Source organism: Chromohalobacter sp. HP20-39 (genome assembly GCF_033052815.1).
Classification (GTDB): Bacteria; Pseudomonadota; Gammaproteobacteria; order Pseudomonadales; family Halomonadaceae; genus Chromohalobacter.
Genome location: NZ_JAWHTP010000008.1, coordinates 1 through 57,553 on the forward strand (window position 1 = coordinate 1; position 57,553 = coordinate 57,553).

Below are 57,553 nucleotides of genomic sequence, written 5' to 3' on the forward strand. Positions count from 1 at the left end.
TGCGGGAATAGCTCAGCGGTAGAGCATCGCCTTGCCAAGGCGAGGGTCGGGAGTTCGAATCTCCTTTCCCGCTCCAATTTTTGGTAGCATCCGATAGGCAGCATGGGTCGGGAGCTGGAACGCCAGCCCGGTCGATCTCCTTTCCCGCTCCAAGAACACCCCTACCTGTATTGATACGTCCCATTCGTCTAGTGGTCTAGGACACTGCCCTTTCACGGCAGTAACAGGGGTTCGAACCCCCTATGGGACGCCACTTCGTCTTCTCATTGTTTGCCTTGCCGCACAGTGCATCGTTCGAGGCATTGATTTTTCTCGATTTGCCCGCATTGTCAGCTGTCTTTGCAAGGTTTCTTTCGAATATCAAGAATTGGGTGCGCCAGATGGCAGAACCAGCACTGTCCATCCGCGGGCTGACCAAGGTCTACGGTAATGGCTTCCATGCCCTCAAGGGCATCGATCTCGATGTCGCCGAAGGCGACTTTTTTGCGTTGCTCGGCCCCAATGGAGCGGGCAAGTCCACCACGCTGGGGGTCGTATCGTCCCTGGTGCAGAAGACCGGTGGCAGCGTGAGTGTGTTCGGTATCGACATCGACCGCGACTTCGCCAAGGCCAAGTATCATCTCGGCGTGGTGCCGCAGGAATTCAACTTCAACCAGTTCGAGAAGGTCGAGGACATCGTCCTGACCCAGGCCGGCTACTACGGCATGCCGATGCGCGAGGCCAAGCCGCGCGCCGAGCAGTTGCTGCGCGATCTCGGCCTTTGGGACAAGCGCAAGGGCAGCGCGCGGATGCTTTCGGGGGGCATGAAGCGTCGCCTGATGATCGCGCGTGCGTTGATTCATCGCCCGCGGCTTTTGATTCTCGATGAGCCAACCGCCGGGGTGGATATCGAGCTACGCCGCAGCATGTGGGAATTCATGAAGCGCATCAATCGTGAAGGCACCACCATCATCCTCACCACGCATTATCTGGAAGAGGCCGAGAGCCTGTGCCGTAACATCGCCATCATCAATCATGGCGATATCGTCCAGAACACCAGCGTGCGTGACCTGCTGGCCCAACTCAATACCGAGACCTTCCTGCTCGATCTGGCGCATCCGATCGAGACCGTGCCGACGCTTGAAGGCTTCAGCGTGGAACGTGTCGATGCCACGCAACTGGCGCTTTCCGTCGAGCGTGGTCAGCGGCTCAACGATGCCTTCGCGCAATTCTCCGCACAGGGCTTCGAAATCGTCTCGATGCGTAACCGTGCCAACCGTCTGGAGGAGATGTTCGTGTCGATGGTCGAACACGCCAACGCCGAAAGCGGCCGATCCACCGACAAGGTGGAGGTGCGCTCATGAATGCCTGGCAGACCTGGATCGCCCTGTGGACGCTGGTGACCAAGGAAGTGCGCCGCTACATGCGTATCTGGCCGCAGACGCTGTTGCCGCCGTCGATCACCATGACCATGTACTTCATCATCTTCGGCAATCTGATCGGCTCGCGCATTGGGCCCATGGACGATATCCCCTACATCGATTACATCGTCCCCGGGCTGATCATGATGGCGGTGATCACCAACAGCTATTCCAACGTGGCCTCGAGCTTCTTCTCCAACAAGTTTCAGCGCAGCGTCGAGGAGATGATGGTTTCGCCGATGCCCAACTGGGTGATTCTCGCCGGTTTCGTGGTTGGCGGGGCATCGCGTGGTCTGGCAGTGGGCTTGATCGTCACCGTGGTGTCGATGTTCTTCACCGACCTCTCGATCCATCATCCTTGGGTGACCATCGCCGTCGTGATCATGACGGCGTTGCTGTTCTCCATCGGCGGCTTCATCAACGCGCTGGTAGCGAACAAGTTCGATGATATCTCGATCGTGCCGATCTTCGTGCTGACGCCGCTGACGTATCTGGGCGGGGTGTTCTATTCGATCCACATGCTGCCGAATTTCTGGCAAGGCGTGTCGATGATCAACCCCATTCTGTACATGGTGAACGCCTTCCGTTACGGCATTCTCGGCGTCTCGGACATTCCGGTCGGCGGGGCGCTGGTGGCCATCGCCGTATTCATCGTGGTGTTCTTCATGGTGGGGTTGTGGATGCTCGAACGTGGCAAGGGGATTCGTAGCTGATATGAATGAACGCGACGATACGCTCGAGCATGCGCCGCTAGGACTCGAGTCTGCGTACCCCGAGTACTACGATGCCGACCTGCTGTTTCCCATTCCCCGGCAGGCCAATCGCGCCCCGCTGGGGCTCGACGATGCCGCGCTGCCTTTCGTCGGCGAGGATGAATGGCACGCTTTCGAGCTTTCCTGGTTGGACGCAAAGGGCAAGCCACACGTCGCGGTGGCGCGCTTTCGGCTGCCCGCCGATTCACCGTCGCTGATCGAGTCGAAATCCTGGAAGCTGTATCTCAACAGCTTCAATCAAACGCGCTTCGATGGCCGTGCGGCGGTGGCCAAAACCCTCGAGCGTGATCTGGCCCAGGCGGCGTGCGCGCCGGTCACGGTAGAGCTGTTCGGCGTCGAAGACGAGGCCCTGACCCCGCGTGCGCTGCCCGGCGAGTGTCTGGATGACCTCGATGTGAGCATCGAGCACTACACGCCGACGCCCGAGCTGCTCGAAGTGGGCGAAGAGATCGTCGAGGAAACGCTGCACTCGCACCTGCTCAAGTCCAACTGCCCGGTGACTGGCCAGCCCGACTGGGGCAGCGTGCTGATTCGCTATCGCGGCCCCAAACTGGTGCGCGAGGCGCTGCTCAAGTACCTGATCTCCTATCGGCAGCATCAGGACTTTCACGAGCACTGCGTCGAGCACCTGTTCGTCGACCTCATGGCGCGGGCCAGGCCGGAGCGGCTGCTGGTCATGGCGCGCTACGTGCGGCGGGGCGGGCTGGATATCAGTCCCTGGCGCGGCACACCCGGCGAGCGCCCACCCTTGCCGCTACGCCTCGCGCGCCAGTAGACAGGGCTTTTGCGGAAAGCGAGCGGCAACGCCATTGAACGTCCGCGCTGTCGGCCGCACATCATTATCCTATTCAGACGGCCAAGGAGATGTTCATGGATGCCATGACCTTACTGCACGAGCGCAGTTCGATGGGAAAACTGGCCGCGCCTGCCCCTGATCGTGAGCAACTGGACGTGTTGTATCGCGCCGCCTTGCGCGCGCCCGACCATGACGACCTGACGCCCTGGCGGTTCATCGAATTCTCTGGGGAAGGGCTCGATCGACTGGGCGAGCTCTACGCCAAGGCCGAGCAGCGACTCAATCCGCACATCGACGACGGACACCTCGACGCCGCGCGCAAGAAGCCCAAGCGGGCGCCGATGATCATCGCAGTGATCGCCAAGGTCACGCCGGATCACCCCAAGGTGCCGCGTATCGAACAGGTGCTCTCCGCGGGCTGTGCAGCGCATGGCATCCTGCTTGCCGCGCAGGCGCAAGGCCTGGGCGCCATGTGGCGCACCGGCCACTACGCCTTCGACCCCACCGTGCGTGAAGGCCTCGGCCTCGCCGATGACGACGAGCTGGTCGGCTTTCTCTACCTCGGCCAGATGGGCGGGCGCCACAAGCCGCTGCCCGAGCGCGACCCCGAAGACTTCGTCGAGCGCTGGTCGTGAACGAGACATCGCGTCAGCCGGGGGTGATGCATCCCCGCTTGCCGTTGCCCGAGGCAGTCGGCGGGGAAGACCTCGAGACCTTCTTCGCTTGGCTGCGCGAGGCGATCCCTCAAGTCGCGCATTACGGCATCCAGCAGCCCGCCTGGAAGGATTCAACACTCAGTTGGCGGGTGGCACTGGCCGACAACCTCAACGACAAGGGCACCGGCTTCGGCGGCGCCCTTGCCGGTGAAGCCACCTTGCTTGGCTGGTGTTGGACGACGCTCTGGCTGCGTGCCCAGGGCAGGGCGCAAGACGTGGTGATCGCCGAAGGCCAGCAGCGTTTTCTCGCCCCCGTGACGACCGACTACCACATGCAGTGCTTTCCTCTCGAAGCCGACGGCATTACCAGGCTCGATACCGCGCTCACCGAGAAAGGGCGAGGGCGCATCAAGCTCGTGCAGCGCGTCTACTGCGGTGACACCTTATGCATGGAAGCCCAGGGCAGCTACGCCGTACTCAAGTGATTCTCCACAGAAGGGAAATCGCTTGCAAAACAGCACTTAGCTCGATAGTATGTGCGCCGTTCTGACGGACAAGGCCAAGGCCTCCCGACGGGACGACAATTTGCGGAGGGGTGTCCGAGTGGTCGAAGGAGCGCGCCTGGAAAGCGCGTAAGTCGAAAGGCTTCGAGGGTTCGAATCCCTCCCCCTCCGCCAAGATTCTTGATTAAGCCGCTGATTTCAGCGGCTTTTTCTTTTTGTGCTTTTTCTCAGCCCATACTCCACCCCATACCTTGCACCTGGCTTTCACCGGACTGTACAGGATGCCGTTGGACAGTTTGCTCCTTCTGTGCGGTACCTCGTCCCTTAATTTTGGTTTATCGCACTTTGCCGGGAAAGGCGACACGGATATTCAGGAAGAAGTACGCTGTGTCGCGGTACCCGTAGGCCATTCGTTTGATGACCTTGATCCAGTTGTTCATGCCCTTCAGCACACAGGTGTTCAGTCGATGGCGGGCACTGGAGACGGCCCCTCCCGATAGGGCTCCAGCTTCCGGGCGAAGTACATCAGGGCGTCAACGCCACTTCCCAATGCCATGCTGGCCTATTCCTGCCAGGTGCCGCAGACGGAATGTGCCTGGTATCGGGTTCCAGTTGGAGTTGCAGCGTTTGGGCATCCAGACACTTATGGGGGGTGACGGTGAAATCTTTTAGGATTTACCGCCGTTTCTCTATCCCGCGAGCCGTTATGATTGCGTCGCTTTCACGCCAGTCTGTGAAGAACCTTTTTTGACCAAGGGCGATGCGAGCCTCGTGTTTGGCGAGACGAACTATCCAACGGTTGCAGCCGGCTCCTCTGACGGTAGCGACAGTCATTACATCGATCTCAAAACGGCGCTAGCGAGCTGGATATGCTCCCCAACATCGGCCCGGTCCGCGAGTAGGATGTCATCGATGGTTGGCCCCGACAGAAAGTGGAAGAGTTTACTCGCATTCGAGGAGCCGACACAGGGGGGGATAGTCAACATTCGCAGCAGCGGTTTGTGGCATGGCGCCTGGGGGAGGAACTCAGTGGTCCGTTATTCCGTCTGTTTACTCGCACCACGTCGGGAGCTTCCTCTATGGGGCTTTTGGCTTACGCTAAGCATACGTAAGACCTGATACGATAGAAGCTAGCGTTGTCCACCACCAATGTTGTCGATCAAGACGCAAGATAGCGGCTATTAAAAAAATGCAGTACGCAAGGGGAGTCAGGTGGAAGAATTTATATGGGTGATACTACTGGTTGGCGTGGTCTGGCTGGCTGCCAAAAGGAGCAAGCGAAAGCGCTCTCAGCCCCAGAGGCCTGAGCGGGCCGGGATTTCTACCAAGTCGGATCATACCGTTTCTCGTCAGAATAATTCATCGGATGACACGCTGGGGGAGTACGGTATCCACGTCGAAGTGCGGTACGGGAATCTCCATGGAATTGATCTGGCGCCCGACCCCAAGGTTACACCGCAGGAATGCTGGGTCCCTGCAGGGCAACCGGCAACAGTACATGGCGTCACCATCCCGGGAGGACGCCTATTCGTTGGCCGTGGGCTCCCGGCAGGCGAGACGTATAGCATCGAGCCCTCTCTGGTCGATCCTGACCTGCCGGTCAACCTGAAGAACCCCGCCAATCACGAAGATACGCTTGGCTACTGGCCGCAGTATCACCGCATCAGCCCTGAAGCCAGAGCGGGCTATCTGCACTTTCTGGCCTCAGATCGTGGTGACCCAAGCGTCCCCATGGGATTCGTTTTCCTGTACTTCTATGGCCTGGAGCGACGTCTGCTAGTAGATAACCAGGCAGGCGAGGTGTCCTCGGCGGAGTATGAAGACCTCATCGGCGAGGTCCAGCGGCTATTGTCCGTGTACAGCCACAGCAATAGTTTCAAAGGGTATGCCTCACATCTGCTGGATTACCTGGCCATGGCTGAAAGCTCGTTCGACACGCCGAGTACCACCCCGGTAACCCGGGAAAGACAGAATGGACTGCCGAGCCAGCTGCTTGTCGACCTTGGTATCTTCTCCGCGAGTCATCAGCCCATCCCGGCTGACTGGGCCTATGCCTGGGTGATCCAGGATCCCCAGTTCCGACTACGTACAGCGGCCGAGCGGTGCCCTGACGAGTTCAAGGCGCTATTTATTCACACGCCGGTATCGGGAGCGCCACGGTGAGGGGATAGTGGTCAAACCCAACAAGACGTTGATTACCCTGTCGTATCACCCGGCCAGCCCGTCGATATCGCCCGCCCCGGTGCGGACTCAATTGCCCAACATTACCGGCCTGAAGAAGCCGACACGACTTCTGGCTGAGCTAGTCGATCGCTCATGTGACGAGCTGGATGCCTTCAGCCGGTTCGTCGGCAAGCATCCGTCACGCTGGGATAGCATGGAGGCGTTGGCTCTATTGCCGCCGAGTCTGGCGGGCGAGCGTAAAACCGAGGAAGTGATCAACTTGGAAGCCCGGCTCAAGGCACGCTTGCAAGCGCAAGACATTGCCAGGGTCCCCTTCACCGAATTGGCCGCAGGCATAAACCTTGGCAGTACAGCCAAGCCAACTGCCAAGAGCATGGCTTCTTTGGCAGGTTTTCTTGAACAGGCGGGTATCGGCTTCGAGCCCGATTATCGTTATACCGGTATCTTGCCTCATCAGGATAACGACTGTGTAACGTTTGAAGTTCAGAGCACCAGCCACCTACCTGTCTCGCCCGAGTTCTCCCACGCCGCGACGGTAATGCGCCTAGCCGGTTTTGTCCTGTACGGCCAGAGCGACACCCTGACCGATCGGCACTATGCCATCCTCACTGACTATCTGGACCAGGTTTCTCAACTGAGCGAACTCGAGCGACAGCACCTCCAAGCGTATTTTCGGTGGGAGATCGAGCGCAAATCGACCCTCGCCGGCATGCGCAAACGCGTGGATGCCATGGATGTGAACCAGCGCACTCGGCTTGAGCAGTTACTGGTACGCTTAGCGAGCGCCGATGGCGTGGTGGATACGGACGAGATCAAGAAATTGCGCCGTACCGCCAGTCTGCTGGGACATGATCCCGAGACCCTTTACTCCCGCATTCACTCGGCCATGTCCGAACCGACCGTCGTCCGTCAGGCCAGCGAGGCGACCACAGGCTTTGCCATCCCGGCGCCCGAGCCGGACGCCGCGCAAGCTGGAACGCCCCGGCAACCCCTGAATCAGGACACTATCCGCCAGAAACGCACCGAAACTCAGAAGATAGCCGGCGAGCTGAACAGCATCTTTACCCCTGACTCGCCAGCCGTGCCGTCGCACGCCAGTCGTGACTCACAGCCCACAGGTAAAGTACCTGATACGCAGCGCACGGGGCGGCAGAGGCTGGACCCCGCCATCCTCCAAAGCAAGCGCGAAGAGAGTGACCAGGTGACTGGGGTGCTGAATGACATTTTTACACCCGAGGACGAGATGGTTGCTGGCGTCTCGGACCAGGTCCCGGATGACCATCGACCGTTGCCGGCTTCACCGTCGCAGGGCACCGTTGACACAGGTCGCCCCGACCATGCTGATGCCGGCCCGGGTGGGCTGGATACGGCTCACATGGCGTTATTGGAAGCCGTCGCCACTCACGAGCAGGGGCTAGCCGTGAGCGAGGCAGAAACCCTTGCCAGCGAGTTACGCCTCCTGTTGGCTGGTGCCATCGACACAATCAATGAAGCGGCCTTCGAACTGACGGATGCACCGGTCCTTGAGGGGGAAGGGGCCGTGCTGGTCGTGGATAGTGAAATACTTGAGGAGATGAAAGGGTGAGCCGACTACGCGATCGCGAAAGAAATGCCATTCTGAGTTCGCTGCGTGCTGGCGTGGTGCCGCGCGTTGGTCAACAGCACATCCAGGTCGGGCGGGCGGCTGAGATCAAGGCGCTGATCTCTGATATCGATACCCTGGCCGACGGCGGCTCAGCCGTGCGGTTCATCATTGGCGAATATGGTTCAGGGAAAACCTTTTTTCTCAACCTGGTCGGCTCGATCGCTCGCGAGAAGAAGCTCGTGACCGTTTCGGCTGACCTGACGCCGGATCGGCGCATCCATGCGACCGGTGGGCAGGCTCGGGCACTATACGCTGAGCTGATGCGCAACATGGCAACCCGTGCCAAGCCCGAGGGCGGGGCGCTGGCCAGCGTGACCGAGCGTTTCGTCACCCAGGCGCTGCAGCACGCCGAACAGAGCGGCGTCTCACCGGAGGCAGCCATTCAGGCTGGACTCGATAGTCTGATGGAAATGCATGGTGGGTATGACTTCGCCTCGGTTATCAAGGCGTACTGGCGTGGGCACGATACCGACGACACTGAGCTACAGCAGGCTGCCATCCGCTGGATGCGTGGGGAGTACAGTACCCGGACCGAGGCGCGCACGGCGTTGGGAGTGCGCACTATTGTCGATGACTCGAACGTCTATCAAAGTCTCAAGCTCATGGCGCGCTTCGTTCGGCTGGCCGGTTTCGGTGGGCTTCTGGTGACACTCGATGAATTGGTCAATCTCTACAAGCTCTCCAATAGCCAGGCGCGCAATGCCAACTACGAGCAGATACTGGGCATTGTCAATGACGCGCTGCAGGGCAGCGCCGACGGTCTCGGGGTCGTCTTCAGCGGGACGCCGGAGTTTCTCATGGATCCCCGGCGCGGCCTGTACAGCTATGAGGCGTTGCAGTCACGTTTGGTCGAGAACCGCTTTGCCCGGGAAGGGCTGGTCGATCTCTCGGGGCCAGTGATTCGACTGACCAACCTGACCCAGGAAGACCTTTACTTGCTACTGGTGAATGTTCGCAAGGTGTTTGCCCGGGGCGAGTCGGGGGAGAAGCTGTTGCCTGATGAAGGGCTCGAAGCCTTCTTGGATCACTGCCATCATCAGATCGGAGACGCCTACTTCAAGACACCCCGCAACTCGGTGAAGGAATTCACTCAGTTTCTGTCATTGCTTGAGCAAAATCCCGAGGTTCGCTGGGATAGCCTTATCGACAAAATACAGGTGGTCCCCGAGTCAGCCGACCAGATCCCTGACGCACCAGAAGAGCCACCCGTGCCAGCCGCAGCGCCGTCAGTGAACGATGAATCGGCACCGGCGCATGCTCCCCGGGAGGATGACGGTGATGATGATGAACTAACCTCCCTCAAGATTGGGGTGCCGAGGCATGACTAGTGCCAACTCCAGCGGCTTTTTTCGGCTCGACCGACGAATTCAGCGCTGGATCTGGCGTCAGGGCTGGACGCAGCTACGCGATCTCCAGGAAAAGGCCATCGTGCCAGTGTTGGACGGTCGCCAGGATGTGCTATTGAGTGCAGCCACCGCCTCCGGCAAGACCGAGGCGGCGTTTATGCCTGCGTTGACCGGCCTACTGCAGGCGATGGATGCCGACCATTCGCCGATGCCCCTGATTTTGTATGTGGCCCCCCTCAAGGCACTGATCAACGACCAGTACCAGCGCCTCGAATTGCTGGTTGAAGGCACCGACGTTGCGCTGACCCCCTGGCATGGTGATATTTCGGGGACGTACAAGAAACGCTTCCGGAAGACGCCGGGCGGTGTCCTGCTGATTACCCCGGAATCCCTCGAGGCCATGTTTTCACGCACCGGCACCGAGATCCCTCGCTTGTTCGCAGGGCTGCGTCAGGTCATCATCGATGAATGGCATGCGTTCATTAGTACCGAGCGCGGTATCCAGCTGCAGTCCCAGTTGGCCCGGCTAGAGGTTGCTTTGGGGCGGCGCATCCCGCGTATCGGGCTGAGCGCGACCCTTGGCGACCTGAGCCTAGCGGCCGAGGAGCTCAGACCGGGCGGCGGGCAGGCCGTGATTCCTATCGAGTCACGTAGCGATCATCAGGAACTGCAGGTCCAGTTGCGAGGCTACGAGAAAGTACCTCCCAGGCTAGGACGCAAGGAAGCTGACGCGCTGGCACGCCAGGGTCGTGAAGTGCCGATCGAGGATGTCACCCATGGTGATGACCTGGTCATCCGGGATCATCTGTTCGATACCTTGGGGGGCCAGTCGAACCTGATCTTTGCCAACAGCAAGCGTCACGTGGAGCTATTCGCTGAACTGCTGCGTCGCAAAAGTGAAGAGCAGCGGTTACCAGAAGAATTCTTCGTGCATCATGGCTCGTTGTCCAAGGACTTGCGGCATCATGTCGAGCAGAGCCTGAAAGGTGACAAGCGTCCCATGACAGCGGTGTGTACCTCGACACTTGAGTTGGGCGTGGACATCGGTAGCGTGACCAGCATCGCCCAGATCGGGCCGCCCCATGAAGTTGCCAGTTTGCGTCAGCGTCTGGGACGCTCGGGTCGTCGTGGGGAACCAGCCATACTGCGCATGTACGTCACCGAATCCAACCTGACACCGCAGACCCCTTATTTGGACCAACTGCGGTCGGGAGTGTATCAAGCCACGGCGATGGTGCAGCTTCTCGTCGAGGGATGGTGTGAACCTCCTTGTACCGGCTATTTGCATCTATCGACACTCATCCAGCAGATACTCAGTCTGATTGCCCAGTATGGCGGGGCGACAGCAACGGACTTGTGGCGCACTCTGGTGAAAACGGGGCCCTTTCGGCATCTGCGGAAGGACCAGTTCACGGCCTTACTCAGGGCGATGGGCCAGGAAGAATTGCTTGTTCAGACTGACAGCGGACTTCTGCTGCACGGGGCCGTGGGCGAACGTATCGTTAACCACCACGATTTTTATGCAGCGTTCAGTGCGCCCGAAGAGTTTTCCCTGTTCCACGCCGGCAAGATGATCGGTATGTTGCCGATCGACAGTCCACTCGAAACCGGTGGCATGCTGGTGTTCGCCGGCCGGCGCTGGGTAATTGTCGATATCGATGATGATCGCAAGGTGATTACTCTCAAGCCATCCAGTGGAGGTGTGCCGCCCCTGTTTGGCAGGGGGGCCGGCATGGTCCGGCGTGAGGTGCGCCAGCGGATGCGCCAGCTTTACATGGAAGGGGAGGCGCCGGGCTTCCTTAATCGCGGCGCCCAGCGGTTGTTTGGGCAGGGCGGCAACTTCTTCCGGGAGATGGCGCTTGATCGGACATGCCTTCTCCAGGAAGGGGGGCAGGTGCTGATTCTCCCATGGGAAAGCGACCTGGTACTCAACACGTTGGCCTTGCTACTACGTCAGCGGGGGCTGATGGTGGAGCGTGAGGGCCTGGCCGTTTCAGTGCAGGATTGCCGCAGCGAGGAACTCCCGCCACTCTTCGCATCGATACTTGCTTCGCCGCCGGCCTCGGTGGATGAGTTGGCTGGCCTGGCTGAGAACAAACAGGTAGAGAAATACGATGAATATTTGCCGGAAGAGCTTCTATGCAGCGAGTTCGCCGCACGTATGCTCGACTTGGACGGGGCACTTGAGACGATGCGCGGCATGGCCGCCACGTATGGCTAAGAAGCTACCTTCGCAAAGCAGCCGCTCAGGCGAGAATAACAAGGCGGCTATCGACCCAAAGCAGAAATGCTGCACAGGCAGCGAGCACGTTCATCCGATATAAGACTGTGAAGTTTAATACCTGTTAGCTGGTAAGTGTCTTGGGTCCTTTGGGATGGCTGGGTGCCAACTGGCCCTGGGCGCAAACGGGTAGCAAAACTGTCAAGTTAGGTGTTTTATCAAGTCCATCAGAGTTCACAAAATCCGGGACATATCTATTTTTCAATGACTATCGCGTGAGTCGCGGTATGCTGATCTTCATCTAAGCTTGGATATACTAGGGCGGGTTTTACAGGGTCCCACTCCTTAGTCCGCTAGCCACGTCGTCAAGGAGCGCTTATGTCCAAGGCCCGGAACGAGGTCTACGCCAAGGAACCCGCAGCGGAAGGGATCCAGACGGTGAACGCATGCCGAAAAGTGGTGGGCCTAGTACCTGCTCCGGAGATGTCCGCTGAGATGGCCGAAAAGGTAATCGACCAGTTACCCGAACTTCTGGCCAACTACGTCGATGACCGGTTGAGTTGGGAGGTTCAACTGATCGTTGATCCGTTGATCGGCGCTGCAGAGGTTTCCACCGATATCATCGAAAGTATTCTCGAATACAAGCGGCATCAGAAGTGGGACTACGCAATCTGTATTACCGATTTGCCGATCCACACGCAGGGGCGCTTCGTGATCGCTGAAACCAGCATGGTGCATGGCGTTGCAATGATCTCATTACCTGCTTTCGGCATTACCGCGGTACGCCGTCGCCTTAGCGAAGCGATTCTGCAACTGGTCAACGAATTGCATCATGGCAGCTCGGAAGAGGACCGTGCTCGCCAAGAGCAGCGTACTGAGCAATCCTATAAAGTTCACGAGAGCCTGCGTGGCAAAGGTGCCTGGCAACTACTGGGCAGACGCCTCTACGAGAAGTTGTTCCCGATACGGCGGGTCACGCGATCGGGCGAGGGAGAGTCCTTCGACGTACGCTTCATTGCCGATTCATGGATTAACGGCAATCTTCGCATCCTGGCCGGCATGGTTCGCGCCAACCGCCCTTGGACCATCTTTCCTGCTTTCAAAGGCGTCATCGCCGTCGCATTCGCGACCGGTGCCTATGGCCTAGTGTTTCCCACCCTTTGGAATCTCAGCGCCAATTATGGCTGGCCTCGCCTTGTTCTTCTGATGGGAGTCTCCATGGTGGCGATGATCGCCTGGATCATTCTTGCGCACTCTCTTTGGGAGTCGATAAGAAACTCCCCATTGCCACACTTGGTTCGCCTCTATAATACGGTCACTGTCCTGACGCTAAGTGCCGGGGTCATATTCTATTATACGATCCTACTGGGCCTGTTCTGTTTCACGGTCCTCGTTTTCATTCCGGCCAACATGCTGGAAGAGCAACTCGGCCAAGCGGCCAGCCTTTTCGATTACACTGCCCTTGCCTGGCTCGCGACTTCGGTTGCCACTATCGCTGGTGCCCTGGGGGCCGGGTTGGAAGATGAAGAAACCGTCAGGAACGCCACTTACGGCTACCGGCAGCGACGCCGCAACCAAGAAGCGAATAAGCGCTGATACGCGGCGACAATGAAAACCGCAACAAACGCGGGACGGCCTTCTAGTGCCTCTTTGTCTTCGCGGTCAGCCATTATCCCTCGGTGGTGTCCACGCCGGTGCTTCGTCCTCGGTTCGCCGTGCGTCCTCCCGCATGGCGTGCCCCAGCGATTCTTCGAGCTTCATGAACAACTCCCCGTAGCGCGGGCTGAAGTGGATGCCTTCTTCTATATTGCGCCAGGTGTCGAACAGCTGGTCTTCGTGGGCTTTTTCGCTGGCGATAAAGGAGCGGGTCATGCGGCGGGCGCGTTGCGGGTGGACGCCCATGGCCGTGAGGGCCTCGCCGCCAAGTTCCAGGGCGGAGTAGTAGGTCTCGCTCACCACGTCGTCGGCGCCGGCTTCACGCAGCTCGTAACCATGTCCGCGGTCGAAGGCGCGGGCCAGTATCCAAACCTCCGGGTAAAGCTGTTTGACGTGACGCACCAGGCTCACGGCCCGGTCGCGGTCATCGATGGCGACGATGAGCAGGCGTGCCTCGGCAATGCCGGCGGTTTCCAGTAGCTGGATGCGGGTGGCGTCGCCAAAGTAACTTGTCAGTTGAATCCGGCGCAGATTTTCGATCTGATCCAGGGCATGGTCCAGGGCTACGCTGGGAATGTTGTTGGCGCGAAGCAAACGACACACGATCTGTCCGAAGCGGCCGACCCCTGCCACGATCACCGGGGCCTGCTCTTCTATCTCATCCGGCTCCGCTTCTTCATTGGATGCCTTCTGATAGCGCGGCAGCACTACCCGGTCATAGACGATGAACAACAGCGGCGTCAGGAACATGGACAGGGCCACCACCAGTGACAGCACCTGTGCAGTGTCTGCAGGGATAACCTGGTTCTGGGTGCTGTAGGTCAGCAGCACAAACCCGAACTCACCGGCCTGAGCCAGCCCGAGGCTGAACAACCAGCCTTCACTGCCGCGGATGCCAAATGCGAAAGCCAGGCCAACCAGAATCAGGGCCTTGCCAATGATAACCGCCAGGGCGAGAAGCAAGACCGTATCCCAGGAATCCACCAGAACGCCGAAATTGATCCCCGCGCCGACGGTAATGAAGAAAAGCCCCAGCAGAAGCCCCTTGAAAGGTTCGATATTGGCTTCCAGCTCGTGCCGGAATTCGCTGTTGGCAAGGACCACACCGGCCAGGAAAGCGCCGAGCGCCGGCGACAGGTTCACCAGGCTCATGAGCGCTGCGATGCCGATAATCAGCATCAGGGACGTAGCGGTGAATATCTCCCGCATGCGGGACTGCACCACATAGCGGAACAGTGGCCGGCTCAGGTAATGGCCACAGACAACCACAATCACGATCGCACCGACAACGGCCAGCCCATGCGCCCAGCCCGGCAGGTTCTCAACCAGGCTGAGGCTGCTGTGTCCGCCCTCACTGCCACTAGCAGAGATTTCGGATACGGCCAGCAGCGGGATGATGGCCAGCATGGGAATCACCGCAACGTCCTGGAAAAGCAGCACTGAGAAGGCACTCTGGCCGCCTTCGGTTTTGACCAGGCCCCTTTCTGTCAGCGTCTGCAAGACAATCGCTGTTGAGGATAGGGAGAAGAGAAGCCCGAGCGCCACGGCTGTTTGCCAGGCCATCCCTAGGGACCAGGCAAAACCGGTGGCGGCGGCTGCAGTCAGTGTAACCTGCAGGCCACCGAGACCGAGCAGTCGGACCCGCATGGCCCAGAGGGATTTGGGATCAAGCTCCATCCCTACCAAAAATAGCATCATTACCACGCCGAACTCGGCAAAATGCTGAAGAGTGACGGCCTCCTTGCCCACCAGTCCGGTCACCGGCCCTATGACCACACCGGCCACTAGGTAACCGAGTACCGACCCCAGCCCGAACCGCTTGGCCAGCGGCACCGCGATTACCGCCGCCACCAGGTAAATAAACGCCTGAACAAAGTAGTTAGTCATCCGTCATGTCCATGGGCCGTAAATCAGATATCCGTTCTTCTAACCTTAGATCAACGGCTGTATTTCGCTTCCGGTCACCCGTCGGGCATGCACGGTGAGCGTGGCGGCAACTTTCAGCACCTGCTTGCGGAGTCGCACCAGACTCCAGCCCTGGCGGGTTTGGCTCTCCATCAGGCAGCGCAGGCCGTGCGGATATTGTTTCAATCTAACCAATAGTTCTAGTTCGTTCCGGGCCTTCGGTCCTCCGCGGGGCGGTTTTTTCTCCGCTTCGCTACGTAAAGGCCACTGCCGAATCGTTATATCAGGAAAGCCTCAATGTCCGCTTCTGGCCGTCAACAGCCAGTTCTTCAAAAAATAAATGATGCCTGAACAGCCGGTGCTGCCCCCATGGGGTAGCACCGGCGTTATGTCGTGACTCGTGGTCACAAGTACCCCAGCTCCGCAAAGAACTCACCCCCTCGCTTCCTACCCCACATGATCATCAGGGACCCAACACCTATCGACACCATGGCCGATACTCCAGGTCGAGCATGCGGCATCATTCGGGCGTTGGTCCCGATTAGACTTTGGTCTTGAAATCGGACTCAGGGGTAAATGTGCGGACTGAAGGGACAAAGCCCGTATTCAGCGGCAATGCGTAGTGATCGCCCCTCGCCATAGACTCCCAGATATAGGGTCATGCCCATTGGGAGTATTCGATGAATTCACAGGTATCGCTTCACGACGAGCCACGCACTTACATCGGCAAGCGCCAGCCGCGCGTCGAGGACGAGGCGCTGCTACGCGGGTTGGGGCGTTACGCCGACGATCTTGCCATTCCGCCAGGGACACTCCACGCGGCGGTCGTTCGATCACCTCATGCCCATGCCAGAATAACGCGACTAGTGGTTGACGAGGTGCTTAAGCGGCCGGGCGTTCGTGGTGTACTGACGGGAGAGGACGTCAGACTTTGGGCATCGCCGTTTCCCGTCGGAGTGCGTCAATCGATGGAGCACTGGTGCCTGGCCGTTGACAAGGTACGTCATGTCGGTGAGCCGGTCGCCGTGGTCATCGCAGAAGATCGTTATCTGGCTGAGGATGCGCTTGAAGCTGTCGAGGTTGATTATGAGCTGCTGACACCGGTAGTCGATCCCGAAGCGGCGGCCGATGATGAGGCACCGACTCTCCATGAGAATGTCGCCAGCAATGTTGTCAATGACCGTCACTTCCGATATGGCGAACCGGATACCGCGTTCGAAACGGCGCAGCGAACCCTATCACTCAAGGTTCGTTACCCACGCAATGCCTGCACACCGATCGAATGCTACGTCGTCGTGGGCCAGTACGACCCCGCCGAGGGTGGTTACGATGTCATGGCCAACTTCCAGGGCCCCTACGCGCTTCATTCGGTCATGTCGCGGGCCCTGCGGGTGCCGGCCAATCGCTTGCGACTGCGCACGCCGCCGGATTCCGGCGGCAGTTTCGGCATCAAGCAGGGCGCCTTTCCCTATGTGGTGATGATGGCGCTGGCTGCGCGCAAGGTAGGCGCGCCGGTCAAGTGGGTTGAGGATCGCCTGGAGCACCTGCAGGCCGCATCGTCGGCGACCAACCGCGTCACCACTATTGAGGCCGCCTTCGATGACCAAGGCCAAGTATCGGCATTGCGCTTCGACCAGCTCGACGATTGCGGTGCCTATCTGCGAGCGCCAGAGCCCGCGACTACCTACCGTATGCACGGCAATCTCACCGGTGCCTACGCCATCCGCCACCTTGAGGTGCGCAACCGCATCGTTTTGACCAACAAAACGCCGACGGGGCTGAATCGTGGCTTCGGGGGGCCTCAGGTCTATTTCGCACTCGAGCGCCTGATGCAGAGGATCGCTGTCGAGCTCGAAATCGATCCACTCGACGTCATCCGGCGGAATCTGGTTCCCTCCGATGCATTTCCATATCGCTGTGCCGCCGGGGCGTTACTGGATTCCGGCGATTATCAGCGTGGCATTGAACTCGGTATCGAGCAGGGCGGGCTTGACGAACTGCTGGCGCGACGCGACGCGGCCAGACGAGAGGGCCGACGCTATGGTATCGGCTATACCGTGGCGGTCGAACCATCGATCTCCAACATGGGTTACATCACCATGGCCCAGACGCCGGAAGAGCGCCGTCGTGCTGGGCTCAAGAACGGGGCGGTTAGTACGGCGACCGTCAGTGTCGACCCAATGGGGGGCGTCAGCGTCCATGTCTCATCCACGCCTCAGGGGCAAGGGCATCGAACCGTCGCTGCGCAGGTAGTGGCGGATGTACTTGGGGTGTCTCTGGAGAGCATCCGTGTCGATGTCGAGCTCGATACTGGCAAGGATGCCTGGTCGATCGCCTCGGGCAACTACTCTAGCCGGTTCGCCGGTGCAGTGGCTGGAGCAGTGCACAAGGCGGCGCTTAAGATCCACTCACGGCTGGTCTCTATCGCCACCCAGCAGTGGAAGGTTTCGGCGGAAGATATTCTCTTCGGTGAGGGGCGGGTTTACACGCAAGATGGAGCACACGCCACCTCGTTTCACCGTCTCGCCGGTGCCACCCACTGGGCGCCGGGGACGTTGCCCGAATCGGAAACGGGAGGGTTACGCGAGACCGCTTTCTGGACACCCGCCGAGTTGACCGCGCCGGACGAAGACGAACGCATCAACAGCTCACTGTGTTACGGCTTCATCTTCGACTACTGCGGTGTGGCGATTGATGCTCTGACTGGACGCGTTGAGATTGATCGTTACGTTACGTTGCATGACGCCGGCCGCATGCTTAATCCGCAACTGGTTGACGGTCAGGTGCGCGGCGCTTTCGCCCAGGCCGTAGGAGCCGCGCTCTATGAGGCGTTCCACTATGGCCCGGATGGCAGTTTTTTTTCGGGCACGCTGGCTGATTATTTGATCCCCACCACCATGGAAGTGCCCGACCCGCGCATCCTGCACATGGAAACGCCATCACCGTTCACCCCGCTGGGATCCAAGGGGGTAGGGGAAGGCAACAACATGAGCACTCCTGTCTGTATCGCTAACGCGGTGGCGGACGCGTTAGGCGATACGGTCGAGCCGGGAGACATCGAGCTGCCGCTGACGCCCTCGAAAGTACGCACGTTGATGGGCATCGAGGAGCCTCCGCGTCCGGAGGGCGTCGGTGAGGACAGTATCGAAACCACGGCGGGCGGCGGTTCGACGCTGGCTGCCAGCGACGACGTGGAAATCCCCGCTTCGCCGCAGCGAGTCTTCGACAGCATTCTAGACCCCGACACGCTGAAAGCGATGATTCCTGGCTGCCATTCGCTGGAGCTGACAGGGGAAAACGCCTATCGCGCTGACGTCACTGTGGGGGTTGGCATGATCCGGGCGCGTTTTGATGCCCGCGTGGAGCTCACGGACCTCGATCCGCCCCGTTCGCTGTGCCTTTCAGGAGCCGGCAGGAGCGGCATGGGAGATGCCGAGGGCGCGGCACGGATCCACTTGACCGAGATTGAGGGCGGCCATACTCGCCTTGATTACGACTATGAAGTGACCATCGGGGGCAAGATCGCGTCTGTCGGCGGGCGCATGCTCTCCAGCGCCTCGAAGATGCTGATCGGTCAGATATTCTCGCGTCTTTCCCGCCAGATGAGTGGCGCCAAGGTGAAGCGGTCTCTGTGGCAGCGGATCAAACATCGTCTAACCGACCGAGGAGGTGACGCATGAAACCGGCCGCATTTGACTATTACCGCCCACGCACACGTCGCGAAGCCATCGAGGTGCTTATTGAGGTCGGTGAAGATGCCCGTATCGTCGCCGGCGGACAGTCGCTGATGGCGGTACTCAACATGCGTTTGAGCCAGCCGCGTGCGCTGGTCGATATCGCCGCCATCGACGAGCTTCGCTACATCGAACGGCGTGATGGCTATCTGGCCATCGGCGCTGCCACTACTCAGGCTGAGCTACTCGAATATGATTCCCTTGCCGACGACGTGCCACTTCTCGCCGAATCTCTACCTTGGGTCGGCCACTTCCAGACCCGCAACCGTGGCACCGTCTGTGGCTCCATAGCCCACGCCGACCCCAGCGCCGAGTTGCCGCTTTGTCTCGCTACGCTCGGTGGCGAAGTGGTGTTAGAGACTCGACGCGGCAGGACTCGCCGCATTGCCGGTGGCGATTTTTTCCAAGGGATTCTGACCACCGAGCGTCGGCCCGACGAACTGATTACCGAAGTGCGCTTCCCTCTTAAGCAGGAACATCATATCTATCGCTTCCAGGAAGTAGCCATGCGCCACGGCGATTTCGCCATCGTGGCACTGGCAGCCGACATCGGCGAGCGCGAAATCCAGCTCGGTGTCGGTGGTGTCGCAGATCGTCCGGTCGTGCGTTGCCTGTCACGTGATGACGATCTGGCCGAGGCGCTCAATGTGCTGGCCTGGTCGCTCGATGCTCAGAACGACGCGCATGCCTCGGCGGCTTACCGTCGACATCTGGTACGCGAAATGGGACGCCGCCTGATTGCGGCAGAAACAACTGCAGAGGAGGCGGCCGATGTATATCCGTCACGATGATCGCCACCGGGTCACGCTCACGCTGAACGGAAGCGAACGCAGCTCTCATGCCGAGTCGCGAACTCAACTGTGCGACTTCCTGCGTCATCAGCTTGGAGTAACTGGTACCCATGTCGGCTGTGAGCACGGTGTTTGTGGCGCTTGCACAGTGATAGTCGACGGGCGTGCCACACGCTCCTGCTTGATGCTCGCGGTACAGGCCGAGGGGCGTCGTGTGGAGACTGTCGAGTCACTGGGTGAGATGGGGGGGCTAGATGATCTGCAGCGGGCATTCCGGGATCACCATGCTTTGCAGTGCGGCTTTTGCACGGCGGGCATCTTGATGTCTTGCCATGAATTCCTGCGTCGCGTACCCGACCCGAGTGAGGCAGAGGTGCGCGATATGCTGTCCGGACACCTTTGCCGCTGCACTGGTTACACTGGCATCGTCCAGGCGGTCTTGGCTGTGGCTCGCAGACGACAGAACCATCGAGAGGAGGAGCAGTAATGTTCGATCTTGGCCGCAGTTTTCTCGCGACGGTCGAACGTCGTCCGCAGGCGTTGGCGATCACTGACGGCGATTTCCAGCGGACCTATGTCGATTGGTTGGACGATATTCAGAGCGTGGCGCGGGGGCTCGAATCACTCGGCCTGAGCCGGGGGGATCATTTGGTGGTGGTCATGCAGAACCGCTGGCAAATGGCGACCCTACACTGGGCGTGCCAGTTCGCCGGTATCATCGTCACGCCGATCAACTGGCGCTCGACGGCGCGGGAGGTCCGGTATGTTCTCGAAAACGCTGAGGCGCGCGGCGTGGCCTTCGACGCCGCTGGCGCTGACGCCGTGCTGGCGTGTCGGGAAGCTCTCGCGATCCCCCGCATCGCCGTCGGCGAATGCGGTGACGACGGCGCGGTGGCGTTCGACTCGCTGCTTGGCGGATGCGGCGAAACGCTTTGCCGTGCCGCACCGGAGGATATCTCACTGATGCTTTACACCTCCGGTACCAGCGGCCAGCCGAAAGGCGTGCCGCGTACCCACCGTGCCGAGCGTGCCGCCGCCGTCGCTCATGTGGCGCAAAATCTCTATCGCCACGATGAGAGAACACTCGGAGTGATGCCGTTGTACCACACCATGGGCGTGCGCTCGCTGTTGTCGATGGCGCTGATCGACGGCCGCTTCGTTTGTGTGCCCAAGTTCGATCCCGAGGCCACCCTCGAGGCTATCGAACGCGAGCAGGTGACCAATCTCTACTTGGTGCCCACTCTCTATCACCTGCTGATCGAGCACCCGACGTTCAGCGCCGACCGTGTCGCCAGCGTCGACAAGCTTGGTTTCGCTGGCGCGGCAATGAGTGCCGGTCTGATGGCGCGGGTGGAAGACGCGTTCAAGCCGAGTCTGTTCGTCAATCACTACGGCTGCTCCGAAATCTACACCTTCACCATCGACCAGCAGGCCAGCCGCAAGCCCGGCTCTTCGGGGCGGACCTCGCTCAATCAGCGCATTCGTATCGTGCGCGTCGGTGCCGAATCACCGGACGATGTCGTGCCGCACGGAGAAGAGGGCGAAATCATCGCTGACCTGGCAGGTGACGAGGCCTTCTCCGGCTACTGGCGACGCCCGGACGCCGATCATAAGGCACTGCGCAACGGCTGGTATTTCACCAGCGACATGGGGTACTTCGACGCGGAGGGCGACCTGTTCGTCACCGGTCGGATCGACGATCTGATCATCACCGGCGGTGAGAACGTCAGTCCTGTAGAGATCGAGAACGCGCTCTCGTTACATCCTCAAGTCGACGAGGTGGTGGTCGCCGGACTCCCGGACGAGCAGTGGGGGCAGGTCATCGCTGCCTTCATTAAACCTCGCGGCAACGTCAGCGAGGAGGCACTTGATCAGCACTGTATCGATGCCGGCCTGGCGCGCTTCAAGCGCCCGCGACGCTATCTCTTCGTTGACGAAATCCCCAAGTCTGCAGTGGGTAAGGTGCTACGCCGCGTTCTGTTGGCCGGTCGCGCCGACTCCCTGGTTGCGGAATAGATTTTCATCACTTCATCAAGGAACCGTCATGACTCAGCAATCGACCCTGGACTTTCTCTCTTCCGATTTCGACGGCTTCGACGTGCATATCGACAGTGAGCGCGAACGTGCCGATATCGTACTCGACCGACCGCCGCTCAACGTGATCGCCATGCCACAGCGCGATGATCTTCGACAGGTCTTCGAAGCCCTTGACGCGCATGACGACGTGCGCGTGATCGTTCTACGTGCCAACGGCGAACATTTTTCCAGCGGGGGCGACATCAAGGGATTTCTCGAAGCCTCGCCCGAGCATGTCTCCAAGCTCGCCTGGAACGTCGCGGCACCGGCTCGTTGTGAAAAGCCGGTCATTGCCGCCAACCGGGGATACACCTTCGGTGTCGGTTTCGAGCTGTCCCTGGCGTGCGATTTCCGCATCACCTCCGAAACCACGCGCTATGCGCTGCCCGAGCAAAACCTCGGCCAGATCCCCGGTTCAGGTGGCTCCGCGCGACTGCAGAAGATCATTGGTATCGCTCGCACCAAGCACATGGTGATGCGCGCCAAGCGCATTAGCGGCTCCACGGCGCTGGAATGGGGCATTGCCACGGAGTGCGTGGCGGACGGCGAGCTGGAAGCCGCCACGCAGTCGCTGGTGGACGAGCTTCGCCGGTTCTCGCCGCTGGCCCAGCGAACCGCGAAGAAGTTGATCAATGACAACGAGGATGCCTCGCTCTCGGTCGCTATCGAGATGGAAGGACATTGCTATAGCCGCCTACGCAGCTCGAATGACTTTCGCGAAGGTGTCGAAGCATTTCACGCCAAGCGCAAGGCCAGCTTCCGGGGAGAGTAATCTCCGGCTCGGCGTTTCGTTCAATCAACACGACAAAAAATAAGGAGCCATGCCATGTCTCTTGAAAATGATCAAAACGTCCATCCCGTGAAGCTGCCTGGCGGTGCCCTGCAGAGTCTTCGCTCAGCGCTTTCTATCAAAGCAGTCAGCGCGGGCGTCGTCGCCACCCTATTCGGTTGCTCTGGGCCGGCGCTGATCGTAATCAGCGCCGCTAATGCCGGAAAGCTATCCAACGGTCAAACGGTCGCCTGGCTATTCGCCGTCTATTTCCTGGGAGGGCTGATCAGTCTGGTCATGGCGCTGCGCTATCGTCAGCCGATCACTGGCGCCTATTCGATCCCAGGGGCCGCTATCATGAGCGCGGCCCTGGTAACGATCCCGTTTTCGGAAGCCATTGGTGCCTTCGTCATGGCGGGTGTCGTCGTGTTGCTCCTAGGCGCTAGTGGACTAGTCGGCCGAGTCATGCGCTGGTTGCCTATGCCCATCGTCATGGCAATGATCGCCGGAGCGCTGATCCGCTTTGGCGTGGGGGCTGTGGAGTCGATCGGGGCAGCGCCTCTGATCGCGGGCACGTCGCTGCTGGCATTCTTTCTGACCTCGCGTTTTTTGAAATCCGTGCCGCCAGTGTTGGTCGCTGCGGTCGTGGGATTCGTAGTGGCCTATGTCAGCGGCAGCATCCAAGCGGGGGACGTGGACATCGCGATGGTGGCACCGCAATTCACCATGCCGCACTTCTCCTTCGATGCCTTTATGGCGATCTCGATTCCGCTGGCCGCGCTGGTGCTGGGAGCTGAAAACGCCCAGGCTACGGGCGTTCTGCTGGCCGAGGGCTATCGGCCGCCGATCAACGCGATGGCGATCATCAGCGGTATCGGCGGTATCCTGGCCGGCTTCCTGGGCGGCCACAACGCCAATATCGCCGGGCCGATGACGGCGATTTGTGCCTCCGAGCAAGCGGGTGAGGAACGTGAAAGGCGCTATGGCGCGACGCTTGTCAATGGCGTGCTTTTCTGCGCATTTGGTCTCTTCGCCGGCGGCGCGGTTCCCCTGATCCAGGCATTGCCCAAGGCACTGATCGCCAGCATCGCTGGCGTGGCGATGATCGGCGTACTGCTGGCCGCGTTACAGCAGGCTTTCAACAAGCAGATCGGCTATCAGGTTGGGGCTTTCGTGGCACTGGTCGTGGCCATGAGCAATCTGAGTCTTTTCGGTATCAGTTCACCGTTCTGGGCCTTGGTTGCCGGTATCGCAGTATCGGCGTTGTTGCGTGAAACGCCTCGCGAGCCGGCCGCGCAGCCCGAGGAAACGATGGCGCCGGCGGGAAAGCGCGTTTAGATCGCGGCTCAAGATGGGCGAACGATCAATGGTCGATGGTGGCCACGAACTCGGCGATGACGCCCAGCGTCTCATCCCGGGAGTCCCGCTGGGGAACGTGACCGCAAGCGGGTAGCCAGACTGTTCGGCAAGGCCCGCCTGCCCGTTGGCGAATGCGCTCGAGGTGTCGAGCACTGGCGTATTCGTCCTCTTCGCCCTGAATCAGGAGAAGGGGGCAACAGATTTCTCCCATCATGGGAGTGATATCCCAATCGGCGAAGTTGGCAGAGAGCCAAGTATCGCTCCAACTGTGAAATACCGCATCAACGTTGTCGCCGTGGTAACGCGCTAGTCGGGCACGCAGGTCTTGGTTAGCATAACGCCGTGTCGTGGAACGGATGGCTTCGATGCATTGCGGCTCGGCGAAGACATGGGGTGCCATGGCCACGACGCCGCAGATGCGTGGATCCGCGTACTGTGCCGCGTAGGCCAGCGCAATCGTCGCGCCGTCGCTGTGGCCGATCAGGATGACGTTGTCGTAGCGAAGAATATCGAGCACTCGTCGCAATTCTTCGCAACCTTGACGCTCCAAATAATCGCTTGGGCGCGACGGTTCAGCGGGTGAGGAATGGCCATGGCCTCGTCGGCTGTAGGCGCCGACTTCACAACCGAGGGTTGTAGCGAGGTGGGAGGGGAAGTCCTTCCAGAGATCCACGCAGCCCAGCCCCTCGTGCAACAGCAGACAGAAAAGGGGCTTGGAAGTGGACGCTCCGAACGATGCATATTCGAGCCGGGTCGAAGGAAGTTCGATGAAGCGAAGAGCCATGGCGCAATATCCGATCCTGTGCCGCAGAGCCATCATGATGGACGATATGTCCGGGTGGCGAGGAGCGATCGTTGCTCAAGATTCGCTCTTCCCCTTTGGTGGAACGCCTGCGTAACGATCAGCCTAGAGTGTTAGGCTATCATCTTAACTAGTTAAGTATTTGCAGGAAACAAGATCACCATGTCGAACGCCTGTCGAATCTTTCACGGTGGGTTCGGGCGGATCGCCCTGCTGGACATGGACGAGCCGCTAGTGCCCCATGCTCACTCGGAATGCCACGTACTCATCAAGGCAACCGGGGAGAACACCTATTTCTCGGTACGAGGGTGTCGGTTTCCGCTCACCGACGAGACCGCCATACTCGTCAACGCCTGGGAACCTCACTTCTACGATCACCAGACGGGTGTTTCCGAGAGCCTGATCCTGGCGCTCTACATCGAGCCGAGGTGGCTGGCCGCACTCCAGACCGACTTGTCGACAAGCGCTCGTCCTGATTTCTTCTCTCAGCCTTGTGTCGAGTTGACGCCTCGCATGAGGCGAATGGCCGACATCCTGATCGGTGAAATGCTGGGCTTCGCACCTAAGACCCGCGACGAGATGGAGAGTCTGCTCTTCGATCTTCTGATATCGATCGTGGAAAAGCACTCCGACTGGCACCATCTGGCTAGGTTGAGAGCTGGTACGGGGGGCGATTTCTACGATGCTCGCGTTCGACGCGCGACGGAACTCATTCTGCAGGCCCCGCCCGGCGATCTGGACCTTGATGCTGTTGCGCGTCAGTGTGGCCTGTCACGAGGCCACTTCTTCTCGCTGTTTAAGAAGACCACGGGCATGACACCGCAAATGCTTGCTAACATGAGGTGTATGCAGTCGGCATTCGATTGGCTTGCCAGTAATAGCCAAGGCTCGTTGGGGGAGTTATCCCTAGCGCTGGGTTTTTCTGAACAGGGGCATTTCACACGCTTCTTCCGCCGCCATATCGGGGCGGCGCCCAGTCAGTATCAACGTGTCATGGACGACTATTCGCCTTGAGTGCGCGTACGACTGCTTTGTTATCCAGAGTGCCCTGCAGGAAACTCTCGTGAAGCGTGGTCATCGGCATGGGCTGAAAATATTTCGGCGAGGAGAGGGCGCCGCTGGGGGTTCGTTTGTGCCAAACGGTGAGTGCTTCGGTATCGCTGCGTTTGGCAGTATCGCGCACCCAAGGAAGCGCGAGCTTAGGCATATGGCTGGCAGCTTGGCGACTTTCGAAGGCTAGTCACAACGACATCTTCCCCCGTTTCGGCTTCGCCTTCATCACAAAAAGTGCGTTCTGACGGTGTTAAATCCGTTGTTGGCTGTCAACAACCAGCCCCCAAAAATTAAATAATGCCGTGAACAGCCGGTGCTTCCCCAATGGGGAAGCACCGGCGTTATGTCGTGACTCGCGGTCACAGATACCCCAGCTCCGCAAAGGACTCACATCCCTTGCTCCCGACCACCACATGATCGATCACCCGGATCTCCACGAGCCCCAGTGCTTCCTTGAACCGCTGGGTGATTCGCCGGTCCGCGTCGCTGGGTGCAGCGTCGCCCAAAGAGGGTTGTGTGCCAAGATCACAGCGGTGGCGTTGCAGACTCTGCTTGCGGGAGACGCTGTACCGTGAGAGTCCTTCGAAGCGGATGACACGATGCTGGATGTTGAAAAACAGGGCACTGAATACCTCATTTTTTAGTCCTGTAGCAGGTACCTGCAAATATTTAATCGCGAGCTTGGGCCGATTGATCTTGTGCCCTTAGGCCAGCCGACTTCAGGCGAGTCGTTTCGCAATCTGCAACTACTCACCTTCGGTCGCTGCCTTGGTAACGTGGTAGGTGCCGAAGACTTCTCCGGATGCAATTCTAGAAAGCCGCCCCTAGGAGCGGCTTCCTCGCGTTAAGCGCGCCTCGAGGCCAAGAGCTTGATAACTACTGCCTGGAGCACCAGGCCGATAGCCAGCAGTATATAGGGGGACGCGATGATGATCGTCCCGAGGTAGAGCAGGGCGCTGACGGAGGCCGGAACCAGCGCATAGGGGATTTGGGTTTTGACGTGAGCGACGTGGTCTGAGCCGGAGAAGATGGAGGCCATCACCGTCGTGTCCGAGATGGGAGAGCAGTGATCGCCGAAGATCGAGCCGGAGAAGATGGCACCGATCGCCATGCTCACGAGTGTCATGTCGCCGATGTTGTACGCCAGAGGCACGCCAATCGGCGTCAGAATCGCCATGGCGCCCCAGGAACTCCCGGTCGAGAAGGATATCACCATGGCAATGGCGAAAATGATGATCGGCAGTAGGGCTGGCGACAGCCAGCTCTGCGTCGCTGCTATGACATGATCGCCGGTTTCAAGAGCGCCGGTGACGGTGCCGATCGACCAGGCCAGCACCATGATGACCAGCGCCGGCAGCATGGTCTTGAAGCCAGCCAACAAGGTGTTCTCGCAGGCTTCCAACGATTGGCGCTGAAGCAGTGCCATAACTATCCCGACGACGACCATCGCGAAGGCGGCCCAGCTGAGCGAGACACTGACATCGGTATCCGCAATCGCCTCCATCAGCGGCTTACCTTCATTACCCCCGCCCGTATACCAGAGCGCCCAACAAGCGACGCCGATAAGCACGACAAGCGGAATCAAGAAATTCCACACGCGCCCTCTGCCTTCGGGTACGTCCCCCAGATCGTCTTCGACGTTGGAGAGCGGGTTATCGCCGGGAGCGACGAGTTCGCCGGTCTCCTGGGCGCGATGCTCGGCGCGCTTCATGGGGCCGAAGTCGCCCATGAGGATGATCATGGGAACCGATGCCAGACAAAGCAGGGCATAAAAGTTCCAGGGAATCGATTGCAGAAAGGTCCAGTAGGGTTGTTCGCTCGTCAAGCTGAGCACGGCGAACGCACCAGCGATGAGCGAGACTTGGTAACCGATCCAGTCGGAGACGGGGCCCAGGGTCGCCATGGGCGCGGATGTTGCGTCGATGGTCCAGGCCAGCTTTTCCCTCGAGACTTTGTGTCTGGCCGTCAGGTCGCGCGAGGCATTCCCCACGATGACCGAGTTGACGTAGTCGTTGAAGAAGATCACGACGCCGAGCAGCCAGGTGAGGAGGAGCGATCCTCTCGAGGAGGACACCTTGCCTGAAAGCCACTTTGCCAAGGCTTGGGAGCCGCCGGTGGTATGCATGAAGGCGGCACCGGCGCCGAGCAAGGACACGAGGACGAGAAAGCGAGCGTTCCATTCGTCCGTCATTACCTCCGCGAACCAATCGAACGTCTGGCCGACGGCTGCAAACGGATTGCCAGCCACGATCCAGGCGCCCAGCAAAATGCTCAAGAAAAGCGAGATATTGACTCGGCGCGTAAGCAGCGCCAGCACGACAGCGGCGATAGGGGGAGCCAGCGATATTAGAGCATCCATGCGATTGATCCCTTGGTGGGTCGTTGACTGATGTGTATCAGGAGCGAGCCTAGTCTTTGTTGCTTTTTTAGCCCTTTCCGTTTTAGCAGCATCCACGGACCGTCGTCGATATCCATCTGCGACGCTTTGTCTATTACCAGCGATCCGCTTATGCTGGATCACGGGTTGATACCAAAATGAAGGGTCATGCCCGCCGATCAACCAACAATTAAGGTCTGCAAAAGGAGCCTTCTGCAATGACCGTCAAGAAACCGCTTATCGGTGCCATTTCCGCGGTGGCCTTGGCCACCAGTCTTTCCGCTTTGGCCGATCCGCTCAAGATCGGTGTGCTGGTGCCGCTGACAGGCGACCTGCAAAGCTATGGCGAGCCTGCGCTCAAGGCCTCGCAACTCGCTGCCAAGGAGATCAATGCCGCCGGTGGTGTGCTCGGTGAGAATGTCCAGATCGCCAGCGGCGATACCCAAACCTCTCCCCAACCTGGCGTGGCCGCGGCCCAGAAGCTGGTCAACATCGAAGGCGTCAACGCGATCTTCGGCGCGCTCTCCAGCGGGGTGACCATCCCCGTGGCGCAGAGCGTCTCCAAGCCTGAACAGGTGCCGCAGATCAGCAGTGCTTCGACCTCGCCGGTGATCACCTCGCTGAATGACGACGACTTCCTGTTCCGTACCGTACCGTCGGACGCCTTCCAGGGGGTGGCGCTCTCCGAAGTGACCCAGGAAAAGGGCTACGACAACGTCAGTATCATCTACATCAACAACGACTACGGCAAAGGGCTTGCCGATGCCTTCACCAAGGCCTTCGAGAAGTCGGGTGGCACGGTTTCCGCGTCGGTGGCCTACGAACAGGGCCAGGCGGCCTATCGCGGCGAACTTCAACAGGCCGCCAACGACGCTGCCGAGGCACTGGTACTGATCGGTTACCCGGAAAACGGACAGACCATCCTGCGTCAGTCGCTGGAGGGCGGTTTCTTCAAGAACTTCGTCTTCACCGACGGCATGAAGGCCCCCGAGCTGGTCGACAACCTGGGTGCGCAATACCTCGAGGGGTCGGTGGGCACCGTGCCGCAGGCCCGCGCCGACTCGCCGGGAGCCCAGCACTTCAGCAGCGCCTATGAGGGCGAATACGGTTCGCTGCCGCCCAAGCCCTATCTGGATACCGCCTACGACGCCTTCTACCTGCTCTCGCTGGCGGCCCAGGCGGCCGGCACCACCGACAGCGTGTCGATTCGCGATCAACTGCGTGCCGTCGCCAACCCACCGGGTGAGAAGGTCGGCCCGGGCGAATTCGAGAAAGCCGTCAAGTTGCTGGAAGGGGGCCAGGAGATCGATTACGAGGGAGCGTCCGGCACGGTCAACTTCGATGCCAACGGCGACGTGCCGGGGACCTTCGGTGAGTGGACCTTCAAGGATGGTGAAGTGGTTACCACTCGGATCTTCGAACCCAAGATGTAATTGCGAGCAGGCAACCGACCGGTCGCCGGTCAAATGCCCCTAAGCAAACGAAGCGCTCCCGGCCTTGGCCGAGGGCGCTTTTTAGCGATTGCTGTTCATCATCAATGGGCTATTTGCTGGGAGCGGTCTTGCCACTCAGCGCTTCCTGGAGGTCAGCCTGGGCGGCTTCTCGGGCAGAATCCCCTCGGGGCGCAATACCAGGATCACCTGCAGTAACACGCCGATCAACAGCACGCGCAGGGCCGCGGCCTGAGTGGCGTACTCGGTGGGCAGCAGGTCGGTGAGTAGCGCGGTGCCCGACCACACGCCCCACACCACGATGGCACCGAGGATTGCCCCGCGATTGTTGCCGCTGCCGCCGGCGATCAGCATCACCCAGACCAGGAAGGTGCCGTAGAGCGGCATGAACGCTTCGGGACTCAAAAAGCCGAAGAAGTGGGCATAGAGTCCGCCGCCCAGGCCCATGATTGCCGAGCCCAGCACGAACGCCTGTAGCCGGAAGCTGGCGATCGACTTGCCGGCCGCTGCGGTGGCCGGTTCGTTCTCGCGGATGGCGCGCAGCACCCGGCCCCAGGGAGAGCCGTAGGCGCGTTCGACCAGAACATACACGCCGGCGACGAATAACACCACGATCACCAGATAAGCGAACGGGCTGGCCAGCGCGGTGTCGGCCATTGGCCGGTCGATGCCGGCGATGCCGCGCACCCCGTTGGTCAGCCAATCCTCGTTCTTGACGAACAGGCGGACCATCTCGGCGATGCCGATCGAAGCGATGGCCAGGTAGTCGGTGCGCAGCCGCGCGGTGATCAGGCCGACGACCAGGCCGAGCAGCGTCGAGGCGATGACCGCGCCGGCGAGGCCGACCAAAAAGGGCATGCCGAAGCCGCCCAGGTAGTCGGGACTCGACGGTGTGGTGAGGATGGCGCTGGTATAGGCGCCGACGGCGAAGAAGCCGGCGACACCGATGTTGAACTGACCGGTGAACCCCCACTGCATGTTGAGGCCCAGCGCGAGCACGGCGTAGATGCCGGCGAAGGTCAGAAACGAGACCAGGTACGAGGCGATGCCGGTGAGTTCCATCACACAGTCCCCTTGAAGATGCCCTGTGGACGCAGGATGAGCATGCCGACCATGATCGCGAAGGCCACGGCGGGCTTGTAGGCGGCGGGGATCAGCAGCGTCGACATTTCCATCGACACGCCGATGATCATGCCGCCGGCAATGGCGCCGTAGGGCCGGCCGATGCCGCCGAGAATCGCCGCGGCGAATACCGGCAGCAGGGTGGTCCAGCCCATCACCGGGTGCAGGCGCGTGTCGATGCCCAGGAACACGCCTGCCGCGGCCGCCAGCGCGCCGCCGATCACCCAGGTGACCATGATCACGCGCTCGGCGGGAATCCCCGAAATCAGCGCCAGGTCCATGTTGTCGGACATCGCGCGCATCGCCTTGCCCAGCCGGGTGCGGGTCAGGAACAGATGCACACCGACGACCAGGCCCAGCGAGATCAACATGATCCACAGATGGTCGGGCTTGAGCCGCAGGCCGCCCAGCCAGTCGAGCCGCCACGGAAACTGGATGCCCGAGGCGTAGGTCTGGTTGTCGGAGCCCCAGATCAGTTGCACCAGGCTGCGCAGGATCAGCGCCATGCCGAACGAGGCGATCAGCAGGATCACCGGTTGGGTGCGGCGAATGCGTCGGTAGAGCACCTGGTCGATGAACACCGCGACCACGGCCATGCCGACCATCGCCGCGGGTAGCGCCCACCACGCGCTCAGCCCGAAGGCCGAGATGAAGGCCAGCCCCAGGTAAGCGCCGAGGGTCATGAAGTCGCCATGCGCGAAGTGCGCGAAGCGCAGGATGCCGAAGATCATCGACACGCCGATCGCGCCCATGGCCAGTACGCTGCCCAGCACCAGGCCGTAGACGAGCAGTTGCAGGATATCGCTCATGGTTCAGCCTCCCAGGAACATTTCGGCGACTTCCGGGTTGGCCAACAGGTTGGGGCCGGTGTCTTCGTGACGGTTACTGCCGGTGGCCAGCACGTAACCCCGGCTGGCAATGGACAGCGCCTGCTTGGCGTTCTGCTCGACCATCAGCACGCCGATGCCCTGAGCGTTGATCTCCTGGATGCGTTCGAAGGTCTCGTCGATCAACAGCGGCGAGAGCCCGGCGGTGGGTTCGTCGAGCATCAATAGCTGCGGGTCGATCATCAGCGCGCGGCCCATGGCGACCATCTGGCGCTCGCCGCCGGACATCAGCCCGGCCTGCTGGCGGCGCCGCTCGGCGAGTTTGGGAAACAACGTATAGACCTTGTCGAGGCGCTTGGACAGGTCGCCTTTCATCAGATAGGCGCCCATCTCGAGATTCTCTCGCACCGTCAGCGACGGAAAGACGTTCTTCTCCTGGGGCACGTAGGCGATGCCGCGGCGGACCATCTGTTCGGGCTTGGCGTTGGTGATCGTCTCGCCACGGTAGAGGACGTTGCCTTCGCGTACCTTCAGCAGGCCGAAGATCGCCTTCATGGCGGTGGACTTGCCGGCGCCGTTGGGGCCGACGATGACTACGATCTCATCGGTCTCCACGCGCAGATCGGTGCCCTGGAGGATGTCGACACCGCCATAGCCGCCGTAGAGACCCTTGGCTTCGAGCAGGCTGCTCATGAGGGCTCTCCTTGATCCGCTGTGCCCATCCGGCCGCTGGCGCCGCCGCCCAGGTAGGCCTCGCGGACCTCTGCGTTCTGGCGCAGCATCTCCATCGAGCCGGAGGCGATAAGCTCGCCGTTGGCCATCACGTGGACCGGTTCGCACAGCGCCGAGATCAGGTCCATGTCGTGTTCGATGACGCAGAAGGTGTAGCCGCGTTCGCGGTTGAGCCGCAGAATCGCTTCGCGGATCTTGCCGAGCAGGGTGCGGTTGACGCCGGCGCCGGGTTCGTCGAGCAGTACTACCTTGGCGCCGGTCATCATCGTGCGGCCCAGATCGAGCAGCTTCTTCTGACCGCCCGACAGGTTGCCGGCGAGCTCGTCGGCAACGTGGGTGATCTCGAGGAATTTGAGCACATCGTCGACGCGGTCAAGCACCTCGCTGTCCTGCTGCTTGACCTTGCCCCAGCGCAGCCAGCTCTTGAACAGGTTCTCGCCGCTCTGGCCGGGCGGCACCACCATCAGATTCTCGCGCACCGTCATGCGCGAGAATTCATGGGGTATCTGGAAGGTGCGCACCAAGCCGCGGTGAAACAGCGTATGCGGAGGCAGGCCGGTGATGTCCTGGCCGTCGAGCAGCACGCGGCCGCTGGAAGGGGGGAAGAGTCCGGCGACGATATTGAACAGTGTGCTCTTGCCGGCCCCGTTGGGGCCGATCAGCCCGGTGATGCTGCCCTGCGTTACCTCGAAGGAAACGCCCCGTACCGCCTGCAGGCCGCCGAACGCCTTGGAGACGTTGTCGATTCGGATCAAGGGAGAATGCCTCGTAAGCGTCTTGTTGTGGTTGTGTGCGTGCGGATCTGGCGGTTAGCCGGGCTCCTCTCGCCTAGTTGAACTTGTACACGCAGTAACACAATTAACCCTATCAGGCGATTGATATCAATGTCATGTCCGCATGGAACCAGTACGTGTCCGTTGTAGAGCTAGCCACGACGTGGCCACAGGATGACCTCATCAGAATGAACTGTGAACTGACTGAAGGCCCTAGCAGCCAGTTCATCAGGTAGGCGTTTCAATCTTATAGGCACTTGTTAGGCAGAGCCTAGAACGCCTCCCAGTCATCACTCTCGCTGGGTACCGGCGACCTGGTTTTCTCGCTTCGCACCGGTGCCGAGTATCCCGCCGGCTGCGAAGCAGATTGACGGGAAGTCGTCGATCCCTCGTCCTCGCCGAGCACGAAGCCGTTGATCAATTGGCTCAGACGCTGGGCGTGTTCGCGCATGGCGTCGGCGCTAGCAGCGGTATGCTGGACCATGGCGGCGTTCTGCTGGGTCATGGTGTCCATTTCCGTCACCGCGACATTGACTTGGCTGATGCCACTGCTTTGTTCCTTCGCGCCTGCGCTGATCTCGCCGATCACATCGGTGACGCGGGCGACGCTGGAGACGATCTCCTGCATGGTCTCGCCCGCACTGCGCACCAGTTCGGTGCCTGAGCGGGTGTACGTGACGGACGTATCGATCAGCTCGCGTATCTCCCGCGAGGCCTCGCTGGAGCGGCTGGCGAGTGTGCGCACTTCCTCGGCGACCACGGCGAAGCCGCGACCATGCTCGCCGGCGCGGGCTGCTTCCACCGAGGCATTGAGTGCCAGGATATTGGTCTGAAAGGCGATCGAGTCGATCATGGTGATGATCTCGCCGATCTTGGCCGCCGAGGCATTGATATCGTTCATGGTGCGCTCGACCTGGCTCATCGAGGTTTCGCCGCGGCGTGCCACGTCGGCCGTGGTCTGGGCCAATTGATTGGCCTGCTGTGCCGATTCGGCGCTATGCGTGACGGTGGAGGTGATCTCTTCCATCGAGGCCGAGGTTTCCTGCAAATTGGCGGCAGCCTGGTCGGTACGTGTTGCCAACTCTTCGCTACTGTGGGCAATCTCGTCCGAAGCACGAGAGACCTGAGCGGTGCTGGTGCGGACATCGCGTAGAGTCTCTTGCATCCGTGCCACGAAGGCATTGAATTGGGTCGCCAGCTCGCCGACCTCGTCGCGACTTTCAATCTCGAGTCGCCGGGTCAGGTCACCCTTGCCTTGGGCGATGTCCTGCATGGCATGGGCGGTGCGACGGATGGGCTGGATGGTGCGTCGGGTCAGCCAGTAGGCGATGAGGGCCACGATGACGAAGATGGCTGCACCGATCAGTACGGTAGCGATCAAAACTCTGCGCAGTTCGGCCGCCTGAGTAGCCTCGACAGCGGCCATGGCCGCGTCGATGCCGGTGACATAAGTGCCCGCGCCCAGCATCCAGTTCCACTTGTCGATCCCAGTGGCATAGGAATACTTGGTTGCGATCTCGCCGCTGTCCGGATGCGGCCAGGCGTACTGGTAATGACCGCCTCCCTGCTTGGCGAGCTCGATCATGTCGCTAATCAACAGGTTGCCGTGCTTGTCCTGGGTCTCGATGGCGTTCTTGCCGATGCTCTCTGGCTTCACCGGTTGTACCAGGGTGGTGCCATCGTAGGCGTAGACGAAGACGTAGTTGCTGCCGTCGAAGCGCATGCTGCTGAGGATCTCCTTGGCGCGGGCCTGGGCTTCGGCGTCGTTGGGACCGGCTTCGGCGACGATGGGGGCAATGGCAGACTTGGCGGTTTCTATGACGTTCTGCACGGCGGCTTTACGCGACTCGATCAACATGTCGCGCTGCTCGGCCAGGGCGGTGCGCGATGCCTGGACGAGATCGTAAGCGACTACTCCGGTCAGGGTCACAGTCATCAGCAATAATGGAACGAGTACCAGCAGCAGGACTTTGCCCTGCAAGCTTAGCGAAATACCGCGGTGCGACCCGTGTCTTGTCGTGGCCATCCAGACGACCTCCCGTGTACAGAGTGAATGCTTCGTGTCCTTGCTTTATCGGCATATCCGAGAGCATCTGGATACGACTTTGGTTAACTATGCTTAAGTCCCCCCATCAGGTTTATGGAGCGTACTAAGCGTTGCGGACTTTCAGCACCTGGCCATCGAGATCCTTGTCCAATTCCCCCGTACGCTGCTGCTGGACTTCGCAGTGGTGCATGCGCTCCAGCAACGCCAGTCGAAGCTATTTCCAATAGGGTTGTCTTGCTGGGATAGCTGTAAATACCTGTGAAACCGCAGCCTTGTCCGCCGTTATCTTGCTAAGCTGTGCATCTGTCCTCCCGGCTGCTGGTCGGTCTTTATGCCACTCGTTTACAAGGATTTCCCTATGCCGAATGTGTTGTCTCTTCTGGAGGAGGTTACGTCGCCGATCATCGGGCTTGGCTGCATGAACTTGTCCCATGGCTATGGGACGCCGGTATCGGAGGCTGAGGGTGTACGGGCGTTGCAGGCGGCGTTCGAGATGGGCTATCGCCATTTCGATACCGCGACGCTTTACGGGGCGACGGCGAATGAGTCGCTGGTGGGCAAGGCGCTCGAGGGGCGGCGCGATCAGTTGCTGCTGGCCAGCAAATGCGGCATGGCGATCGATCCGGCGCTGGGCCGCAAGGTGATCGACGGACGCCCCGAGACGCTGCGCCGGCAGTGCGAGGCGAGCTTGCAGCGCCTGCGTACCGACCGGCTGGATCTCTATTACCTGCATCGCATGGATCGTCAGGTGCCCATCGAGGAAAGCGTCGGGGCGCTGGGGCGGCTGGTCGAGGAGGGCAAGCTGCGTGCCGTGGGGCTTTCCGAGGTCTCCGCCGAGACGCTGCGCCGTGCCCACGCCGAATCTCCGGTGGCGGCGGTGCAGTCGGAATATTCGTTGTGGACGCGTAACCCCGAGATTGCCTTGCTTGAAGTCTGTCGCGAACTAGGCACCACGCTGGTGGCGTTTAGCCCGCTGGGCCGGGGCTTTCTGGCGGATGCGGTGCCGGACCCGACGCGTCTGGAAGAAAGTGATATGCGGCGCGGCATGCCCCGTTTCAGTGACGAGCATTACCCGCACAATAAGCGTCTGTTGGCGGATTTCACTGCGCTGGCCGATGAGCTGGAGATAACGCCGGGGCAGTTGGCGCTGGCGTGGGTGACGGCGCAGGGGGCCGATATCGTACCCATTCCCGGCACGCGTGATATCGCTCATATGCGTGAGAACCTGGCCGCGGAAACATTGCGATTGGATGCTACCTCGCTCGAAAAATTGAGCGCGATGATGACGCCCGATCAAGTGCGTGGCGGACGCTACAACGATGCGCAGCAGGCGGATATCGATACCGAGGAGTTTGCGTGATGCCAGACGCTATAAGCGCTGAACGTACATCGCATGTCAGATATCGCTGACAGGCAAGCGTCACCGAACCGCCTACGATGGACGTACGGCAAAGGATTCGCCGTGCAAATGCCCCGGCCAGGATGGCCGGGTTTTTTCGATCATGACTCGGACGTGGCGGTGCCCATTTCGCGCTCGAGGCGCCGTGCCACATCGCTGGGGGAACCGGTGTGCCGTGCCAGAAGATCGTAGGCCACGGGCACGACGAGCAGCGTGAAAAGCGTCGCGGCGGCTACGCCACTGAAGATGACCGTGCCGATGACCAGACGCGTCTCGGCGCCGGGGCCGCTGGCGAAAATTAGAGGCACGGCGCCAGCCATAGTGGTAAAGGCGGTCATCAGGATCGGACGCATGCGTGTCACCGAGGCGTCTATCAGAGCGTCGCGAAAGGCGCGGCCTTCATCGCGTAGCTGATTGGCGAATTCGACGATCAGAATACCGTTCTTGGCGGCCAGCCCCACCAGCATCACCATGCCCACCTGGCTGTAGATGTTCAGCGATTGGCCGGTCAGCCACAGACCGAGCAGAGCGCCGCTGATTGCCAGGGGCACGGTCAGCATGATGACCAGCGGATGCACGAAGCTCTCGAACTGCGCCGCGAGCACCAGGAAAACCACCAGCAGGCCCATGAGCATCAGGAAGGCGGTGGCGCCGCTGGCTTCCTGATAGTCCCGCGAGGGCCCCTTGTAATCGATCATGGCGTCGGCAGGCAGTTCCTCGTCGGCAATGGTGTTGAGATAGTCCAGCGCCTCGCCCATGGTGGTGCCGTCCGCGAGGTTGGCTTCCAGCGTGATGGCGCGGACACGATTGAAGCGGTTGAGCTCACTGGCGTCGGCATAGTTGCTGAGGGTGACCAGGCTCGCCAGGGGGATGAGTTCGCCGCTGCGCTGGGAGCGCACCTGAACGTTGTTCAGGGCACTGGGACTACGCTGCGTGTCGCGCTCGCCCTCGAGGATGACGTCGTATTCCTCGCCGTCATCGACATAGCTGGTGACGCTGCGACCGCCGAGGAGCGTCTGCAGTGTGCGGCCGATGGTGTCGACGTTCACGCCCAGGGCGGCGGCGCGCTGGTAGTCGATCTCGATGCGCAACTGTGGCTGGGTTTCCTTGTAGTCGCTGTCCAGGGCGGTCAGGCCCGAGTCCTCGTCAGCGCGTATGCGTTCGAGCAGCTGGTCGCGCCAGGTGACCAGCGATTCGTAGGTACCACCGCCGATCACGAATTGCACCGGTTTTTGTATGCGCCCACCGAAGCCCTGCCGCATCACCGGTGCCGCCTCGACGCCGGGCAGGTCCGCGAGGCGCCGGCGCACGTCGGCCATGATATCCCAGGCCGAGCGCCGCTCGCCCCATGCCGCGAGGCTGACGATCACTATGCCGTCGTTGAAGTTCTCGATGTTGCCGTAGCCACGCGGTGCGCGCACCGAGATGTTGCGAATCTCCCCTTCGTCGACCAGCGGCAGCAGGCGCGCCTCTATCTCGTCCATGTAATCCTGCATGTAGTCGAAGGTGGCGCCTTCGGGACCGTTGACGAGGATGAAGAAGTTGCCGCGGTCCTCCTGCGGGGTGTACTCGTTGGGCAGTTCGCCGAACAGCCACACGGTGGCGCCGAGCAACGCGGCGAACGTCATCAGACACGCCCAGCGCCAGCGCAGCAGGGTGACCAGCACATGGCGATACAGGCGCTGGGTGGCGTCGAGCAGGGTGTGCACGGCATGACTGATGCGGCTTTCATGCATGCGGGGATCGAGCACCTTGGAGCACATCATCGGGGCCAGGGACAGCGCCAGCAGGCACGAGATCGCCACGGCGGCGGCCAGGGTCAGCGCGAATTCGGTGAACAGCCGGCCGATGTCGCCGCGCAGAAAGCTCAACGGCACGAACACCGCGATCAATACCAGGGTGGTGGCGATGACCGCGAAGCCGATCTGGCGTGTACCGCGAAACGCCGCGACGAGTGGCGTTTCGCCGTAGAGCTGCATGCGCCGGTGGACGTTCTCGAGCACCACGATGGCGTCGTCGACGACCAGGCCGATCGCCAGCACCAGCGCCAGCAGCGTGAGCAGATTGAGGGTGAAGCCGAAGGCGTTCAGGGCGATGAAGGTGCCGATGATCGAGATCGGGACGGTGACCGCGGGCACCAGGGTGGTGCGCACGTTGCCCAGGAACAGGAAGATCACCACGACGACCAGCCCCATGGCGATGAACAACGTGGCCACGACCTCCTTCAGCGCCCCGGAGACGAACACCGAGGAGTCGAAGTTGAGCCGCATCTGCATGCCGTCGGGCAGGGTCGACTCGAGGCGCGCCATCTCCGCCTTGACGCCCTGGGACACCTCCAGAATGTTGGCGGTGGACTGCTTCATGATGCCCAGGCCGACCATGGGCACGCCGTTGCCGCGAAACAGCGAGCGCTCCTCCACCGAGCCGACCTCGACGCCGGCCACATCGCTCAAGCGCGTGAGGTAGCCGTCGTCGCCCTGAGCGATGACCAGGTCACGGAAGTCTGCGGCGGTTTCGAAGCTGCGCGGCAGGCGCAAGGTGAACTGCCGCGAGTCGGACTCCAGGAAGCCGGCGGGCAGTTCCACGTTCTCGGCGCGCAGCGCGTCCTCCACATCGGTGACGGTGAGCCCGCGAGCGGCCAGGGCATTGCGCTTCAGCCAGACGCGCATGGCGTATTCCTTGCCGCCGCCGACGCGCACGCGTGACACCCCGGTTTGCGTGGCGAAACGATCGACCAGGTAGCGATTGGCGTAGTCGGTCAGCTCGGGCACCGTGTAGCCCTCCGCCGTGAGGCTCAGCCACATGATGACATCGTCGCTGCTGTCGGCCTTTTCCACCTCCGGGGGCTCGGCTTCCTCAGGCAGGTTGTCGCTCACGCCGGAGACGCGATCGCGAATGTCGTTGGCCGCTGCCTCGATATCGCGATCGAGGTTGAAGGTGATGTCGATTTCCGACTCGCCGTCGCTGCTGGTCGATTCGATGAGGTCGATGCCTTCGATGCCGGCGATGCGGTCCTCGAGCACCTGCGTGATGCGGGTTTCCACCACATCCGCCGAGGCCCCTGGGTAGTTCGTTTCGATGCTCACCACGGGGGGATCGATGGCCGGGTATTCCTGCACCGGGAGTCGTTCGAGGGCGATCAGGCCGAAGGCGATCAACAGCAGGGCGAAGACGGTCGCCAGCACCGGACGCTGAATGGCGGTATCGGAAAGACGCATTAGTCGCTTTCTCCGCCACGTGAGTCGTCGTCGCGGGCGGCTTCGAGGATGTCGCTGATCTCGCGGCTGCCATCGTCGAGGGCGAGGATATCGACGTGGTCCCCGTCGCGCACCTTGGTGGTGCCGTGGCTGACGACCCAGTCGCCCGCCTGGAGTCCACTGCGTATCTCGACCTCGCCGGCGCGACGCTCGCCGATTTCCACGCGGCGACGTTGGATTCGATTGTCCGCGTCACGCACGATGCGCATCACGTATTGGCGCTCGCCGCTGGGCACGAGCACCGATTCCGGGGCTACCAGCGTGTCGCGGGGGCGGCGTTCCAGGGTCACGATCATCAGCATGCCGGGGCGCAGCGTGCGTTCGGGATTGGGCAGCTGGGCGCGTACGCTGACGCTGCGCGACACGGGGTCGATGCGGGTGCCGATGCTGGTGACCTCGCCGCGAAAGACCTGCTCGGGGTAACTGGCCGTGGTGGCGCTCAGCGACATGCCGGGCGCGAGTGCACCGAGAAATGTTGCGGGGACCGTAAAGTCGAGCTTCATGCGGTCGATTTTGTCGAGTGTGATGAGCTCGGTGCCAGGCGTGACCAGGGCGCCGACACTGATATCACGCTGGCCCACGGTGCCGGCGAACGGTGCGCGCAGGCGATGATCGGCGAGACGTGTTTGTATCTCGTCGATCTGCGCGTTGACCTGAGCGAGTTGAGCCTTGGCATCCTCAACGTCGGCGCGGATACCGACATTGCGATCCTGGAGTTGCTGGGCGCGGCGCACGGCGTTTTCGCGCTCTTGTCGCAATGCGCGAGCGGCACGCAGTTCGGCCTGCTCCGCGCTATCGTCGAGACGGACCAGCAGGTCGCCTTGCGCGACACGTTGGCTGTCGTTGAAGCTGATCTCGGTAATGGTATCGGTCACGGTGGCAGAAAGCGTTACGCTTTCGTCGGCATGCAACGTGCCCAGCGCTTCCAGCGGGTCGCTCCATTGAGTGGTAACAACGGGGGCGGCGATGACTGACGTGCGCGCGTCGGTGTCCTGTGCGTTGGCGTTTCCCAGCATCAGCAGGCCAAGTAGCGCCACTCCTAGGCGACGCTGGCCGTAAGCGGTTACGGCCAGAAGAGAAGATACGGGCATAGTGTCTCGTTATGGTCTCGGCTCGATGGCGACCGTGAAGCTAACACCTGCGTAACGGCTGTCGCGGCTACGCTCACGGCGTCGCGCTGGAATGTCTCTGAATGTCTCATGTTGTATCCGACCTGGGCACCGGATAAAAGCGCGGATTGGCTCACGGGACATCATGCACGCTTTTTCCACGTTTAGGATTAATCAGGCTCGGGTTGTGTTCAACGCGGCACGGAGGCATGCGTTACCTGTGCTCGTCGCTGTGTTGGATAACGCTTAGAATGTCTACCTTTGCTTGAAACGAGATGCTCTGATGGCACAGACCTATGACGTAGTGGTGATCGGTGCCGGCGCGGCGGGACTGATGTGCGCACTGACCGCCGGTTATGAGGGGCGGCGTGTGTTGGTGCTCGATCATGCCAACAAGGCGGGCAAGAAGATCTTGATGTCCGGAGGCGGGCGTTGCAATTTCACCAATCTGGCGACGGGGCCGGAACACTTCTTTTCCGCCAACCCGCATTTCTGCATCTCTGCGCTCAAGCGCTATACGCCGAGCCATTTCATCGAGCTCGTCGAACGCCACGGCATTGAGCATGTCGAGAAGGCACCAGGGCAGCTTTTCTGTGCCGATTCGGCCAAGCCGATCGTGTCCATGTTGCTCACCGAATGCGAGTGGGCAGGGGCGGAAGTACGCCTCAAGACACGTATTACATCTCTCGAGCGATGCGGCGAGGGCATGCGCCTCGAGACCTCGAGTGGTGTGATCGATGCCGGTGCGGTGGTCATCGCCACCGGCGGATTGTCGATTCCCACCATGGGCGCTACCGGCTTTGGCTATGATATCGCCCGTCAGTTTGGCTTGGGTGTCACCGAGACGCGTGCCGCGTTGGTGCCGTTCACGCTGACCTCGCAATGGCGAGAGCGGGCCGCATCGCTTGCGGGGGTGAGTTGTCCGGTGACGGTCGAGGTCGGTGAGGGACGCTATCACGAGCCGATGCTGTTCACGCATCGTGGTGTCTCGGGGCCGGCCATGCTGCAGGCCTCCAGCCATTGGCAGCCGGGCATGGCGTTGTCCATCGATTTGCTGCCGGAGGTCGATGTCGCCGGGGAACTGGTCGCCATGCGTCATGACGCTCCCAAGCGGCGTGTATCCACGTGGCTGGGAGAAAGGCTGCCCAAGCGGCTGGCGCAGGCCTGGTGCGAATGGCACGGTGTGGCGGAAATTCCGCTGGGAGCGTTGTCCAACCATGCGGTGACGCGCCTGGAGGGCGAATTGAAGCGCTGGCAGCTCAAACCCGCAGGCACCGAGGGCTGGCGGACCGCCGAGGTGACGCTGGGTGGCGTCGAGACACAGGCGATTTCCTCCAAGACCTTTGCGGTAGAAGGGCTACCAGCGTTGCGTTTCATCGGCGAGGCGCTGGATGTCACCGGTCAGCTGGGCGGCTTCAACTTTCAATGGGCATGGGCTTCGGGCGTGGCCTGCGGGCAAGCCCTGTAGTATAGCCTCAAGCGACGAGCAGGGCAGAGGAGGCATCCATGCTGCAACGTGCATCGCAAGCGCTTTGGCAGGCCATAGGTCAGTGGCTTCCCACCCGTCGTGCCAAGAAAGCAAAGCGAGAGCGCTTACCCGTGGTCGTGTGTGGGCTGGAATACGCGCATTATCGGCTGCTGACGCATTTCGCACGTTCGACACGCTACAGGGTGCTGGCGATGGTCGATGACTACCCCTGGCATCACGGTACGCAAGTGGAAGGCGTGCGTGTCTACTATCCCAGCGAGGTGCCGTCACTGGTGCAACGTCATGGCGTGGTGGCGGTGGTTTATTGCCATGAGGACGATCTGGCCGTCTTTGCCGATGAAACGCGTGAGAGGTTGGCGGCGTGGGGTGTGCCTTGTGTATGCCTGATGCCGGATGATAGGGATATCGATGCGGCACTGACTAGCCGGCTGACACCTTGAAAATGAAAAAGCCCCCGAGCGGGGGCTTCATGGCAGTTGTCGCGAGTTAGCGGCGTGCGATGTGATATAAGGCCCGCGCTCGGTTGATCAACAGGAAAGTCGAGAGGCCGCGGCGCAACCAGGCGCGTGTGCTTCGTGGGCGACGCACACCCATCGCCGCGAGCAGGCCGAAGCCCCCTACCAAGGGCGCTCGCCACTCCATCAGGCGTTGCCAGCCATGATCGATGGGTGCCGTGGCGTCGCGCCAGTCATGAAGCGCATGCCCCATATCGAGACGTTGCTGCAAGATGCGGGTCTCGAGGTACTCGCGCTCCGCAGCGCGTTCACGACGATTCACGAGAGCTCCCCAGCGCTTGGCGGTCTTGTTCCAAATGGCTCAAGGTGGACTGCATCAGGCGCCGACGCTTGGCGATGCGCTTGGCACCGTACGCCAAGCCTGCGGTGATGATGAACAGTACGACCGCGCACATACCGATCGCGAGCAGGCGATGATCTTCCCAATACAGGACCACCAGCATTAAAAGCAGCATGCCGATGGCGAATGAGAAAGTGATCAATGCTGCGCCCGCCAGCAGTAGCAGGCTGAGCATGCGATCGCGTTCGGCTTCCAGCTCGAGCGCGGCGAGACGCAAACGCGTCTCGCCCATGGCGATCATATTGGAAAGCAGGCGACGCGCCGAGGTGATGACGCGCTCTGCCGGTCCCTGGCGATCCGCCATTAGCGACGCCCGATGAGCAAGCCAATGACGACCCCGACACCAGCGCCGATGCCGATGCTGGTCCAGGGATTGTCACGCACGTAACGATCACAGCAATCCATTTGATCGCGAGCGCTTTCGTAGGCTTTTTCACCGCGCGCTTCGAGCTTGGCGCGCGTTTCGCTGAGGCGTTGCTGAGCGCGCTCGCGCGCCTCGCTGATGTGTCCGCGAGAATCGTCTGCTGTCGCCTTGACCAGTTCTTCAACGGTTTGCGACAGGTGGCGCAGATCATTCTTGAGCTGCTCGGTGGACGCGTCGCTTTCACGATGATCGCCGGTAGGTTGCATGGTCATGGTGTCTTCCTCTGACAGGTTAATGGCGTCTTCAGCATAGCAGTCCAAGCCGCCGTATCAACAGCCGCATGGCCTTCACGTCACTCCAGGCCGGGAATACCGGCCAGGAAGGTGTTGATACTGAAACCGAGCCCCAGGCGTCGATTGATGTGATCGTAATCCATCAGGCTCTCGCCGTAGCCATGATAATACTGGATGTAACCGCGAACTTTACCAAACAGCGGGAACGAGTAGTCCAACTGGGCGCCGTAATGATTCTTGCCGGGATTACCGCGCATCATCAGCGAGACTTCCTGATCATTGAAGGCGCGCACCAGGGTGATGTCGCCATAGCCGATGTAGTCCTGGAGGTTGGGGTTGTCGTCGTCTTTCTCGTCTTCGGGAACTCGCCAGTGAGGGGCGATGCTCACTGCCCAGTCGCCACGTTGAAAGACCATGTCGGCGTAGACACGATTCCAGCTACGCGACAAGGGGTCAGAGCGGCCATTGGATTGATGCGCGAAACCGATGCGATTGAGAGTGTTGGTCCAGCCTAGGGCGCTCATGTCGTTGTCGAAGCTGATGAAGGCCTCGGGTTCGTAGTTAGTCTCGCGAAACGGGGCCGAGGCTTCGGAGTTGTAGGCTTGCCACCAACTGCGCTGGGTGTAGGCGAAGTACAGGTCGCCATTATCTTCGAACAGGTCTTCGACCAGATTGACCTTGAAGCTCAACTGGTACTTGACCTCGGCACTATCGGCGTTGCCTGCACCGCTGACCTGGCGGAAACGCGCTTGATCCGGATTGGCGTTGTAGGCCCACGGCAATAGGTAGTTACGCCGATACGTGGTCACCGCCAATGGATTGTGTGAAGACTCGCGCTCGAGTTCACGACGCTTTTCGACACGGGCTTCTACGCTTTTCGCCTCACGTTCTTTGGGCGTAGCCCTGGCCTGTGAAATCTGGGCATCTTCAGCCAATGTTTCGCGCAGCTCGTGCAGTTCCGTTTCCAACGTTTGGACGCGAGCTTCAATGGCCTCGCGTTCGCTCGCACTCAGGTTAGTGGCGGCCTGCGCGGGGACGGGTAATGCGAGCGCCAGCAACACAAGAATCTTCAAGCAGGGGCGTGGTGACTCCATGTCAGTTAGTACCTTGTCGATGGCTATATGGGTCATCATGAATGTTTCTATCACGCAGATGGTGTGAAGCAAGCTTCGCTTGGTCATGCTGACCATGATGTGAGCATGTGAATGCCAACGTGCCGCTCATTGTATCGCATGTGCCATGACTTGCCTGCTTTGGACACGCTGTTGCGGTGGGTGATTGCACTGCTGTTGTTCATGGGATCGGTCATCAGGCGCTCTTGACCGCATGCAGCAGGAACTCGCGGTTGCCATCGCCGCCGCGCAGTGGGCTTTCCTGCCAGTGGCGGACCTCGAAGCCGGCGTCGGCGCAACTCTCGCGGATGCGAGCTTCCACCGCCGCGTACAGAGCCGAATCGCGGACGATGCCGTGGGCGTCGACCTTGCGTGGACCGACCTCGAATTGCGGCTTGACCAAGGAGACTAGGTGCGCGCGAGATGCCAGTACCGCGGCGAGTTCGGGCAGGATCAACGTCTGCGAGATGAAGGAGACATCCATGACCGCTACATGCAGTCCTTCCGGGGCCAAGGCGGCGAGATGTTCTCGGGGAAGCGCGCGGGCGTTGACACCTTCCAGGCAGATGACGCTTTCATTCTCGCGCAGCGACGCGTCGAGCTGGTCGCGCCCGACGTCGATACCCACCACGCGCGCGGCGCCGTAGCGCAGGGCGCAATCCGTGAATCCGCCGGTGGATTGCCCCACGTCGAGTACCGTCATGCCTTCGAGGCGCAATGCCAGCGTGTCTAGAACGGCCTCCAGCTTGAGGCCGGCGCGCGAGACATAGCGCTCTTCCGGGTCCTCGGTGAGCTGGAAGCGGCTGTCGTCGGCGACTTTCTCGCCGGGCTTGGTCAACGTGCGCGAAGGATCCTCCGAGATTAGTGTGACGCGCCCATGGCGGATCAGACGCTGGGCCCGCGTGCGTGAGCGTGCCAAGCCTTGGGCGACGAGAAGTTGGTCGAGACGTTGCATGCCCACACCACTGCTGGAGTTGATAAAAGGAGCTTATAAAGCGCTGCGCAGTATAGCGCGCGGCGGCGTGACGTTCATGCGTTCACGACCCGCTGTCGCTGAGCCGCGTGTATTCGCGCTGCCACCGATCGAGCAGCGAGTGGCGTTTGAGGGTATCGAGCGTGGCTAGCAGGCTGGGGTCGATGGCGATCGGGTGAAGGGCATCGCCGAGGGTCTTGCGCAAGTCACGGGCGGTGCCTTCGCCTTCGAGAGCCGTATGGATCGCCCCGAGGGGTGTCTTGTCGCGTATCACCTGCTGACCTTGACGACTTAGAAGGTAATCGACGAAGCGTTCTGCGGTGTCGGGGTGGGGCGCGCGTTTGGGGATCAGCACTAGCCGTTGCGTCACCAGGGCGTAATCGTTGGGAATGACCATTTCCAGTTGCGGATGATCGGCCACGAAGTCGCGAGCGTAAGAGCCCAGCAAATTGTAGCCGACGGCGTAGCGTCCATCGGCGAGTCCGTCGAGCATTTCGCCGGTGGTGTCGGCCAGTGCTGCGTCCACGCCGCCCAAGGCGGCCACGAGTTCCCAGTAGCGCGGCGACATATTGGCGTCTTCGGTGGCATAAGTGTAGCCGGCGCCACTGCGCCATGGATCGTAAGTCACCACGCGGCCTTTCAGGCGTTGTCGTTGGTTGGTGAGTAAGCGCAGCAAGGCTTCATGACTATCCGGTGGCGTAGCGCCTGCGAGGGCGTCGCGTCGATAGACGATGACCACAGGTTCGAAGGTGAAACCGAACAGTTCGTGGCGCCAGCGTGAGGCTTCTGGCCAAGCGCGGGCGGCGGCGGTGTCGAGGGGCTTGGCGAGTCCCCGGTTGGCGATTTGATACTGCCATGGCATTGCTGATGACATGATGACGTCGGCCGGGGTGGCGTCTGTAGACATGAAGCGTCGATAAAGCGCCAGCGTTGTCAGGTTACGATAGACCAGTTCGATCTCGGGATGGCGCGCATGGAAGTCGGCTAGCAACGGTGCTATCAGCTGGTTGTCCAGTGCGCCGTAAATCTCCAGGGGCTGTGCCGGGGACTGCGTGGCGGGATAGCGCAGCACGTGAGCGTCGGCCAGCGTGATAGCGGATAGCAATATGCCGGCAAGTGCCAGGCTCCAGTGCGCGAGCCAGCGACATGGTGCGGTCATGGTGTTGACTCCTTGGTGAAATGCAAACGCACGCACAAACCCGGTGACTCGGCATTAGGCCGCGCCGGCATTAATGTGAGCCTGGCGGCATGGGCTCGGGCGATGCCGTCGACGATCGCCAGTCCCAGCCCCGATCCTTGGCCGCTTTCCATGCCGCGGTGGAAGGGGCGCAGGACCAGCAGGCGCTGCGCCTCAGGGATACCGGGTCCGTCGTCTTCTACTTCCAGGCGTGTCGGGGCCTCGCCGACGCGTACCGTGATGTGCGAGGCGCCATAGCGGCTGGCGTTATCGATCAAATTGGTCAGAGCCTCGGCGAGCTGCCATTCGACCGCGTGCTGGATGACCGCATGCGAGGGCGTCTCCACGCCCAGGTCGATGCCCGCGCGATGACTGCTCGCCAAGGCGTCGCGTACGGCTTGCCGCGCGATGTCGCAAAGATCGATGTCGCGGGCTTCCGGCATCGACTCGGGGTTGTTGAGGCGCGTCAGGGAGAGCAACTGTGAGGCAAGACGCGCGGTCTTGTCGGCACTGCCGCGCATGACGTCGAGTGCATCGTGCCAGGCGCGAGGGTCGTCTTGACGCAGGGCGAACTCGGCGCGTGCCGAAAGTCCCGCCAGCGGGGTGCGCAACTGATGCGAGGCGTCGCCGATGAAGCGCTCCTGGTTGGTGCGTACACGACGCATGCGCGCCAACAGGTCGTTGAGGGTTTCGCGCAGCTCGGCAAGCTCGCGCGGGAGAGTCAAGTCGAGCGGTGCCAGGGTACGCGGATCGCGGGCGCGGATCGCCCGACGTAGCCGGGTCAGGGGCATCAGTGCCATGCGGACCCCGAGCAGCACCACGCCGATGGCCAATAACGCCATGGCGATCAAGCGCAGCATGCTGCCCTGGAACAACGTCTGTGTCAGCGCTTCGCGCCCTTCGCGGGTATGTGCCACGCGGACCTCGAAGGGCTGGCGATTGCGCCATCCTTCTAGCTTTGAGCGCCGCACGCCGAGACGCAACGCCATGTCATGCCACTGGATATTGGCGAAGCGCATGTCGCCTTGCCCCGAGTCGATTCGAGGCAGTTCGGCGTTGCCACTGATGAAATTGCCATGGGCATCGTAAAGGGCATAGAACACGCGTTCCTCGGCGTTCGAGGCCAGTATTTTCAGAGCCGCGGGGGGAAGGTCCATCCACAGTTGGCCTTGTTGGCGCTTGACCTGCTCGGCGATGGAAAGCGAGGCCGACTCGAGTAGACGGTCGAAGGCGCGGTCGGCGGTATCGCGCGAGGCCAGATAGGCTTGGATCAACATCAAGGTTCCCAAGGCAAGCATGGGCACCAGCAGCCAGATCAGCAGGCGCCGATAGAGGCTGGGGGGCTTGAATGCCGGACTCACGCCTCACTCTCCAGCAGGTAACCCAGCCCCCTCACGGTACGCAATGTCAGCGACGAACCGGCAAGCCGCCGCCGCAGGCGATGGATATAGACCTCGATAGCGTTGTCACCGAGCGTTTCGTCGGCGAAGACATGCTCGAGAAGGCGGGCCTTGTCCACCGGCTCTCCGGCATGCCGCATCAGATAAGCCAACAGGCGTTGCTCGCGGGGTGGCAGTTCGAGCGAGGCGTCATCGAGGGTGAAGCGCTGCGTGAGGGTGTCGAAATGCAGCGTCCCGACATGCAGTTGCGTGCCGTCGTCGTGCTGGCGCCGACGCAAGAGTGCCCGCACGCGGGCTTCCAGTTCGTCCAGGGCGAAGGGTTTGGCCAGGTAGTCGTCGGCGCCCAGGTCGAGTCCCTTGACGCGATCCTCGATGGCGCCACGCGCGGTCAGGATCAATACCGGTGTGTCATGGTCGTGATGCCGCATGGCGTCGAGAATCTCGAGGCCGCCACGGCCCGGCAGATTGAGATCGAGCAAGACCAAGGCGTGACCATGTCCCGGCGTGGCGAGGCGCGTGAAGGCAGCATCGCCGTCCTCGAGGGCATCGACCCGGTAGCCGGCCAGGCTCAGCGCGTCGCGCAGCGTATCGGCCAACAGTGCGTCGTCTTCGACCAGTAACAGGGAAGCAGTGTCGAGCGTCATGTCGGATAGTCCTGCAATGCACGCTGGCTCAGTGCTGTCGCGGCCTCTTGCAGGGCGCGTCGCGCGTCACGCACAGGCAGACGTCCCTTGGGACCGGAAAGGCTCAGCCAATACGCGGTGCCGGTGACGGCCTGGCAGGTCATCGTCCCGCCTGGCAAGGCCAGAGTGGGGTCGCCATCCTGCCACTGCCAGCGGTATCCAGGACGCAGGGTATGGCGCAGATCGGTGTCCGGCAAGGTGCTCAAGCGGCATTCCATCTGATCGTCCTCACATGACAGCAGCGCGGCAGTTTCTCCCGTATCGCGGCACAATCGTTCGAGTATCGGCATGACCAGACTGGCCAACTGACGTGTGGGGGCGTGTCGTCGTGCCAGGCGGGCCGGCGTGGCTCCCAGGCGATAGCGTCCTCGTGCGTCGCGCTGTACGTAATCGTAGCGCTCCAGCGAGCCGAGCAGGCGTAACAGTGTACTTTTATAGAGTGTGGTTGCCTCGGCCAGCTCGGCCAAGGACAGACTCTCATGTTGTGTGTCGAAAGCTTCCATGACGGATAGCGCGCGCTCGACGGCTTCTACCCTGTCTTGCGCCATGGCGGATCTCCCAAGGTGTTTGCGTGCCGCAGTGGCAGTATTCAACTTTAGTCTCGAACGGCGGTTGGAGCGTTGACGCTCGCGAACGACACGCCTATTTTTCGCTCAAGGGAACGCTGTTCTGCCTTACAGAACTGTAAGGTAAGTGTCAGCTTTCTCGCAACCCATTTCAATCTCGTGCAAGGGAGACAACAACAATGGCTCTTAAAACGCCGCTCAAAATTCTCATGGCTGCTGCGCTGACACTGGGTGCCAGCACTGCCATGGCCTTCGAGCCGGAAGGCAAGGTGGAATGTATCGCACCCTCCGATCCCGGCGGCGGTTGGGACTTCACCTGCCGTAGCGTGGGTAACGTGATGGAAGATCTCGGCCTGGTACCGGGTAGCGTGCAGACCATCAATATGGCCGGCGCCGGTGGCGGTGTCGCTTACGCGCACACGGTCAGCAAGCGTGCCGGGGATGACCAGTTGTTGGTTGCGGCCTCTACGGCCACCACTACGCGTCTGGCACAAGGGCAGTTTCAGGGCCTGGATGCCGACATGGTCAATTGGATCGGTGCGCTGGGGGCCGATTACGGCATCATCGCCGTTTCCAAAGATTCGTCTTATCAGAATCTCAACGATTTGATGGCAGCTCTCAGAGAAGATCCGCGCAGTGTCACCTTTGCCGGTGGTAGCGCCAAGGGGGGATGGGATCATCTCAAAGTCTTGATCGCGGCTCAGGAAGCCAATGTCGATAAGCTGCCCAGGATTCCTTACCTGTCATACAACAATGGTGGCGAGGCCATGACCCAGGTGGTCGGCGGTCATGTCGATGCCTTTACCGGTGATATCAGTGAGGCTCAGGGGTTCATGGAGTCCGGCGATCTGCGCGTGTTGGCCGTCTTGTCCGACAAGCGGCTGCCCGGCGAGTTTAGTGATATCCCCACTGCCAAGGAACAGGGAATCGACGCCGTGGGTGCGAATTGGCGCGGTTTTTACATGCCGGCGGATATCTCCGACGAAGCCAAGCAGTACTGGATCGATGCCATCGACAAGCTTTATGCCAGCGATGAATGGAAGAAGGTCATGAAGAATAACGGCCTGATGCCTTTCCATGTCAGTGGTGCGGAGTTCGAGGAATACGTCAAGACGCAGATCAATGACATCCAGTCACTCTCCAAGGAAATCGGGTTGATCAAGTAATGACCCAGCTCAACGACCGTATCTTCGGTGTGCTGATGCTCGTCCTGGCCGTCGCGTACGGCTGGGGCGCCACGCAGTTTCCAGTGCCATTCGGTGGGTCCGAAACTGTCGGGCCCGAGACCTTTCCCAAGGTGCTCGCGGTGGTGCTGGCGCTGTCCAGCCTCTATTTGATTTTCAAGCCGGACCCCGACAACGCCTGGCCCAAGGGGCGTATCGTGCTGGAGTTGGTGATCGCCGTATTGGTGTTGATCGCCTACACGTTGCTGCTGCAGCCGCTGGGTTTCATTCCTTCGACGCTGCTGGCGGTGGGCACGCTGTGCTGGCGCATGGGCGCCACCCCGGTACGGGCGTACGTCACCGGTGCGATTGCCGGTGTCGTGGTCTATCTGCTGTTCACTTACGCCCTCAATTTGGCGCTGCCGTTGGGCGTGCTTAGCGTCCTGGAGGGAAGTTGATGGATACCCTGGGTTATCTGATCGACGGGTTTGGCGTCGCCCTGGCGCCGTACAACCTGATGTTCGCCTTGATCGGGGCCTTTCTCGGCACCTTGATCGGGGCCTTGCCGGGACTGGGGCCCGCCAATGGCGTGGCGATTCTGATCCCGCTGGCCTTCACGTTGGGGCTGCCGCCGGAAACCGCCTTGATCATGCTGACGTCGGTTTATGCCGGTGCCATGTACGGTGGGCGCATCTCGTCGATACTCCTCAATATTCCCGGTGACGAGCCGGCGATGATGACGTGTCTCGACGGCTATCCGATGGCTCAGAAAGGCAAGGCCGCCGAAGCACTCGCGATCTCGGCGATCGCCTCGTTCATGGGTAGTCTGATCGCCACGATCGGGCTCATTCTGTTGGCACCATTACTGGCCAAGTTCGCCTTGACCTTCGGTGCGGCGGAGTACTTCGCGCTGTTCGTTCTGGCGTTCGCGACCCTGGGCGGCATCACCGGCAAGAATCCGGTCAAGACGATTCTCGCCGCCGCCATCGGGCTGATGATCGCCACGGTGGGCATCGATTCCACCGGTACGCAGCGCTATACCTTCGGCATCTTGAAGCTCTACGAGGGCGTCGACTTCATCATTGCCATCGTCGGGTTGTTCGCGATTTCCGAATTACTGTTCTTCATCGAGGCCCGTGCCGGCGGTGGCAAGGGACCGATGAAGGTCAACAAGCTCACGCTGTCCTTCAAGGAAATCCGCGAGATCATGCCATCGAGCATTCGGGGGGGCATCCTTGGCTTCATCGCTGGCGTATTGCCGGGGGCTGGGGCGTCGCTGGGTAGCTTTATCGGCTATACGCTGGAAAAGAAGATCATCGGCAAGAAAGGTTACTTCGGCGAGGGCGATCCGCGCGGTGTGGCGGGCCCCGAGGCCGGCAACAATGGCGCTTCCAGTGGGGCATTGGTACCCATGCTGACGCTCGGTGTGCCGGGCAGCGGCACCACCGCTGTGTTGCTGGCGCTGTTGATCTCGATGAATATCACGCCCGGACCGCTGATGTTCACCCAGCATGCGGACATCGTCTGGGGCGTTATCGCGGCGCTGTTGATCGGCAACTTCCTGCTGCTGTTGCTCAACATCCCGCTGGTGGGCATCTTCGTCAAGCTGCTCTCGGTACCCCCCAAGTTCTTGCTGCCGATCGTCACCATGGTGGCCTTCGTGGGTATCTATTCGATCAGTAACTCGGCGTTCGATCTGTACTTCATGGTGGCCTTCGGCGTGCTCGGGTACTTCCTGCGCAAGCTGGAAATTCCCATCGTGCCGATCATTCTCGGCCTGCTGCTGGGGCCGGAGATGGAGAAGAATCTGCGCCATGCCTTGACGCTTTCCGATGGCGATTGGTCGGTGCTGTGGAGTAGCGGTTTGTCGATAGGGTTGTGGGTCGTAGCCTTCATCGGCCTAGTGTTGCCGGTCATCGTCGGGCCGATCCTGCGTCGTCGCATGAAAGCCGCGAAGGAGCTCACCGACTGATGTAAGCCTTGTGGTGCTTGACCACGACGCGCTTTTCTCGCCCCCATCGGTTTTGCCGATGGGGGCGAGTTCGTTGACGGTTTCAATGTGGAGTGGAAAAGGCCTGGAGTTCCGCGGCCGGGACCCGATCGGCGCCCCAACTGCGATACACATGGCCGGTTACCCGGTCGAGCTCCGCCTGGGGGATGTTGGCCAGCTCACCGTATTCCAGTGGGTCGTAATGGAAGATATATAGGCGTGAGGCGAATTGCTCGAAGGGCAGCGAGGCTTCACCGAAGCGTTCGCCGCAACCGGCGGTACTGACTTTGACGTCGTCGCCCCAGTCTTGGCCGCTGTCGTTGTTGGGATTGAAGAAGTAGGCGCGCATCACGTCCTGCGGGTCCAGGCTGACTCGCAGCAGAGTGATGGCGTGCCAGCCGATGAAACGTGCTGCGCTGTCGGTGACCGCGATGCCCGCCGGTTGCGGGTGGATCAGTGGCTGATTGCCGTTGTAATACGGGTGGTAGCTGGCATAGAAGTGACGCAAAAACTCATCGAGTTCATGCAGTTGGCCGGTCTCCACGTCGACGTTGATGCGAAACCCGCGGCCGGCCCACCAGCCATGGAATTCCGGGTTGACCCAGCGATGGGGGTCGCCCTCACGGCCGGCACAGCGCCGCCCCATCTCGGCATAGATGCGATCGAGATGCGGCACCACGATCAGCGATACTGGGTCGAGATCCAGCGGCAGGGCGGTGGCCACGCCGGACAGGCTGGCCATCGACGACAGCGGCATGCCTTCGAAATGCATGATGATCTCGTCATCGCGAGCTGCCCAGGCGACCATTTGCAGCAGGTAGTCGGGGTCGTTATAAGCCCACATCGACAGCGCGCGCGCCGATTGGCAGGTCGGGTTGTTGCCCTGGCCGACGCCCAACGGCAGGCCGAGCATGCAAAGCACGCCCTCGAGCAGCCGCGCGCGGGGCGTCACGGCGTCGCCATAGGCCATGCGGATGCGCTCCTGGGACCACTCGGAGATCGGCAGACCGATCTGGCGCCACAGCGCGGGCGCGACCGGCGGCTGGTAGAGGATGCCGCGCTCGAGCATCAGCGCCAGTCCATATACCGCTTGGGCCGTCTCGGGAAAGACGCTTTCTTCGATGAGCGCCTGAACCAGCTGGCGGTAGCAGAGCAGACAGTCGCGCCCGGTGGCTGACAGGCCCAGCGCCTCGGCGAGCAGATGATCGCCCTGGTCGAGCAGGTGACGCAGCAGCGCCGCATGATAGGCCGAGACCAGCCCAGTATCGTGCATGGCGCGGGCGAAGCCGGTGGCCTCGTATTGCAGGGCACCGCTGTCCATCGCCTGCAGGCGCTCGAGGTAGACCTCGACACCGGGGTCCTCGCGGGACGCCTGGGTCGCACCGAAGAGGCTGCTGACCAAGCGGTCGGCACCCTGGCCGCTGGCGCCGAGGTCGATGTCGGGATTGGCCTGACAGATGGCGATCTGGGTGATCATGCGCTTGGTCGCATCGACCTGAATGGGGCGCTGCTGAAGGATGCGCCAGATCTCGTCGATCAACTGATCGATGACATGTTCGTAGCCGATGGTCTCGGCCAGGTGCGCGAACAGGCCGCGCGTCAACTGCGCCAGGCGGCCCTGGGTTTCGCGCTCGGCTTCGCTGGGCGCACTGAACAGCAGATCGAGATTGATCGCCAATACTTGAGTGAGATAGTGGTGTGCTTGCTCCGCGGAGATCAACGCATGCGCGTAGTGGCCCTGGGCCACCGCCAGCAGGCGCAGTTCGCTGAGCGCCTCGAGTACCACGGTGTCGCTCTCGGCACTCTTCAGCGAATGCGCGGTCAGCGATGGCACCAGCATCTGCGGCTGGGCCCAGTCGGAGCCGTCGAAGATACCGGCGGCCTCGATCGTTTGGGCGCGCGCTTCGATGGCGGCGCAGCCTCCCGGTTGCAGCATCACCTTGCGGGCGCCGTCGAAGACCCGGCGTAGCTTGCCGGGCTTGGCGAAATCGCGGGCGTTGGCAAGGATTTCGACCGCTTCGTCGAGTTTGGCCAGCGCGGCATCCAGTGTGGCGCCATCCGGCGCTCGTTCGTCGTGGCTCGTCACAAGGGCTCCTTTTGCCCAAGAGTACAGGCGTGATTATACATAGAAGTCGAGCTGTTCCTGGTGCTTGAGCAGATCGCGCATGGTGTGCGGGTCGTCGCCGAAGAAATACAAGAGTCCCCAGTGCGTGCCGAAGGCCGTGCGCTTGGTGACGGTTTCCTCGAGCGGTGCGGTCAATTCATGGGACTCGAAGTAGGGATGGTCCTCGGTCTCCTCGGGCATCTGCAGGCGGTTGACCACGCGGCGGCGCGGATAAACGCCGAAACAACCGGCGACGCCCTTGGCATCGACCACCTCGCGGGGGAAGAAGTCAGTGATCTCCTGTTCAGTCGTCTTGGGGTCGAAGGACAGGATAAGCCCCTGATAAGCGTTGAAGCCATAGGCCCGCTCGAGCAGTTCGAAGACCTTGAAGCCGGGTGGCCGATAGGCGACTTCGCCGAAGTACATCTCGCCATCGCTGGTGACGAAGTATTCTGGATGCACGAAACCGAAATCGATGTCGAAGGTCTTGATCAACTTTTCGATCTGGCGGGTGATCGACTCGCGGTATCTCTCGAGTTCCGGTGTCGCCGGGACGAACACCGAATACCCCAGGGTCACGTATTCGGAGATGTTGAGAAAGCGGATCTTGCCATTGTGGATCCACGCCTCGACGGCGAATTCCCAGCCATCGAGGTGCGATTCCATCAGTACTGGGAACTCTTCCTCGGGAATGGTATCGACCTCGTCCGGCGTGCGGATCACGCGGTGCCCGAGGCAGCCCGCCTTGTCGAATGCCTTGAGGTGGATCGGATCGTTGGGATCGCCATCGAGTTTCAGGAGCGTCTGGTTGACCCGTTTGAGGAAGCGGATGACGTCCTCCTTGTCATGCGCTTCCTCAAAGATGCCCACGCGGATGCCGCCCAATTGCGCGCGGCGCTTCATCAGTGCCTTGTCGCGCAACAGCAGGGCTTGGCCATAAAGGCGTGGGTTGTCGAGCAGCACCGAATTGATCGCGCCGGCCCATTCAACGGTTTCTTCGTACAGCGGAATGGCGACGTCGACACCCATCTCCTGGAGTGTCTCGGCGATTTCCATCGAGCGGTCGTTGAGGCGCTCGAAATTCCAGGGCACGTAGGGAATCGCGTGCTCCTTGCAGTATTCCTCGGCCCATTCGGGGGCCACGACGACGTAACGGCGGTCAAAATTTTCGGCGGCCTCGATGGCATTCAGACTCCAGCCCAATAGCGCGATATGTCCCTTGTCGGGGGATTTTTCCATGGTGATTCTCCTTTAACTCGGGAAAGGGCCGTGCTCTCCCAGCCTAGCCTATAATGCATGACGGGCGTTGGATTGTTTGATGCCTTGCCGACCAGCGGGCACGCTGTTATAGTGCAGCGGCGTTCGAGGCAAGTCATTGAAAGCGCATAGCGTTTTCTGATGTTCGAACGGATCGGTGGCGACAAGCAACACGACGCTCGCAACCGATTTTGCTGTGGTGGCCCTGTCGGTCCTCCCGCAACGCTAAACCGCGAACCCCGCCAGGCCCGGAAGGGAGCAACGGTAGTGGTGGCTGCGTGTGCCGGGATGTGGCTGATGGGGCCGCCTCCATTTCGTTCCCCGTATTTCTGTTCGACCTCGATGTCGACTCGCCCCTCGTCGAAGTTCCCGCTACCCGCTAGAATGGACGCTTTAACGATCTTCCCCTCTGTGTCGAGTGCTCGGTACTGACAGGTGGGAATCGGCCCGATCTGCAAGGACATCCCGACGGTATGAGTTACCAGGTTCTGGCCCGCAAATGGCGCCCCCGTACGTTTCACGAACTGGTCGGCCAGGAGCATGTCTCGCGTGCGCTGGTCAACGCGCTCGACCAGGGGCGTCTGCACCATGCCTATCTGTTCACCGGCACGCGCGGGGTCGGCAAGACGACGCTGGCGCGGATTCTCGCCAAGTGCCTGAACTGCCGGCAGGGCGTGACATCGGTACCATGCGGTGAATGCGAGACTTGCCGCGAGATCGACGAGGGCCGCTTCGTCGACCTGATCGAAGTCGACGCCGCCTCGCGTACCAAGGTCGAGGATACCCGCGAGCTGCTCGACAATGTGCAGTACGCGCCGACCCAGGGGCGTTACAAGGTGTACCTCATCGATGAGGTACACATGCTGTCCACGCACAGTTTCAACGCGCTGCTCAAGACACTCGAGGAGCCGCCGCCCCACGTCAAGTTCCTGCTGGCCACCACCGATCCGCAGAAGCTCCCGGTCACGGTACTCTCGCGTTGCCTGCAGTTCACGCTCAAGAACATGCCGCCGGAGCGCGTGGTCGGGCATCTGACGCATATTCTCGAGGCCGAGTCGGTGGCTTTCGACGAGCAAGCGCTGTGGCTGCTGGGCAAGGCCGCCGAGGGCTCGATGCGCGACGCCTTGAGTCTGACCGACCAGGCCATCGCCTTCGGGCAGGGCGAGGTGCGTCATGTCGATGTCGCCGCGATGCTGGGCACGCTCGATCATCGTCACCTGTTGGCATTGGCCGAGGCACTGGCCGAGATCGATGCCGCGCGGGTGTTGCAGGAAGTCGCCAGCCTGGCCGAACAGGGACCCGACTTCGGCGCCATCCTCGACGATCTGGCCGGTGTCTTCCATCGCCTGACCATCGCCCAGATG

48 protein-coding genes, 3 tRNA genes, 1 other RNA gene and 1 pseudogene (1 of these 53 cut by a window edge) are annotated in these 57,553 nt (G+C 61.0%); 29 read left to right on the forward strand and 24 right to left on the reverse strand.

Features of this window, described 5'->3' with window-relative positions:
* Position 1: 1 nt before the first annotated feature.
* From RVY79_RS13955 to RVY79_RS13990, 8 genes are all read left to right on the forward strand, one after another.
* Positions 2-76, forward strand: a tRNA-Gly gene (locus RVY79_RS13955).
* 101 nt (positions 77-177) lie between these two features.
* Positions 178-253, forward strand: a tRNA-Glu gene (locus tag RVY79_RS13960).
* 127 nt (positions 254-380) lie between these two features.
* On the forward strand, positions 381-1,343 hold the full coding sequence (locus RVY79_RS13965; RefSeq protein ID WP_317464942.1) for an ABC transporter ATP-binding protein: 963 nt from the start codon (positions 381-383) through the stop codon (positions 1,341-1,343).
* A complete protein-coding gene (locus RVY79_RS13970) occupies positions 1,340-2,113 on the forward strand; it encodes an ABC transporter permease (protein ID WP_317464943.1) in 774 nt (257 codons plus the stop codon). Before RVY79_RS13965 ends, RVY79_RS13970 begins: the two co-directional genes overlap by 4 nt.
* Position 2,114: 1 nt before the next feature.
* Positions 2,115-2,948 carry an NADPH-dependent 7-cyano-7-deazaguanine reductase QueF gene (gene queF / locus RVY79_RS13975; RefSeq protein ID WP_317464945.1) on the forward strand — a complete coding sequence of 278 codons (834 nt, stop codon included), beginning with the start codon at positions 2,115-2,117 and terminating at the stop codon, positions 2,946-2,948.
* A 95-nt stretch (positions 2,949-3,043) separates the two neighbouring features.
* Entirely contained in the window at positions 3,044-3,604 is a 561-nt protein-coding gene (locus tag RVY79_RS13980; protein ID WP_317464946.1) for a nitroreductase family protein, read from the forward strand.
* Between the two features lie 26 nt (positions 3,605-3,630).
* Positions 3,631-4,110 carry a YiiD C-terminal domain-containing protein gene (locus RVY79_RS13985; RefSeq protein ID WP_317465076.1) on the forward strand — a complete coding sequence of 160 codons (480 nt, stop codon included), beginning with the start codon at positions 3,631-3,633 and terminating at the stop codon, positions 4,108-4,110.
* 104 nt (positions 4,111-4,214) lie between these two features.
* Positions 4,215-4,302: transfer RNA gene (locus tag RVY79_RS13990), tRNA-Ser, on the forward strand.
* Positions 4,303-4,463: 161 nt separating this feature from the next.
* On the opposite strand, the gene RVY79_RS13995 is transcribed toward RVY79_RS13990, so the two are convergent.
* Complete coding sequence (locus RVY79_RS13995; RefSeq protein WP_411161732.1) at positions 4,464-4,568, reverse strand: transposase; 105 nt, start codon at positions 4,566-4,568, stop codon at positions 4,464-4,466.
* Between the two features lie 772 nt (positions 4,569-5,340).
* Between RVY79_RS13995 and RVY79_RS14000 the strand changes: the two genes are divergently transcribed.
* The 5 genes from RVY79_RS14000 (at position 5,341) to RVY79_RS14020 (ending at position 13,120) form a co-directional block, all read left to right on the forward strand.
* Positions 5,341-6,291 (forward strand): TerB N-terminal domain-containing protein, encoded by a 951-nt coding sequence (locus tag RVY79_RS14000; protein WP_317464948.1) that lies wholly within the window; start codon positions 5,341-5,343, stop codon positions 6,289-6,291.
* A 7-nt stretch (positions 6,292-6,298) separates the two neighbouring features.
* Positions 6,299-7,897, forward strand: coding sequence for a tellurite resistance TerB C-terminal domain-containing protein (locus tag RVY79_RS14005; RefSeq protein ID WP_317464949.1), 1,599 nt, complete (start codon positions 6,299-6,301; stop codon positions 7,895-7,897).
* On the forward strand, positions 7,894-9,285 hold the full coding sequence (locus RVY79_RS14010) for an ATP-binding protein (protein ID WP_317464951.1): 1,392 nt from the start codon (positions 7,894-7,896) through the stop codon (positions 9,283-9,285). Before RVY79_RS14005 ends, RVY79_RS14010 begins: the two co-directional genes overlap by 4 nt.
* Complete coding sequence (locus tag RVY79_RS14015) at positions 9,278-11,524, forward strand: DEAD/DEAH box helicase (RefSeq protein WP_317464952.1); 2,247 nt, start codon at positions 9,278-9,280, stop codon at positions 11,522-11,524. The genes RVY79_RS14010 and RVY79_RS14015 overlap by 8 nt, the downstream gene beginning before the upstream one ends.
* Positions 11,525-11,902: 378 nt before the next feature.
* On the forward strand, positions 11,903-13,120 hold the full coding sequence (locus RVY79_RS14020) for a hypothetical protein (protein ID WP_317464953.1): 1,218 nt from the start codon (positions 11,903-11,905) through the stop codon (positions 13,118-13,120).
* A gap of 66 nt (positions 13,121-13,186) precedes the next feature.
* On the opposite strand, the gene RVY79_RS14025 is transcribed toward RVY79_RS14020, so the two are convergent.
* Both RVY79_RS14025 and RVY79_RS14030 read right to left on the reverse strand, forming a co-directional pair.
* The gene (locus tag RVY79_RS14025; RefSeq protein WP_317464954.1) at positions 13,187-15,031 is read right to left on the reverse strand and encodes a monovalent cation:proton antiporter-2 (CPA2) family protein; all 1,845 of its coding nucleotides are present in this window, start codon (positions 15,029-15,031) and stop codon (positions 13,187-13,189) included.
* Positions 15,032-15,139: 108 nt separating this feature from the next.
* A pseudogene (locus tag RVY79_RS14030) lies at positions 15,140-15,301 on the reverse strand (IS1380 family transposase); the annotation flags it as partial.
* Positions 15,302-15,765: 464 nt separating this feature from the next.
* Between RVY79_RS14030 and RVY79_RS14035 the strand changes: the two are divergent.
* Genes RVY79_RS14035 through RVY79_RS14060 form a run of 6 tightly spaced genes read left to right on the forward strand, consistent with a single transcriptional unit; the run spans position 15,766 to position 23,793 of the window.
* Positions 15,766-18,765 (forward strand): xanthine dehydrogenase family protein molybdopterin-binding subunit, encoded by a 3,000-nt coding sequence (locus RVY79_RS14035; protein ID WP_317464955.1) that lies wholly within the window; start codon positions 15,766-15,768, stop codon positions 18,763-18,765.
* Entirely contained in the window at positions 18,762-19,610 is an 849-nt protein-coding gene (locus tag RVY79_RS14040) for an FAD binding domain-containing protein (RefSeq protein ID WP_317464957.1), read from the forward strand. The genes RVY79_RS14035 and RVY79_RS14040 overlap by 4 nt, the downstream gene beginning before the upstream one ends.
* Positions 19,591-20,097 carry a (2Fe-2S)-binding protein gene (locus RVY79_RS14045; protein WP_317464958.1) on the forward strand — a complete coding sequence of 169 codons (507 nt, stop codon included), beginning with the start codon at positions 19,591-19,593 and terminating at the stop codon, positions 20,095-20,097. Before RVY79_RS14040 ends, RVY79_RS14045 begins: the two co-directional genes overlap by 20 nt.
* The gene (locus RVY79_RS14050) at positions 20,097-21,626 is read left to right on the forward strand and encodes an AMP-binding protein (protein WP_317464960.1); all 1,530 of its coding nucleotides are present in this window, start codon (positions 20,097-20,099) and stop codon (positions 21,624-21,626) included. Before RVY79_RS14045 ends, RVY79_RS14050 begins: the two co-directional genes overlap by 1 nt.
* A 28-nt stretch (positions 21,627-21,654) precedes the next feature.
* Positions 21,655-22,458 carry an enoyl-CoA hydratase/isomerase family protein gene (locus RVY79_RS14055; protein WP_317464962.1) on the forward strand — a complete coding sequence of 268 codons (804 nt, stop codon included), beginning with the start codon at positions 21,655-21,657 and terminating at the stop codon, positions 22,456-22,458.
* Positions 22,459-22,512: 54 nt separating this feature from the next.
* Positions 22,513-23,793, forward strand: a complete 1,281-nt coding sequence (locus RVY79_RS14060; RefSeq protein ID WP_317464963.1) for a benzoate/H(+) symporter BenE family transporter — start codon at positions 22,513-22,515, stop codon at positions 23,791-23,793.
* Positions 23,794-23,818: 25 nt separating this feature from the next.
* Here the strand turns inward: RVY79_RS14060 and RVY79_RS14065 are convergent, their stop codons facing one another.
* Entirely contained in the window at positions 23,819-24,598 is a 780-nt protein-coding gene (locus tag RVY79_RS14065; RefSeq protein ID WP_317464965.1) for an alpha/beta hydrolase, read from the reverse strand.
* 180 nt (positions 24,599-24,778) lie between these two features.
* Between RVY79_RS14065 and RVY79_RS14070 the strand changes: the two genes are divergently transcribed.
* Positions 24,779-25,630: an AraC family transcriptional regulator gene (locus tag RVY79_RS14070; protein ID WP_317464966.1), complete on the forward strand. Its 852-nt coding sequence runs from the start codon at positions 24,779-24,781 to the stop codon at positions 25,628-25,630.
* Between the two features lie 398 nt (positions 25,631-26,028).
* Here the strand turns inward: RVY79_RS14070 and RVY79_RS14075 are convergent, their stop codons facing one another.
* On the reverse strand, positions 26,029-26,334 hold the full coding sequence (locus tag RVY79_RS14075) for a JAB domain-containing protein (RefSeq protein WP_317464968.1): 306 nt from the start codon (positions 26,332-26,334) through the stop codon (positions 26,029-26,031).
* 179 nt (positions 26,335-26,513) lie between these two features.
* Complete coding sequence (locus RVY79_RS14080; protein ID WP_317464969.1) at positions 26,514-28,265, reverse strand: Na+/H+ antiporter NhaC family protein; 1,752 nt, start codon at positions 28,263-28,265, stop codon at positions 26,514-26,516.
* Here RVY79_RS14080 and RVY79_RS14085 point away from each other — a divergent pair.
* Positions 28,265-29,479, forward strand: a complete 1,215-nt coding sequence (locus RVY79_RS14085; protein WP_317464971.1) for an ABC transporter substrate-binding protein — start codon at positions 28,265-28,267, stop codon at positions 29,477-29,479. The genes RVY79_RS14080 and RVY79_RS14085 overlap by 1 nt on opposite strands.
* Positions 29,480-29,614: 135 nt before the next feature.
* Here RVY79_RS14085 and RVY79_RS14090 read toward each other — a convergent pair whose 3' ends face one another.
* The 5 genes from RVY79_RS14090 to RVY79_RS14110 all read right to left on the reverse strand — a co-directional run bounded on the left by RVY79_RS14090 (position 29,615) and on the right by RVY79_RS14110 (position 34,977).
* Complete coding sequence (locus tag RVY79_RS14090) at positions 29,615-30,559, reverse strand: branched-chain amino acid ABC transporter permease (protein WP_317464972.1); 945 nt, start codon at positions 30,557-30,559, stop codon at positions 29,615-29,617.
* Complete coding sequence (locus RVY79_RS14095) at positions 30,559-31,428, reverse strand: branched-chain amino acid ABC transporter permease (RefSeq protein ID WP_317464974.1); 870 nt, start codon at positions 31,426-31,428, stop codon at positions 30,559-30,561. The genes RVY79_RS14090 and RVY79_RS14095 overlap by 1 nt, the downstream gene beginning before the upstream one ends.
* Positions 31,429-31,431: 3 nt before the next feature.
* Complete coding sequence (locus RVY79_RS14100) at positions 31,432-32,139, reverse strand: ABC transporter ATP-binding protein (protein WP_317464976.1); 708 nt, start codon at positions 32,137-32,139, stop codon at positions 31,432-31,434.
* Positions 32,136-32,933 (reverse strand): ABC transporter ATP-binding protein, encoded by a 798-nt coding sequence (locus RVY79_RS14105; RefSeq protein ID WP_317464978.1) that lies wholly within the window; start codon positions 32,931-32,933, stop codon positions 32,136-32,138. The genes RVY79_RS14100 and RVY79_RS14105 overlap by 4 nt, the downstream gene beginning before the upstream one ends.
* A 289-nt stretch (positions 32,934-33,222) precedes the next feature.
* Positions 33,223-34,977, reverse strand: coding sequence for a methyl-accepting chemotaxis protein (locus tag RVY79_RS14110; RefSeq protein ID WP_317464979.1), 1,755 nt, complete (start codon positions 34,975-34,977; stop codon positions 33,223-33,225).
* A gap of 379 nt (positions 34,978-35,356) precedes the next feature.
* Here RVY79_RS14110 and RVY79_RS14115 point away from each other — a divergent pair, with 379 nt between their 5' ends.
* Positions 35,357-36,358 (forward strand): aldo/keto reductase, encoded by a 1,002-nt coding sequence (locus tag RVY79_RS14115; RefSeq protein WP_317464980.1) that lies wholly within the window; start codon positions 35,357-35,359, stop codon positions 36,356-36,358.
* A 140-nt stretch (positions 36,359-36,498) separates the two neighbouring features.
* Here RVY79_RS14115 and RVY79_RS14120 read toward each other — a convergent pair whose 3' ends face one another.
* Together RVY79_RS14120 and RVY79_RS14125 are read right to left on the reverse strand one after the other, a co-directional pair.
* Positions 36,499-39,615 (reverse strand): efflux RND transporter permease subunit, encoded by a 3,117-nt coding sequence (locus RVY79_RS14120; protein ID WP_317464981.1) that lies wholly within the window; start codon positions 39,613-39,615, stop codon positions 36,499-36,501.
* Complete coding sequence (locus RVY79_RS14125; RefSeq protein WP_317464982.1) at positions 39,615-40,745, reverse strand: efflux RND transporter periplasmic adaptor subunit; 1,131 nt, start codon at positions 40,743-40,745, stop codon at positions 39,615-39,617. The genes RVY79_RS14120 and RVY79_RS14125 overlap by 1 nt, the downstream gene beginning before the upstream one ends.
* Before the next feature lie 301 nt (positions 40,746-41,046).
* Between RVY79_RS14125 and RVY79_RS14130 the strand changes: the two genes are divergently transcribed.
* Positions 41,047-42,231, forward strand: coding sequence for an NAD(P)/FAD-dependent oxidoreductase (locus RVY79_RS14130; protein ID WP_317464983.1), 1,185 nt, complete (start codon positions 41,047-41,049; stop codon positions 42,229-42,231).
* Between the two features lie 38 nt (positions 42,232-42,269).
* Entirely contained in the window at positions 42,270-42,692 is a 423-nt protein-coding gene (locus RVY79_RS14135) for a hypothetical protein (protein WP_317464984.1), read from the forward strand.
* Positions 42,693-42,738: 46 nt separating this feature from the next.
* Here RVY79_RS14135 and RVY79_RS14140 read toward each other — a convergent pair whose 3' ends face one another.
* The 9 genes from RVY79_RS14140 to RVY79_RS14180 form a co-directional block, all read right to left on the reverse strand.
* The gene (locus tag RVY79_RS14140) at positions 42,739-43,029 is read right to left on the reverse strand and encodes a YqjK-like family protein (protein WP_317464985.1); all 291 of its coding nucleotides are present in this window, start codon (positions 43,027-43,029) and stop codon (positions 42,739-42,741) included.
* Positions 43,016-43,411 (reverse strand): phage holin family protein, encoded by a 396-nt coding sequence (locus tag RVY79_RS14145; protein ID WP_317464986.1) that lies wholly within the window; start codon positions 43,409-43,411, stop codon positions 43,016-43,018. The genes RVY79_RS14140 and RVY79_RS14145 overlap by 14 nt, the downstream gene beginning before the upstream one ends.
* Positions 43,411-43,743: a YqjD family protein gene (locus tag RVY79_RS14150; protein WP_317464987.1), complete on the reverse strand. Its 333-nt coding sequence runs from the start codon at positions 43,741-43,743 to the stop codon at positions 43,411-43,413. The genes RVY79_RS14145 and RVY79_RS14150 overlap by 1 nt, the downstream gene beginning before the upstream one ends.
* Positions 43,744-43,823: 80 nt before the next feature.
* Entirely contained in the window at positions 43,824-44,897 is a 1,074-nt protein-coding gene (locus RVY79_RS14155; protein WP_317464989.1) for a phospholipase A, read from the reverse strand.
* A gap of 175 nt (positions 44,898-45,072) precedes the next feature.
* On the reverse strand, positions 45,073-45,831 hold the full coding sequence (locus tag RVY79_RS14160) for a TlyA family RNA methyltransferase (protein WP_317464990.1): 759 nt from the start codon (positions 45,829-45,831) through the stop codon (positions 45,073-45,075).
* A gap of 82 nt (positions 45,832-45,913) precedes the next feature.
* Entirely contained in the window at positions 45,914-47,008 is a 1,095-nt protein-coding gene (locus RVY79_RS14165; RefSeq protein WP_317464991.1) for an ABC transporter substrate-binding protein, read from the reverse strand.
* The gene (locus tag RVY79_RS14170) at positions 47,005-48,387 is read right to left on the reverse strand and encodes a sensor histidine kinase (RefSeq protein WP_317464992.1); all 1,383 of its coding nucleotides are present in this window, start codon (positions 48,385-48,387) and stop codon (positions 47,005-47,007) included. Before RVY79_RS14170 ends, RVY79_RS14165 begins: the two co-directional genes overlap by 4 nt.
* Positions 48,384-49,070 carry a response regulator transcription factor gene (locus RVY79_RS14175; protein WP_317464993.1) on the reverse strand — a complete coding sequence of 229 codons (687 nt, stop codon included), beginning with the start codon at positions 49,068-49,070 and terminating at the stop codon, positions 48,384-48,386. The genes RVY79_RS14170 and RVY79_RS14175 overlap by 4 nt, the downstream gene beginning before the upstream one ends.
* Positions 49,067-49,657 (reverse strand): IclR family transcriptional regulator, encoded by a 591-nt coding sequence (locus RVY79_RS14180; protein ID WP_317464994.1) that lies wholly within the window; start codon positions 49,655-49,657, stop codon positions 49,067-49,069. Before RVY79_RS14180 ends, RVY79_RS14175 begins: the two co-directional genes overlap by 4 nt.
* Positions 49,658-49,854: 197 nt before the next feature.
* Here RVY79_RS14180 and RVY79_RS14185 point away from each other — a divergent pair, with 197 nt between their 5' ends.
* Genes RVY79_RS14185 through RVY79_RS14195 form a run of 3 tightly spaced genes read left to right on the forward strand, consistent with a single transcriptional unit; the run spans position 49,855 to position 52,810 of the window.
* Positions 49,855-50,841 carry a Bug family tripartite tricarboxylate transporter substrate binding protein gene (locus tag RVY79_RS14185; RefSeq protein WP_317464995.1) on the forward strand — a complete coding sequence of 329 codons (987 nt, stop codon included), beginning with the start codon at positions 49,855-49,857 and terminating at the stop codon, positions 50,839-50,841.
* The gene (locus tag RVY79_RS14190; RefSeq protein WP_317464997.1) at positions 50,841-51,296 is read left to right on the forward strand and encodes a tripartite tricarboxylate transporter TctB family protein; all 456 of its coding nucleotides are present in this window, start codon (positions 50,841-50,843) and stop codon (positions 51,294-51,296) included. The genes RVY79_RS14185 and RVY79_RS14190 overlap by 1 nt, the downstream gene beginning before the upstream one ends.
* Positions 51,296-52,810: a tripartite tricarboxylate transporter permease gene (locus RVY79_RS14195; RefSeq protein ID WP_317464999.1), complete on the forward strand. Its 1,515-nt coding sequence runs from the start codon at positions 51,296-51,298 to the stop codon at positions 52,808-52,810. Before RVY79_RS14190 ends, RVY79_RS14195 begins: the two co-directional genes overlap by 1 nt.
* 82 nt (positions 52,811-52,892) lie before the next feature.
* On the opposite strand, the gene RVY79_RS14200 is transcribed toward RVY79_RS14195, so the two are convergent.
* Positions 52,893-54,914, reverse strand: a complete 2,022-nt coding sequence (locus tag RVY79_RS14200; RefSeq protein WP_317465001.1) for a hypothetical protein — start codon at positions 54,912-54,914, stop codon at positions 52,893-52,895.
* Positions 54,915-54,947: 33 nt separating this feature from the next.
* Positions 54,948-56,171, reverse strand: coding sequence for a carboxylate--amine ligase (locus tag RVY79_RS14205; protein WP_317465002.1), 1,224 nt, complete (start codon positions 56,169-56,171; stop codon positions 54,948-54,950).
* Between the two features lie 224 nt (positions 56,172-56,395).
* Here RVY79_RS14205 and ffs point away from each other — a divergent pair.
* Together ffs and dnaX are read left to right on the forward strand one after the other, a co-directional pair.
* Positions 56,396-56,492: signal recognition particle sRNA small type (ffs, locus tag RVY79_RS14210), an RNA gene on the forward strand.
* 170 nt (positions 56,493-56,662) lie between these two features.
* On the forward strand, positions 56,663-57,553 hold the 5' end (the start) of the coding sequence (gene dnaX, locus RVY79_RS14215) for a DNA polymerase III subunit gamma/tau (RefSeq protein ID WP_317465003.1). 1,167 nt of this gene lie beyond the right edge of the window; 891 of the gene's 2,058 nt are visible here — the first part of the coding sequence; the start codon lies at positions 56,663-56,665; its stop codon lies off the right edge, out of view.

What these genes read in the sequence shown, in the direction of transcription:
- RVY79_RS13965 (WP_317464942.1), top strand. Translation starts at nt 381, where the DNA reads ATGGCAGAACCAGCACTGTCCATCCGCGGGCTGACCAAGGTCTACGGT.
- RVY79_RS13970 (WP_317464943.1), top strand. Translation starts at nt 1,340, where the DNA reads ATGAATGCCTGGCAGACCTGGATCGCCCTGTGGACGCTGGTGACCAAG.
- queF (WP_317464945.1), top strand. Translation starts at nt 2,115, where the DNA reads ATGAATGAACGCGACGATACGCTCGAGCATGCGCCGCTAGGACTCGAG.
- RVY79_RS13980 (WP_317464946.1), top strand. Translation starts at nt 3,044, where the DNA reads ATGGATGCCATGACCTTACTGCACGAGCGCAGTTCGATGGGAAAACTG.
- RVY79_RS13985 (WP_317465076.1), top strand. Translation starts at nt 3,631, where the DNA reads ATGCATCCCCGCTTGCCGTTGCCCGAGGCAGTCGGCGGGGAAGACCTC.
- RVY79_RS13995 (WP_411161732.1), bottom strand. Translation starts at nt 4,568, where the DNA reads ATGAACAACTGGATCAAGGTCATCAAACGAATGGCCTACGGGTACCGC.
- RVY79_RS14015 (WP_317464952.1), top strand. Translation starts at nt 9,278, where the DNA reads ATGACTAGTGCCAACTCCAGCGGCTTTTTTCGGCTCGACCGACGAATT.
- RVY79_RS14020 (WP_317464953.1), top strand. Translation starts at nt 11,903, where the DNA reads ATGTCCAAGGCCCGGAACGAGGTCTACGCCAAGGAACCCGCAGCGGAA.
- RVY79_RS14035 (WP_317464955.1), top strand. Translation starts at nt 15,766, where the DNA reads ATGAATTCACAGGTATCGCTTCACGACGAGCCACGCACTTACATCGGC.
- RVY79_RS14040 (WP_317464957.1), top strand. Translation starts at nt 18,762, where the DNA reads ATGAAACCGGCCGCATTTGACTATTACCGCCCACGCACACGTCGCGAA.
- RVY79_RS14045 (WP_317464958.1), top strand. Translation starts at nt 19,591, where the DNA reads ATGTATATCCGTCACGATGATCGCCACCGGGTCACGCTCACGCTGAAC.
- RVY79_RS14050 (WP_317464960.1), top strand. Translation starts at nt 20,097, where the DNA reads ATGTTCGATCTTGGCCGCAGTTTTCTCGCGACGGTCGAACGTCGTCCG.
- RVY79_RS14055 (WP_317464962.1), top strand. Translation starts at nt 21,655, where the DNA reads ATGACTCAGCAATCGACCCTGGACTTTCTCTCTTCCGATTTCGACGGC.
- RVY79_RS14060 (WP_317464963.1), top strand. Translation starts at nt 22,513, where the DNA reads ATGTCTCTTGAAAATGATCAAAACGTCCATCCCGTGAAGCTGCCTGGC.
- RVY79_RS14065 (WP_317464965.1), bottom strand. Translation starts at nt 24,598, where the DNA reads ATGGCTCTTCGCTTCATCGAACTTCCTTCGACCCGGCTCGAATATGCA.
- RVY79_RS14070 (WP_317464966.1), top strand. Translation starts at nt 24,779, where the DNA reads ATGTCGAACGCCTGTCGAATCTTTCACGGTGGGTTCGGGCGGATCGCC.
- RVY79_RS14085 (WP_317464971.1), top strand. Translation starts at nt 28,265, where the DNA reads ATGACCGTCAAGAAACCGCTTATCGGTGCCATTTCCGCGGTGGCCTTG.
- RVY79_RS14090 (WP_317464972.1), bottom strand. Translation starts at nt 30,559, where the DNA reads ATGGAACTCACCGGCATCGCCTCGTACCTGGTCTCGTTTCTGACCTTC.
- RVY79_RS14095 (WP_317464974.1), bottom strand. Translation starts at nt 31,428, where the DNA reads ATGAGCGATATCCTGCAACTGCTCGTCTACGGCCTGGTGCTGGGCAGC.
- RVY79_RS14100 (WP_317464976.1), bottom strand. Translation starts at nt 32,139, where the DNA reads ATGAGCAGCCTGCTCGAAGCCAAGGGTCTCTACGGCGGCTATGGCGGT.
- RVY79_RS14110 (WP_317464979.1), bottom strand. Translation starts at nt 34,977, where the DNA reads ATGGCCACGACAAGACACGGGTCGCACCGCGGTATTTCGCTAAGCTTG.
- RVY79_RS14115 (WP_317464980.1), top strand. Translation starts at nt 35,357, where the DNA reads ATGCCGAATGTGTTGTCTCTTCTGGAGGAGGTTACGTCGCCGATCATC.
- RVY79_RS14120 (WP_317464981.1), bottom strand. Translation starts at nt 39,615, where the DNA reads ATGCGTCTTTCCGATACCGCCATTCAGCGTCCGGTGCTGGCGACCGTC.
- RVY79_RS14125 (WP_317464982.1), bottom strand. Translation starts at nt 40,745, where the DNA reads ATGCCCGTATCTTCTCTTCTGGCCGTAACCGCTTACGGCCAGCGTCGC.
- RVY79_RS14130 (WP_317464983.1), top strand. Translation starts at nt 41,047, where the DNA reads ATGGCACAGACCTATGACGTAGTGGTGATCGGTGCCGGCGCGGCGGGA.
- RVY79_RS14135 (WP_317464984.1), top strand. Translation starts at nt 42,270, where the DNA reads ATGCTGCAACGTGCATCGCAAGCGCTTTGGCAGGCCATAGGTCAGTGG.
- RVY79_RS14145 (WP_317464986.1), bottom strand. Translation starts at nt 43,411, where the DNA reads ATGGCGGATCGCCAGGGACCGGCAGAGCGCGTCATCACCTCGGCGCGT.
- RVY79_RS14150 (WP_317464987.1), bottom strand. Translation starts at nt 43,743, where the DNA reads ATGACCATGCAACCTACCGGCGATCATCGTGAAAGCGACGCGTCCACC.
- RVY79_RS14155 (WP_317464989.1), bottom strand. Translation starts at nt 44,897, where the DNA reads ATGATGACCCATATAGCCATCGACAAGGTACTAACTGACATGGAGTCA.
- RVY79_RS14160 (WP_317464990.1), bottom strand. Translation starts at nt 45,831, where the DNA reads ATGCAACGTCTCGACCAACTTCTCGTCGCCCAAGGCTTGGCACGCTCA.
- RVY79_RS14165 (WP_317464991.1), bottom strand. Translation starts at nt 47,008, where the DNA reads ATGACCGCACCATGTCGCTGGCTCGCGCACTGGAGCCTGGCACTTGCC.
- RVY79_RS14175 (WP_317464993.1), bottom strand. Translation starts at nt 49,070, where the DNA reads ATGACGCTCGACACTGCTTCCCTGTTACTGGTCGAAGACGACGCACTG.
- RVY79_RS14180 (WP_317464994.1), bottom strand. Translation starts at nt 49,657, where the DNA reads ATGGCGCAAGACAGGGTAGAAGCCGTCGAGCGCGCGCTATCCGTCATG.
- RVY79_RS14185 (WP_317464995.1), top strand. Translation starts at nt 49,855, where the DNA reads ATGGCTCTTAAAACGCCGCTCAAAATTCTCATGGCTGCTGCGCTGACA.
- RVY79_RS14190 (WP_317464997.1), top strand. Translation starts at nt 50,841, where the DNA reads ATGACCCAGCTCAACGACCGTATCTTCGGTGTGCTGATGCTCGTCCTG.
- RVY79_RS14195 (WP_317464999.1), top strand. Translation starts at nt 51,296, where the DNA reads ATGGATACCCTGGGTTATCTGATCGACGGGTTTGGCGTCGCCCTGGCG.
- RVY79_RS14205 (WP_317465002.1), bottom strand. Translation starts at nt 56,171, where the DNA reads ATGGAAAAATCCCCCGACAAGGGACATATCGCGCTATTGGGCTGGAGT.